Annotated in this window: 55 protein-coding genes and 4 tRNA genes (2 of these 59 cut by a window edge); 12 read left to right on the top strand and 47 right to left on the bottom strand. The window is 65.3% G+C overall.

Translation table 11 applies throughout. From position 1 onward, the window contains the following. From rpsH to rpsL, 20 genes are all read right to left on the bottom strand, one after another. Positions 1-175, bottom strand: the 5' end (the start) of a protein-coding gene (gene rpsH, locus BKA25_RS24155) for a 30S ribosomal protein S8 (RefSeq protein WP_069846406.1). Its footprint begins 224 nt before the window's first position; only the first 175 of its 399 coding nucleotides appear in the window; it begins with the start codon at positions 173-175; its stop codon lies off the left edge, out of view. A gap of 110 nt (positions 176-285) precedes the next feature. Beyond that, the gene (locus tag BKA25_RS24160) at positions 286-471 is read right to left on the bottom strand and encodes a type Z 30S ribosomal protein S14 (protein WP_084642464.1); all 186 of its coding nucleotides are present in this window, start codon (positions 469-471) and stop codon (positions 286-288) included. Positions 472-492: 21 nt separating this feature from the next. Continuing rightward, positions 493-1068 (bottom strand): 50S ribosomal protein L5, encoded by a 576-nt coding sequence (gene rplE / locus BKA25_RS24165; RefSeq protein WP_069846404.1) that lies wholly within the window; start codon positions 1066-1068, stop codon positions 493-495. Between the two features lie 2 nt (positions 1069-1070). Continuing rightward, positions 1071-1385, bottom strand: a complete 315-nt coding sequence (rplX, locus tag BKA25_RS24170; RefSeq protein ID WP_069846403.1) for a 50S ribosomal protein L24 — start codon at positions 1383-1385, stop codon at positions 1071-1073. A gap of 2 nt (positions 1386-1387) precedes the next feature. Then, positions 1388-1756, bottom strand: coding sequence for a 50S ribosomal protein L14 (gene rplN, locus BKA25_RS24175; RefSeq protein WP_069846401.1), 369 nt, complete (start codon positions 1754-1756; stop codon positions 1388-1390). Between the two features lie 226 nt (positions 1757-1982). Next, on the bottom strand, positions 1983-2261 hold the full coding sequence (gene rpsQ / locus BKA25_RS24180) for a 30S ribosomal protein S17 (protein WP_069846399.1): 279 nt from the start codon (positions 2259-2261) through the stop codon (positions 1983-1985). Continuing rightward, positions 2258-2512, bottom strand: a complete 255-nt coding sequence (gene rpmC / locus BKA25_RS24185; RefSeq protein WP_069846398.1) for a 50S ribosomal protein L29 — start codon at positions 2510-2512, stop codon at positions 2258-2260. The genes rpsQ and rpmC overlap by 4 nt, the downstream gene beginning before the upstream one ends. Then, positions 2512-2931 (bottom strand): 50S ribosomal protein L16, encoded by a 420-nt coding sequence (gene rplP, locus BKA25_RS24190; RefSeq protein WP_069846396.1) that lies wholly within the window; start codon positions 2929-2931, stop codon positions 2512-2514. The genes rpmC and rplP overlap by 1 nt, the downstream gene beginning before the upstream one ends. Positions 2932-2934: 3 nt before the next feature. Then, positions 2935-3762, bottom strand: a complete 828-nt coding sequence (gene rpsC, locus BKA25_RS24195; RefSeq protein ID WP_069846394.1) for a 30S ribosomal protein S3 — start codon at positions 3760-3762, stop codon at positions 2935-2937. After that, on the bottom strand, positions 3762-4196 hold the full coding sequence (gene rplV, locus BKA25_RS24200; protein ID WP_069846392.1) for a 50S ribosomal protein L22: 435 nt from the start codon (positions 4194-4196) through the stop codon (positions 3762-3764). The genes rpsC and rplV overlap by 1 nt, the downstream gene beginning before the upstream one ends. A 52-nt stretch (positions 4197-4248) precedes the next feature. Beyond that, entirely contained in the window at positions 4249-4530 is a 282-nt protein-coding gene (gene rpsS / locus BKA25_RS24205) for a 30S ribosomal protein S19 (protein ID WP_069846391.1), read from the bottom strand. Between the two features lie 18 nt (positions 4531-4548). Continuing rightward, on the bottom strand, positions 4549-5382 hold the full coding sequence (gene rplB / locus BKA25_RS24210; RefSeq protein ID WP_069846389.1) for a 50S ribosomal protein L2: 834 nt from the start codon (positions 5380-5382) through the stop codon (positions 4549-4551). Between the two features lie 45 nt (positions 5383-5427). Further along, positions 5428-5727, bottom strand: a complete 300-nt coding sequence (gene rplW / locus BKA25_RS24215) for a 50S ribosomal protein L23 (RefSeq protein ID WP_069846387.1) — start codon at positions 5725-5727, stop codon at positions 5428-5430. Then, the gene (gene rplD / locus BKA25_RS24220) at positions 5724-6434 is read right to left on the bottom strand and encodes a 50S ribosomal protein L4 (RefSeq protein ID WP_069846386.1); all 711 of its coding nucleotides are present in this window, start codon (positions 6432-6434) and stop codon (positions 5724-5726) included. The genes rplW and rplD overlap by 4 nt, the downstream gene beginning before the upstream one ends. After that, complete coding sequence (gene rplC, locus BKA25_RS24225; RefSeq protein WP_069846384.1) at positions 6434-7084, bottom strand: 50S ribosomal protein L3; 651 nt, start codon at positions 7082-7084, stop codon at positions 6434-6436. The genes rplD and rplC overlap by 1 nt, the downstream gene beginning before the upstream one ends. Positions 7085-7118: 34 nt before the next feature. Then, the gene (gene rpsJ / locus BKA25_RS24230; RefSeq protein ID WP_016698486.1) at positions 7119-7424 is read right to left on the bottom strand and encodes a 30S ribosomal protein S10; all 306 of its coding nucleotides are present in this window, start codon (positions 7422-7424) and stop codon (positions 7119-7121) included. A gap of 451 nt (positions 7425-7875) precedes the next feature. Beyond that, positions 7876-9069 carry an elongation factor Tu gene (gene tuf, locus BKA25_RS24235; RefSeq protein WP_069846382.1) on the bottom strand — a complete coding sequence of 398 codons (1194 nt, stop codon included), beginning with the start codon at positions 9067-9069 and terminating at the stop codon, positions 7876-7878. Between the two features lie 192 nt (positions 9070-9261). After that, complete coding sequence (fusA, locus tag BKA25_RS24240) at positions 9262-11361, bottom strand: elongation factor G (RefSeq protein WP_069846380.1); 2100 nt, start codon at positions 11359-11361, stop codon at positions 9262-9264. A 142-nt stretch (positions 11362-11503) separates the two neighbouring features. Beyond that, entirely contained in the window at positions 11504-11974 is a 471-nt protein-coding gene (gene rpsG / locus BKA25_RS24245) for a 30S ribosomal protein S7 (protein ID WP_069846378.1), read from the bottom strand. Positions 11975-11976: 2 nt separating this feature from the next. Then, positions 11977-12351 (bottom strand): 30S ribosomal protein S12, encoded by a 375-nt coding sequence (rpsL, locus tag BKA25_RS24250; RefSeq protein WP_069846376.1) that lies wholly within the window; start codon positions 12349-12351, stop codon positions 11977-11979. A 378-nt stretch (positions 12352-12729) separates the two neighbouring features. On the opposite strand from rpsL, the gene BKA25_RS24255 reads away from it, so the two are divergent. Further along, positions 12730-13107: a hypothetical protein gene (locus BKA25_RS24255; protein ID WP_069846375.1), complete on the top strand. Its 378-nt coding sequence runs from the start codon at positions 12730-12732 to the stop codon at positions 13105-13107. Positions 13108-13118: 11 nt separating this feature from the next. Here the strand turns inward: BKA25_RS24255 and BKA25_RS24260 are convergent, their stop codons facing one another. The 3 genes from BKA25_RS24260 to BKA25_RS28530 all read right to left on the bottom strand — a co-directional run bounded on the left by BKA25_RS24260 (position 13119) and on the right by BKA25_RS28530 (position 15443). Next, complete coding sequence (locus BKA25_RS24260) at positions 13119-13337, bottom strand: hypothetical protein (protein ID WP_069846373.1); 219 nt, start codon at positions 13335-13337, stop codon at positions 13119-13121. A gap of 325 nt (positions 13338-13662) precedes the next feature. Beyond that, positions 13663-14268, bottom strand: coding sequence for a response regulator transcription factor (locus tag BKA25_RS24265; RefSeq protein ID WP_069853227.1), 606 nt, complete (start codon positions 14266-14268; stop codon positions 13663-13665). Next, positions 14265-15443, bottom strand: coding sequence for a sensor histidine kinase (locus BKA25_RS28530; protein ID WP_069846371.1), 1179 nt, complete (start codon positions 15441-15443; stop codon positions 14265-14267). Before BKA25_RS28530 ends, BKA25_RS24265 begins: the two co-directional genes overlap by 4 nt. Before the next feature lie 146 nt (positions 15444-15589). Between BKA25_RS28530 and BKA25_RS24275 the strand changes: the two genes are divergently transcribed. Continuing rightward, on the top strand, positions 15590-16564 hold the full coding sequence (locus BKA25_RS24275; protein WP_084642463.1) for an ABC transporter ATP-binding protein: 975 nt from the start codon (positions 15590-15592) through the stop codon (positions 16562-16564). Positions 16565-16596: 32 nt separating this feature from the next. Further along, positions 16597-17355: a hypothetical protein gene (locus BKA25_RS24280; RefSeq protein ID WP_157420918.1), complete on the top strand. Its 759-nt coding sequence runs from the start codon at positions 16597-16599 to the stop codon at positions 17353-17355. Positions 17356-17765: 410 nt separating this feature from the next. On the opposite strand, the gene BKA25_RS24285 is transcribed toward BKA25_RS24280, so the two are convergent. From BKA25_RS24285 to rplJ, 6 genes are all read right to left on the bottom strand, one after another. Then, entirely contained in the window at positions 17766-18014 is a 249-nt protein-coding gene (locus BKA25_RS24285) for a DUF397 domain-containing protein (protein ID WP_236750464.1), read from the bottom strand. 13 nt (positions 18015-18027) lie between these two features. Continuing rightward, positions 18028-18888: a helix-turn-helix domain-containing protein gene (locus BKA25_RS24290; protein ID WP_069846368.1), complete on the bottom strand. Its 861-nt coding sequence runs from the start codon at positions 18886-18888 to the stop codon at positions 18028-18030. Between the two features lie 330 nt (positions 18889-19218). After that, complete coding sequence (locus BKA25_RS24295) at positions 19219-23130, bottom strand: DNA-directed RNA polymerase subunit beta' (RefSeq protein WP_069846366.1); 3912 nt, start codon at positions 23128-23130, stop codon at positions 19219-19221. A gap of 118 nt (positions 23131-23248) precedes the next feature. Continuing rightward, a complete protein-coding gene (rpoB, locus tag BKA25_RS24300) occupies positions 23249-26743 on the bottom strand; it encodes a DNA-directed RNA polymerase subunit beta (protein ID WP_069846364.1) in 3495 nt (1164 codons plus the stop codon). Positions 26744-27130: 387 nt separating this feature from the next. Further along, positions 27131-27514: a 50S ribosomal protein L7/L12 gene (gene rplL / locus BKA25_RS24305; RefSeq protein ID WP_069846363.1), complete on the bottom strand. Its 384-nt coding sequence runs from the start codon at positions 27512-27514 to the stop codon at positions 27131-27133. A 71-nt stretch (positions 27515-27585) separates the two neighbouring features. Then, a complete protein-coding gene (gene rplJ / locus BKA25_RS24310) occupies positions 27586-28146 on the bottom strand; it encodes a 50S ribosomal protein L10 (protein WP_069846361.1) in 561 nt (186 codons plus the stop codon). A gap of 437 nt (positions 28147-28583) precedes the next feature. On the opposite strand from rplJ, the gene BKA25_RS24315 reads away from it, so the two are divergent. Beyond that, the gene (locus BKA25_RS24315; RefSeq protein ID WP_157420917.1) at positions 28584-29717 is read left to right on the top strand and encodes a hypothetical protein; all 1134 of its coding nucleotides are present in this window, start codon (positions 28584-28586) and stop codon (positions 29715-29717) included. 87 nt (positions 29718-29804) lie between these two features. On the opposite strand, the gene rplA is transcribed toward BKA25_RS24315, so the two are convergent. The 4 genes from rplA to BKA25_RS24335 form a co-directional block, all read right to left on the bottom strand. Continuing rightward, positions 29805-30521, bottom strand: coding sequence for a 50S ribosomal protein L1 (rplA, locus tag BKA25_RS24320; RefSeq protein ID WP_069846358.1), 717 nt, complete (start codon positions 30519-30521; stop codon positions 29805-29807). Between the two features lie 133 nt (positions 30522-30654). Next, positions 30655-31437 (bottom strand): transcription termination/antitermination protein NusG, encoded by a 783-nt coding sequence (gene nusG / locus BKA25_RS24325; RefSeq protein WP_069846356.1) that lies wholly within the window; start codon positions 31435-31437, stop codon positions 30655-30657. A 73-nt stretch (positions 31438-31510) separates the two neighbouring features. Further along, on the bottom strand, positions 31511-31918 hold the full coding sequence (secE, locus tag BKA25_RS28150) for a preprotein translocase subunit SecE (RefSeq protein ID WP_069846355.1): 408 nt from the start codon (positions 31916-31918) through the stop codon (positions 31511-31513). A 34-nt stretch (positions 31919-31952) separates the two neighbouring features. After that, positions 31953-32025 (bottom strand) — tRNA-Trp (locus BKA25_RS24335). Positions 32026-32230: 205 nt separating this feature from the next. Here BKA25_RS24335 and BKA25_RS24340 point away from each other — a divergent pair. Next, entirely contained in the window at positions 32231-33472 is a 1242-nt protein-coding gene (locus tag BKA25_RS24340; RefSeq protein WP_069846353.1) for a pyridoxal phosphate-dependent aminotransferase, read from the top strand. A gap of 97 nt (positions 33473-33569) precedes the next feature. Here BKA25_RS24340 and BKA25_RS24345 read toward each other — a convergent pair whose 3' ends face one another. The 7 genes from BKA25_RS24345 to BKA25_RS24375 all read right to left on the bottom strand — a co-directional run bounded on the left by BKA25_RS24345 (position 33570) and on the right by BKA25_RS24375 (position 39141). Then, complete coding sequence (locus tag BKA25_RS24345; protein ID WP_069846351.1) at positions 33570-33995, bottom strand: MaoC family dehydratase; 426 nt, start codon at positions 33993-33995, stop codon at positions 33570-33572. Next, positions 33992-34498, bottom strand: coding sequence for a MaoC family dehydratase N-terminal domain-containing protein (locus BKA25_RS24350; protein WP_069846349.1), 507 nt, complete (start codon positions 34496-34498; stop codon positions 33992-33994). The genes BKA25_RS24345 and BKA25_RS24350 overlap by 4 nt, the downstream gene beginning before the upstream one ends. Positions 34499-34767: 269 nt before the next feature. After that, positions 34768-34932 (bottom strand): 50S ribosomal protein L33, encoded by a 165-nt coding sequence (rpmG, locus tag BKA25_RS24355; RefSeq protein WP_069846347.1) that lies wholly within the window; start codon positions 34930-34932, stop codon positions 34768-34770. A 74-nt stretch (positions 34933-35006) separates the two neighbouring features. Further along, positions 35007-35082, bottom strand: a tRNA-Met gene (locus tag BKA25_RS24360). 65 nt (positions 35083-35147) lie between these two features. Continuing rightward, a tRNA-Thr gene (locus BKA25_RS24365) sits at positions 35148-35223 on the bottom strand. Between the two features lie 76 nt (positions 35224-35299). Beyond that, on the bottom strand, positions 35300-37927 hold the full coding sequence (locus BKA25_RS24370) for a putative bifunctional diguanylate cyclase/phosphodiesterase (RefSeq protein ID WP_069853224.1): 2628 nt from the start codon (positions 37925-37927) through the stop codon (positions 35300-35302). 722 nt (positions 37928-38649) lie between these two features. Further along, complete coding sequence (locus BKA25_RS24375) at positions 38650-39141, bottom strand: YajQ family cyclic di-GMP-binding protein (RefSeq protein ID WP_069853223.1); 492 nt, start codon at positions 39139-39141, stop codon at positions 38650-38652. Positions 39142-39284: 143 nt separating this feature from the next. Here BKA25_RS24375 and BKA25_RS24380 point away from each other — a divergent pair. After that, positions 39285-39366: transfer RNA gene (locus tag BKA25_RS24380), tRNA-Tyr, on the top strand. A 300-nt stretch (positions 39367-39666) separates the two neighbouring features. On the opposite strand, the gene BKA25_RS24385 is transcribed toward BKA25_RS24380, so the two are convergent. From BKA25_RS24385 to BKA25_RS24395, 3 genes are all read right to left on the bottom strand, one after another. Then, positions 39667-40581 (bottom strand): alpha/beta hydrolase fold domain-containing protein, encoded by a 915-nt coding sequence (locus BKA25_RS24385; RefSeq protein ID WP_216637779.1) that lies wholly within the window; start codon positions 40579-40581, stop codon positions 39667-39669. Between the two features lie 898 nt (positions 40582-41479). After that, positions 41480-41965 carry an anthrone oxygenase family protein gene (locus BKA25_RS24390; protein WP_069846345.1) on the bottom strand — a complete coding sequence of 162 codons (486 nt, stop codon included), beginning with the start codon at positions 41963-41965 and terminating at the stop codon, positions 41480-41482. Beyond that, positions 41958-42839, bottom strand: a complete 882-nt coding sequence (locus tag BKA25_RS24395) for a Rossmann-fold NAD(P)-binding domain-containing protein (RefSeq protein ID WP_069846344.1) — start codon at positions 42837-42839, stop codon at positions 41958-41960. Before BKA25_RS24395 ends, BKA25_RS24390 begins: the two co-directional genes overlap by 8 nt. A gap of 81 nt (positions 42840-42920) precedes the next feature. On the opposite strand from BKA25_RS24395, the gene BKA25_RS24400 reads away from it, so the two are divergent. Further along, positions 42921-43862: an AraC family transcriptional regulator gene (locus tag BKA25_RS24400; RefSeq protein WP_069846342.1), complete on the top strand. Its 942-nt coding sequence runs from the start codon at positions 42921-42923 to the stop codon at positions 43860-43862. Between the two features lie 312 nt (positions 43863-44174). Beyond that, positions 44175-45062 (top strand): glucose-1-phosphate thymidylyltransferase RfbA, encoded by an 888-nt coding sequence (rfbA, locus tag BKA25_RS24405; RefSeq protein WP_069846340.1) that lies wholly within the window; start codon positions 44175-44177, stop codon positions 45060-45062. A gap of 23 nt (positions 45063-45085) precedes the next feature. On the opposite strand, the gene BKA25_RS24410 is transcribed toward rfbA, so the two are convergent. The 3 genes from BKA25_RS24410 to BKA25_RS24420 form a co-directional block, all read right to left on the bottom strand. Beyond that, positions 45086-48787: a S8 family serine peptidase gene (locus BKA25_RS24410; RefSeq protein ID WP_157420916.1), complete on the bottom strand. Its 3702-nt coding sequence runs from the start codon at positions 48785-48787 to the stop codon at positions 45086-45088. 205 nt (positions 48788-48992) lie between these two features. Beyond that, entirely contained in the window at positions 48993-49865 is an 873-nt protein-coding gene (gene htpX, locus BKA25_RS24415) for a zinc metalloprotease HtpX (RefSeq protein WP_069846336.1), read from the bottom strand. 531 nt (positions 49866-50396) lie between these two features. Next, a complete protein-coding gene (locus tag BKA25_RS24420) occupies positions 50397-51482 on the bottom strand; it encodes an ADP-ribosylglycohydrolase family protein (protein WP_172803722.1) in 1086 nt (361 codons plus the stop codon). 365 nt (positions 51483-51847) lie between these two features. Between BKA25_RS24420 and BKA25_RS24425 the strand changes: the two genes are divergently transcribed. The 4 genes from BKA25_RS24425 (at position 51848) to BKA25_RS24440 (ending at position 55620) form a co-directional block, all read left to right on the top strand. Beyond that, on the top strand, positions 51848-53416 hold the full coding sequence (locus BKA25_RS24425) for an alpha/beta hydrolase (RefSeq protein ID WP_084642459.1): 1569 nt from the start codon (positions 51848-51850) through the stop codon (positions 53414-53416). A gap of 386 nt (positions 53417-53802) precedes the next feature. Beyond that, positions 53803-54027, top strand: a complete 225-nt coding sequence (locus BKA25_RS24430; protein ID WP_157420915.1) for a hypothetical protein — start codon at positions 53803-53805, stop codon at positions 54025-54027. A gap of 426 nt (positions 54028-54453) precedes the next feature. Next, entirely contained in the window at positions 54454-54999 is a 546-nt protein-coding gene (locus BKA25_RS24435; protein ID WP_069846331.1) for an AAA family ATPase, read from the top strand. 216 nt (positions 55000-55215) lie between these two features. Beyond that, complete coding sequence (locus BKA25_RS24440; RefSeq protein WP_069846329.1) at positions 55216-55620, top strand: RidA family protein; 405 nt, start codon at positions 55216-55218, stop codon at positions 55618-55620. 91 nt (positions 55621-55711) lie between these two features. Here the strand turns inward: BKA25_RS24440 and BKA25_RS28755 are convergent, their stop codons facing one another. Next, a protein-coding gene (locus tag BKA25_RS28755) for a PP2C family protein-serine/threonine phosphatase (protein ID WP_069846328.1) crosses the window boundary here: on the bottom strand, positions 55712-56853 show its 3' portion. Its footprint extends 388 nt past the window's final position; 1142 of the gene's 1530 nt are visible here — the last part of the coding sequence; its start codon lies beyond the right edge, outside the window; the stop codon is at positions 55712-55714.

The raw sequence follows: 56853 nt of genomic DNA on the forward strand, positions 1-56853 counted from the left end.
TCTGGCACTTCTCACCCTGCTCGACGCGGTGCCCCGAGATGTAGCCCTCGCGCTTGAGGATCTCGGCGATGTTCGCCTTGAGCTTGGAGTGCGGCAACACGACCTCGTCGTGATATGCCGAGTTGGCGTTACGCAGACGAGTCAAGAAGTCTGCGATCGGGTCGGTCATGGTCATGGTGACCTGGTCAACCTTTCTCGCCCTGGTTCCCGGCCGGGTGGCCGGGCCTGGAGCGAACTGGAACGGTCAGTGTGCTGGTGCCTGTCGAACGCCGAGAAGGCGTCCGATCACCAGCTGGACTTGCGAACGCCCGGGAGCTCGCCCGCGTGGGCCATCTCGCGAAGGCACACCCGGCAGAGACCGAACTTGCGAAACACCGAGTGCGGGCGACCGCAACGCTGGCAACGGGTGTAAGCCCGCACCGCGAACTTCGGCTTGCGTGCTGCCTTGGCAACCAGCGACTTCTTAGCCATCGGTTCTCCTCGTCCTTATCCTCATCGTCCGCTGTCGGCGGACTTGAAGGGAAAACCGAGGTGCCGCAGCAGCGCCCGCCCCTCCTCGTCGTTGATCGCGGTGGTGACGACCGTGATGTCCATACCCCTGGGGCGGTCGATCGAGTCGGGGTCGATCTCGTGGAACATCGACTGCTCGCTCAGCCCGAAGGTGTAGTTGCCGTTGCCGTCGAACTGGCGGTCCGACAGGCCGCGGAAGTCACGGATACGCGGCAGCGCGATGGTCAGCAGCCGGTCCATGAACTCCCACATCCGGTCGCCGCGCAGCGTCGCCCTGGCGCCGATCGGCATCCCCTCACGCAGCTTGAACTGCGCGATGGACTTGCGGGCGCGCCGAACCTCGGGGCGCTGGCCGGTGATCGTCGCGAGGTCGCGGACTGCGGGCTCGATCAGCTTGCCGTCCCTGGCAGCGTCTCCGACGCCCATGTTCACGACGACCTTGACGATGCCGGGAACCTGCATCACGTTCGAGTAGTCGAACTGCTCGCGCAGGGCGGCGACGATCTCCTCGCGGTAACGGAGCTTCAGTCGGGGGACGATCTTCTCAGCAGTCGTCATGATCAGATGTCCTTACCGTTGCGGCGCGAGATGCGAACCCGACGCCCGTCCTCATCGGTCCGGTAGCCGACCCTGGTCGGAGTACCGTCCGAGTCCACCACCTGAACGTTGCTGACGTGGATCGGCGCTTCCTGGGTCACGATGCCACCGGACTGCGCGCCACGCTGGGTGCGGCTGATCTTGGTGTGCTTCTTGATGCGGTTCACACCCTCGACCAGGATCCGCGACGTCTGCGGGTAGGCCTTGATGACCTTGCCCTTCGCGCCCTTGTCCTTGCCTGCGATGACCACGACAGTGTCGCCCTTGTGCACCTTCATGATCAGAGCACCTCCGGAGCCAACGAGATGATCTTCATGAACCTCTTGTCACGCAGCTCACGACCGACCGGGCCGAAGATGCGCGTACCGCGCGGCTCGTTGTCGGCCTTGATGATCACTGCGGCGTTCTCGTCGAACCGGATGTAGGAACCGTCCGGACGACGGCGCTCCTTCACGGTGCGCACGATGACGGCCTTGATCACGTCACCACGCTTGACATTGGCGCCCGGGATCGCTTCCTTCACGGTCGCGACGATCACGTCGCCGATACCCGCGTACCGCCGCCCCGAGCCGCCCAACACGCGGATGCACAAGATTTCCTTGGCTCCGGTGTTGTCAGCGACGCGGAGCCGCGACTCCTGCTGAATCACGTCAACTCCTGACCTGCGTATTGCCCGCCGGATTTCCGACCCGACGGGCGCGGTCGTTGTAGTGGCTTGTAGTGGTCGGTCCAAGCCGACGGCCCAGACCCGACGCTACCGAACCCGTTTCACCGGGCTCGGCTTCGGCAGGCGACCACCCTGCCGAAGCGCCGTAGCCTAACTCGTTGCGACTGTCCTCGATCCCGCGCCGGTGGCACGGGCCTGGGACAGGGTATTACCTGGCCTTCTCGAGGATCTCGACGAGCCGCCAGCGCTTCGTTGCCGACAGCGGTCGGGTCTCCATCAGCAGGACCCGGTCGCCCACGCCTGCGGCGTTCTGCTCGTCGTGCACCTTGACCTTGGTGGTGCTGCGCAGAACCTTGCCGTACAGCGAGTGCTTCTTACGGTCTTCCAACTGCACGACGACCGTCTTGTCCATCTTGTCCGAGACGACGTAACCCTCGCGAACCTTGCGGTTGTTCCGCGTCTCGGTCTTCTGCTCGTTCTCGCTCATGCCGCACCTTCACTCGTGGTCGCGTCCGCCTGGTCCGGCGAGACGGACAAGCCCAGCTCGCGCTCACGCATCACGGTGTAGATCCTGGCGATGTCATGCCGCACGACACGCAGCCGACGGTTGTTCTCCAGCTGCCCGGTGGCCATCTGGAATCGGAGGTTGAACAGCTCCTCCTTGGCTTCCCGAAGACGCTGCACGAGCTCGCTCTCGGTGAGCTCACGCAGCTCGGCTGCGGTGCTGACCGCTGCCATCAGAACTCACCACCCTCACGTGTCACGATGCGGCACTTCATCGGAAGCTTGTGGATCGCGCGAAGCAGTGCCTCACGGGCCACGGTCTCGTTCGGGTAAGTCATCTCGAACAGCACCCGACCGGGCTTCACGTTGGAGATCCACTGCTCCGGCGAACCCTTACCGGAACCCATCCGGGTCTCAGCAGGCTTCTTGGTCAGCGGACGGTCCGGGAAGATGTTGATCCAGACCTTGCCACCACGACGGATGTGGCGGTTGATGGCGATACGAGCCGACTCGATCTGCCTGTTGGTGACGTACGCGGGCTCCAGAGCCTGGATCCCGTACTCACCGAAGGTGACCCGCGTCCCGCCCTTGGCGGCGCCGCCCCGGTCGGGACGGTGCTGCTTACGGAACTTGACCTTACGCGGGATGAGCACTTGTCAGCCCTCCGTCTTCTCGCCGGCCGCAGCCGTCGTCTTCTCCGCAGTCACGGCCTCGGCCGCGGCGCGCCCGGCCTCGGTGCCCGCTGCGGTCGTGCCAGAGGCACCGGAGCGACGACGGTTCGACCGGTCCGGCCGGTCCGCGCGGTCCCGACGCGGGGCCCGAGCCTCGGCAGCCGCAGCCTCGCGGGCCTTCAGGCCACCGACCAGCTCACCCTTGTAGATCCAGACCTTCACGCCGATCCGACCGAAGGTCGTCTTGGCCTCGAAGAATCCGTAGTCGATGTCGGCCCGCAGCGTGTGCAGCGGGACGCGACCCTCGCGGTAGAACTCCGAGCGCGACATCTCAGCACCGCCGAGGCGGCCGCTGACCTGCACCCGAATGCCCTTGACCTGCGGCGAGCGCATCGACGACTGCATCGCCTTACGCATCGCGCGACGGAAGGACACGCGGTTGGAGAGCTGCTCCGCGACGTTCTGCGCCACGAGCTGCGAGTCGGCCTCGGAGCCCTTGACCTCGAGGATGTTGAGCTGGATCTGCTTCTTGGTGAGCTTCTCGAGCTCACCGCGGATCCGGTCGGCCTCCGCGCCTCGGCGGCCGATCACGATGCCGGGACGAGCGGTGTGGATGTCGACGCGAACCCGGTCCCGGGTGCGCTCGATCTCCACCTTGGAGATGCCTGCCCGCTCCATGCCCTTGGAGAGCATTCGGCGGATCTTGACATCCTCCGACACATACTCGGCGTACTGCTTGTCGGCGTACCAGCGGGACTTCCAGTCGGTGGTGATCCCCAGCCGGAAGCCGTGCGGGTTGATTTTCTGACCCACTACCGGGCACTTCCCTTCACGCTGGACTTGCGAGCCCGGCCCGTGGCCTGCGGCCGGGACTCGACCTCGACGGTGATGTGGCTGGTCCGCTTGCGGACCCGGTACGCGCGGCCCTGAGCCCGCGGCCGGATGCGCTTGAGTGTCGGCCCCTCGTCCACGAAAATGCTGCTGATCCAGAGCGTCTCCGGATCGAGGTCGAGGTTGTTCTCGGCGTTGGCGATGGCGCTGGCAAGCACCTTCTCCACCGGCTCGCTGGCAGATTGCGGCGCGAACCGGAGCACGGCCAGGGCCTCCTGAGCGTGACGGCCCCTGACGAGATCGACCACGCGGCGCACCTTCATCGGCGTGGCGCGGACATAGCGGGCCCGCGCCACGGCGCGCGACGGCGTTTCCGCGCCTTCCTCCGGCGCCACAGCGTCGTTTCGGGCGTTCATCGCTGTTTCCCCTTGCTCTTGCTAGTCCGTGATTCTCGCGTCGATGCCCGCGTCAGCGGCGGCGAGACCTGCGGTCTTCCTTGACGTGACCCTTGAAGGTGCGGGTCGGGGCGAACTCGCCCAACTTGTGACCCACCATCGCCTCGGAGACGAACACCGGGACGTGCTTGCGACCGTCGTGCACAGCGAACGTGTGCCCGAGCATGTCCGGAATAATGGTCGAGCGCCGGGACCAAGTCTTGATCACCGTCTTCTTGCCAGACTCGTTCAGTACGTCCACCTTCTTGAGCAGGTGGTCGTCGACGAACGGGCCCTTCTTCAGGCTGCGTGGCATCCTTCACTCCCTCCCTGCTCAGCGCTTCTTGCCGGTACGGCGTCGGCGCACGATGAGCGAGTCACTTGCCTTACGACGGCGGGTACGGCCCTCGGGCTTACCAGCCGGGTTAACCGGGTGACGACCACCGGACGTCTTACCCTCACCACCACCGTGCGGGTGGTCGACCGGGTTCATGGCGACACCACGGACGGTCGGGCGCTTGCCCTTCCACCGCATCCGGCCAGCCTTGCCCCAGTTGATGTTCGCCTGCTCGGAGTTGCCGACCTCACCGACCGTGGCGCGACAGCGCACGTCCACGTTGCGGATCTCACCGGACGGCATCCGGAGCTGGGCGTAGGGCCCGTCCTTGGCCACCAGCTGCACGCTGGCACCCGCCGACCGAGCGATCTTGGCTCCGCCACCGGGCCGGAGCTCGATCGCGTGCACCACGGTGCCGGTCGGGATGTTGCGCAGCGGCAGGTTGTTACCCGGCTTGATGTCAGCCCGGGGACCGCTCTCGATCGCATCGCCCTGTCGCGTCTTCTCAGGCGCGATGATGTAACGCTTCTCGCCGTCTGCGTAGTGCAGCAGCGCGATGCGGGCGGTGCGGTTCGGGTCGTACTCGATGTGCGCGACCTTGGCAGGCACGCCGTCCTTGTCCGACCGACGGAAGTCGATCAGACGGTAGGCGCGCTTGTGGCCACCACCCTTGTGCCGGGTCGTGATCTTGCCGTGCGCGTTACGGCCGCCTCGGCCGTGCAGCGGACGGACCAGCGACTTCTCCGGCGTCGACCGAGTGATCTCGGCGAAGTCGGCCACGCTGGCACCACGACGACCCGGTGTCGTCGGCTTGTACTTGCGGATGCCCATGTCTGTGCAGTCCTCAGTCGTTCAGTCCGGTTCGGTCTGACCGCGTCACGCGGCCGGACCGCCGAAGATCTCGATCGGCTTGCTCTCCGGGTGCAAGGTCACGATCGCCCGCTTGGTGTCCTTGCGCTTGCCGTACCCGGTGCGGGTGCGCTTGCGCTTACCCTGACGGTTGAGCGTGTTCACGCTCGCGACCTTCACGCCGAAGACCTGCTCGACGGCGATCTTGATCTGCGTCTTGTTGGCGTCCGGCACCACCACGAAGGTGTACTTCTTGTCCTCGAGAAGGCCGTAGCTCTTCTCGGAGACGACCGGAGCAACCAAGATGTCGCGAGGGTCGGGGATCACTTCCCAGCCTCCCCATCTGAGTTGGACTCGGTAGCGTCGGCGATCTCGCCGGACCGTGCGGAGGCCTTGCCAGCCCGCCGGACCGAACCGGAGAGGAACCTCTCCATGGCCGCCTTCGTGAACACCAGGTCGTCGTTGACCAGCACGTCGTACGTGTTGAGCTGGTCGGGAGCGATCAGGTGCACGTCGGGAAGGTTGCGCAGGCTCTGCCACGCCAGCACGTCGTCGCGGTCGAGAACGACCAGCACGCGACGGGCCTCGGTGATGGTGCGCAGTGCCTGCCGGGCGAACTTGGTCGACGGCTTCTCGCCATCCACCAGCGAGGTGACGACGTGAATCTGTCCCTCACGGGCCCGGTCGGACAGCGCACCGCGCAGCGCGGCGGCCTTCATCTTCTTGGGCGTCCGCTGCGTGTAGTCGCGGGGCGTCGGGCCGTGCACGACGCCACCACCGACGAACTGCGGCGCACGAACCGAACCCTGACGGGCGCGGCCGGTGCCCTTCTGGCGGTAAGGCTTACGCCCACCACCGCGAACCTCGCCGCGGGTCTTGGTGTCGTGCGTACCCTGCCGAGCAGCCGCCTGCTGAGCGACCACGACCTGGTGCATCAAGGACACGTTCGCCTGGACGTCGAAGACGTCGGCGGGCAGCTCGATGCTGCCGTCGGCCTTGCCGTCCGGGGTCTTGATCTCAACGTTCGCGCTCATCAGACACCGCCCTTAGCAGCGCTCTTGACCAGCACGAGTCCACCCTTCGGGCCGGGAACAGCACCCTTGAGCAGGATGAGTCCGGCTTCCAGGTCGACCCGGTGCACGGTCAGGTTCTGCGTGGTGACGCGCACGTGGCCCATCCGACCGGCCATCCGAACGCCCTTGAAGACGCGTCCGGGGGTGGCGCAGCCGCCGATGGAGCCGGGCGAGCGGTGCTTGCGCTGAGTACCGTGGCTGGCGCTCAGACCTGCGAAGCCGTGCCGCTTCATGACACCAGCGGTGCCCTTACCCTTGCTCGTGGCCACGACGTCGACCAGCGTGCCCTGATCGAACACGTCGGCCGTCACCTCCTGGCCGACCTCGTAGTCGCCCGCGTTGCTGCTGCGCAGCTCCACCAGGTGCCTGCGAGGCGTCACCGTCGCCTTATTGAAGTGGCCGGTCTCGGGCTTGTTGACCTTGCGAGGGTCGATGGCGCCGTAGGCCAGTTGAACGGCTGAATAGCCGTCCTTCTCGTCGGTCCGGATCTGGGTGACCACGTTCGGATCGGCCTTAACGACCGTGACCGGTACGATCCGGTTGTTCTCGTCGAAGACCTGGGTCATACCAAGCTTGGTTCCCAGGATCCCCTTGATCTGCCTGTCAGACATGGGTCTCGTTATCTCCGCCGCTCTAGCGCCCGAATCACTGAATGTTGACGTCGACACTGGCCGGCAGGTCGATGCGCATCAGCGCGTCCACCGTCTTCGGCGACGGGTCGAGAATGTCGATCAGACGCTTGTGCGTGCGCATCTCGAAGTGCTCGCGCGAATCCTTGTACTTGTGCGGCGAGCGGATGACGCAGTACACGTTCTTCTCGGTGGGCAGCGGCACAGGTCCGACGACCCGAGCGCCGGTGCGCGTCACGGTCTCGACGATCTTGCGCGCGGACGCGTCGATCGCCTCGTGGTCGTAGGCCTTGAGCCGGATGCGGATCTTCTGTCCCGCCATAGTGGCTTGCCGTTCCTCTAATCTCGTGCCGCTTCTGACTAACACGCTGCGGTTGCCTCGCGTTGATCCCGACCTGGATCCTCCCGGCCCGTGCTGCTCCCCTGCGTAAGGAGACACCCTATTCAGGAAATAACACTGCCAGTCGTCACCGTCACCCGGTCCACGCGGTCGGGCGTGTCGCGCCCGATGCTCAGACCGATGCCAGTGACGTCATCGGTGGTTGGATCTTTCGACCCCGTGCACCCCGCATAGTCCCGAGAGTGGGACTCTGCGCCGGTACAACCCTCGGCCGACGCCGAACTCGAGGCGATCCTCAAGGGCTGCGGGCGCGGGGCGCCCGCGCCAGGACTCATCCCGGCACGAGCAACCCTGACAGGATGCCATACCCCGAGGTAGGGCTCCAAATCGGGGTGGGGGAGGCCCCTGAATCAGGAGCCTCCCCCACGGTGAGTCACTTGTTGATCTTGGTGACGCGACCCGCGCCGACGGTGCGACCGCCCTCACGAATCGCCAGCCGCAGACCCTCGTCCATCGCGATGGGCTGGATCAGCTCCACCGAGATCGACGTGTTGTCGCCGGGCAGGACCATCTCGGTGCCCTCGGGCAGGGTGACCACGCCGGTCACGTCCGTCGTCCGGAAGTAGAACTGGGGACGGTAGTTGTTGAAGAACGGCGTGTGACGGCCACCCTCATCCTTCGAGAGGATGTAGACCTCGGCCTCGAAGCTGGTGTGCGGGGTGTTGGAGCCCGGCTTGGTGACGACCATGCCGCGCTCGACCTGCTCGCGCTTGATGCCGCGGAGCAGCAGAGCGGCGTTGTCGCCCGCCTGGCCCTCGTCGAGGAACTTGTTGAACATCTCGATGCTGGTGACGGTCGTCTTCAGGGACTTCTCCTTGATACCGACGACCTCCACCTCCTCGTTCACCTTGACGATGCCGCGCTCGATACGGCCGGTGACGACGGTGCCACGTCCGGTGATGGTGAAGACGTCCTCGACCGGCATCAGGAATGCCTTGTCGATCTCACGCTCCGGCTCGGGGATGTTCTCGTCGACGGCGTCCATCAGCTCGACGAGCTTCGCGCCCCACTCGGCGTCGCCCTCGAGAGCCTTCAGCGCGGACACGCGCACGACCGGCAGGTCGTCGCCCGGGAACTCCTGAGCCGACAGCAGCTCGCGGACCTCCATCTCGACGAGCTCGAAGATCTCCTCGTCGTCCACCATGTCGGCCTTGTTCAGGGCGACAACGATGTAGGGCACACCGACCTGGCGGGCCAGCAGCACGTGCTCACGGGTCTGCGGCATCGGACCGTCGGTCGCGGCTACCACGAGGATCGCGCCGTCCATCTGCGCCGCACCCGTGATCATGTTCTTCACGTAGTCAGCGTGACCGGGGCAGTCGACGTGCGCGTAGTGGCGCTTCTCCGTCTGGTACTCGATGTGCGCGATCGAGATCGTGATACCGCGCTGCTTCTCCTCGGGCGCCTTGTCGATCGAGTCGAACGCCATCAGAGGGTTCAGGTCGGGGTACTTGTCGTGAAGCACCTTGGAGATCGCCGCGGTCAGCGTGGTCTTGCCATGGTCAATGTGACCGATGGTGCCGATGTTGACGTGCGGCTTCGTCCGCTCGAACTTCGCCTTCGCCACTGGTTTGTCCTCCTGGACTTAATCTTTCCGCCGCACGGACTGAGTTTGTGTGCTCGACGGTTTCGATTTTTGCCGCCCGTTCGAGGCGGCCGATGACATTTCCCCCTCGGAGAGCCCCGGAGCCAGGTCGGCCCCGGAGCTCTTACCGCTGGAGTTGCGTTGGCTGGTCGAGTCGCTCACCAAAGGTGAGACTCACTCACCCGTGGCCTTCGCGATGATCTCCTTTGCGACGTTCGCCGGAACCTCGGCGTAGGAGTCGAACTGCATCGAGTAGTTCGCACGACCCTGCGTCCTGGAACGCAGATCGCCGACGTACCCGAACATCTCCGACAGAGGAACGAGCGCCTTGACGACGCGTGCACCACTGCGCTCCTCCATGGCCTGAATCTGGCCACGACGGGAGTTGAGGTCGCCGATGACATCGCCCATGTAGTCCTCAGGGGTCGTCACCTCGACAGCCATCATAGGCTCGAGCAAAGCAGGAGATGCCTTACGAGCGGCTTCCTTCATCGCCATCGAACCCGCGATCTTGAAGGCCATCTCGGACGAGTCCACCTCGTGGTAGGCACCGTCGAGCAGGGTGAACTTCAACCCCACCAACGGGTACCCAGCCAGCACGCCGTACTGCATCGCGTCCTGACCACCGGCGTCGACCGACGGAATGTACTCCCTCGGAACGCGACCGCCGGTGACCTTGTTCTCGAACTCGTAGAGCGCACCGTCGGTGCTCTCCAGCGGTTCGAGCTTCACGATCACCCGAGCGAACTGACCGGAGCCACCCGTCTGCTTCTTGTGGGTGTACTCGACCTTCTCGATCGTCTTGCGGATCGTCTCCCGGTAGGCCACCTGCGGCTTACCGATGTTCGCCTCGACCTTGTAGTCGCTCTTCATCCGGTTGACCAGCACCTCGAGGTGCAGCTCGCCCATACCGGCGATGACGGTCTGACCGGTCTCCTCGTCGAGCCTGACCTGGAAGGTCGGGTCTTCCTCGGCGAGCTTCTGAATCGCGGTGCCCAGCTTCTCCTGGTCACTCTTGGTCTTCGGCTCGATCGCGACCTGGATCACCGGGTCCGGGAAGCTCATCGACTCCAGGACAACCGGCTTCTGCGCGTCGGCCAGCGTGTCACCGGTGGTGGTCTCCTTGAGACCGATCACCGCGTAGATGTGACCCGCCTGTGCCTCGTCGACCGGGTTCTCCTTGTTGGAGTGCATCTGGAAGAGCTTCCCGATGCGCTCCTTACGGTCCTTGGTCGCGTTGACGAGCTGCGTACCGGCGCTGACCTTGCCCGAGTAGACCCGGATGTAGGTCAGCTTGCCGAAGAACGGGTGCGCCGCGATCTTGAATGCAAGAGCGGAGAACGGCTCGTCGATGCTGGGCAGTCGCGTGGCCGGGGTCTCTCCGTCGGGCAGCAGGCCCTCCATCGGCGGGACGTCCAGCGGCGAGGGCAGGTAGTCGATGACCGCGTCGAGCATGGGCTGCACGCCCTTGTTCTTGAACGCGGAACCACAGAGCACCGGGTAGGCGAGCCGCTCGACCGTGAGCTTGCGGATGCCCGCCTTGATCTGCTCGAGGGTCAGCTCCTCGCCACCGAGGTAGGACTCCATAAGCGCGTCGTCGGTCTCGGCGACTGCCTCGAGGAGCTTCTCCCGGTACTCGGCGGCCTTGTCGGCCAGCTCCGCCGGGATCTCCTCGACCTCGTAGTCCTCGCCCTTCTGAACGTCGCCACGCCAGGTCAGCGCGCGCATGTTCACCAGGTCGATGACACCGGCGAAGTCGTTCTCCGCGCCGATCGGCAGCTGGATGACCAGCGGACGAGCGCCGAGACGCTCCTCGATCGTGCGCACGGTGAAGTAGAAGTCGGCGCCCAGCTTGTCCATCTTGTTGACGAAGCAGACCCGCGGAACCTCGTACTTGTCCGCCTGCCGCCAGACCTGCTCGGACTGCGGCTCGACGCCTTCCTTGCCGTCGAAGACCGCTACCGCGCCGTCGAGCACGCGCAGCGACCGTTCCACCTCAACGGTGAAGTCGACGTGCCCGGGAGTGTCGATGATGTTGATCTGGTGGTCTGCCCAGAAGGTGGTGGTCGCAGCCGAGGTGATGGTGATACCCCGCTTCTGCTCCTCCTCCATCCAGTCCATCGTCGCCGCGCCGTCGTGCACCTCACCGAGCTTGTAGTTGATCCCGGTGTAGAAAAGGATCCGCTCGGTGGTGGTGGTCTTGCCCGCGTCGATGTGGGCCATGATCCCGATGTTGCGGACCTTGGCCAGGTCGGTCAGCACGTCGCGTGCCACGAGAGTCTTCCCCGTTCCTGATCAGCTTGGACTAGCTGTCTTTAGGGGTGGCCGAAGGCCCGACAACAGCAGACACCCGGATCGTTGTCCGACCCGAGCGGCCGCCAAGATCGACGAGGTCGATCATGTCGGGCATCCTCGATCACCAGCGGTAATGCGCGAAGGCCTTGTTCGATTCGGCCATCTTGTGCGTGTCCTCGCGGCGCTTCACGCTCGCCCCGAGTCCGTTGCTCGCGTCCAGCAGCTCGTTCATCAAGCGCTCGACCATCGTCTTCTCACGGCGCTGCCGGGAGAAACCGACCAGCCACCGCAGGGCCAGCGTGGTCGAGCGGCTCGCCCGAACCTCGACCGGCACCTGGTAGGTCGCGCCACCGACACGGCGGCTGCGCACCTCTAGAGCGGGCTTGACGTTGTCGAGCGCGCGCTTGAGCGTCACGACCGGGTCCGTGCCGGTCTTCTCGCGACTGCCCTCGAGGGCTTCGTACACGATCTTCTCAGCCACCGAACGCTTGCCGTCGACCAGCACCTTGTTGATGAGCTGGGTCACCAGCGGCGAGGCGTACACCGGGTCGGAGATAAGCGGCCGCTTAGGGGCCGGTCCCTTGCGGGGCATGGTTAGCTCTTCTCCTTCTTCGCGCCGTAGCGGCTGCGGGCCTGCTTGCGGTTCTTCACGCCCTGCGTGTCAAGAGAGCCACGGATGATCTTGTAACGAACACCGGGCAGGTCCTTCACACGGCCGCCACGAACGAGCACCATCGAGTGCTCCTGCAGGTTGTGGCCCTCACCGGGGATGTAGGCCGTCACCTCGATGCCGCTGGTCAGCTTGACACGCGCGACCTTGCGCAGCGCCGAGTTGGGCTTCTTAGGGGTGGTCGTGTAGACGCGGGTGCACACACCGCGCCGCTGCGGGCTCCCCTTGAGCGCCGCGGTCTTGGTCTTGGTGACCTTGTCCTGGCGGCCCTTGCGGACCAGCTGCTGGATCGTGGGCATGGACCGGCTACTTCTTCCGTTCGCAACGTAAAGGTGCCCCTTTGAGCACCTCAGGCTATATGTGACCCTGGCGGGTCATGTCTAGGTCACGCGGCTGCCCCCCGTAACCCGAGGTCGGGCGTGTCGCCCGCCCACGCCCACAGGCATGAGACCTCGGCAACCCGGAAGACTTCCACCGTCCTGTGGTTACGGTGGCGATGAGCCAACGATCACAGACACACAGACCAGCCCAACACAAGTCGGGCCCAGGCAGCAAAGATACCCGCACCCACCAGGACGGGTCAAAACGGGGTCACTGGAGTGACGGTGTCGGGCACCTGCAGCCAGCTTAACGCGGATCTCGGGCGACAACCGAGTGATCCATGCCAGGCTGAACAGATGAGCGCGGAGAAGGACATCTGGAACTTCGAACCCAGCGAGGACCTGCTGCGCAGCCTCGACGACCTCTCACCGGAACGACGCCATGCGGCCATGGATCAGCTCAACCGAGGACGTGCTGCGATGGTCGCCGCCCGCGATGCGCTCCGAGACTCCGCGCGGGACATGGAACAGATGGTGCGGAACCTCCGACCGCTTCTTCAGGAGGCCGACACGGAGGACCGCCGAGAGGCGGTGCTGGACATGATGATGTGCGCTCAGCTCTCGGCCGAGGCAGCGTTGGCCCTGGTACGCGCCGACCCGAAGGCCTCCGCCGAGCACCAACGCTCCGTGGAGGAACACATCCGACGGCTGAAAGACCGGATGGATCGCCCCTGAAACTCGCGTCGTCAGTCCGCGAGCTGTCCGCGCAACAAGGCCACCGACTCCCGGTACTCGCTCGCCTTCGCGGTCAGCACGTCGATCAGACGTTCCCCAACCTCGATCGCCTCGGCGGTCGCCTGTGGGTCCTTCTCCCGCTCGCCATCGACTTCGCCTGCCCGCACCACCAAGTCGGAGTACGCCGCGATGAGGCTCTGGACTTCCTCGCCGAAGGTCAGTTCGCTCATCGCCCCAGCCTGCCGGCAGTCGCGACCGCCAGCTGGATACGACCTCGGTGATCTCGACGAAAGCCGGGAGGACACCCTCAGGTTGGGTGGCCGCCGCCACCCAACGCCGACCATCCGCCGTCCAGCCGAGCGAATCAGCGTGACCGCGGCCCCGGAGGGCCGTCGCCGACAGCCGCCGGTCTCCCCCAGCTCGGATCCACGTTGCGATGTAGCTGGCCTCGCCGCCGGCTGCCTGCCATTCGCGACGAAGCACCGCCCCGCAACGGCGGTTCATCACCCTGCAGACCTGCTCGACGCGCGGTCGATCGATTCGATGCGGCCGCGATCAGATCCACCCGCGGTCACGGGCTATCCGAGCGGCCTCGGCGCGAGACCTCGCGGAGAGCTTGGTCATGGCCGACGACAGGTAGTTGCGCACGGTCCCGGAGGACAGGTGTACGGAGCGTGCGATGTCCGCGCCACTGCGCGCATCGGCGACCATCGCCAACACCTCTCGTTCTCGGATCGTCAGCGGACACGCCGATTGCGCCAGTGAGTCCGCAGCCATGTCTGGATCGACGTAACGCCCACCCGAGTGGACCCGTCGGATCGCCTCGGCCAGTCGGGAGACCGGTACGTCCTTGGGCAGAAAACCGCGAGCTCCCACTTCCAAGGAGCGGCGCAGGACACCCGGACGAGCATGACGGGTGATGATCACGCACCGGGTGCTCACGCCCATCCCGGTGATGCGTTCGACCACATCGGGGCCCGGGACGCCCGGCATCTCGACGTCCAGCACGACGATGTCCGGAGACAGTTCCCCCACCAGCCGTAGGGCGGCGACACCGTCCGCAGCCTGGCCAACCACATCCAGATCAGGTTCCAGTGACAAGAGAGCGGCGACCGCATCCCGCGTCAGCTGCTCATCATCGGCGAGTACTACCCGGATCACCACGTGCCTCCCGTGCCTCCGTCGGGAAGCGACGCCTCGATGCGGAAGGTACCGGACGTTTCATCCGGATCGGCCGACAAGGCACCGCCCTGCTCGGCGAGCCTGCGTCGAAGACCTGCCAAACCCGTTCCGCTGCCATCGCTCTGCGGATCCGCAAGGCCATCGTTGATCACCACCAGCCGGGCGTACCCGCCGGATCGTTCGACCGTGATCCGGCAGTGTCCTGGCTCCGCGTGTCGCAACAGGTTCGTCGCCGCTTCACGTAGGACACGTCCGAGTAGCTGTCTTCCGGCGACATCGAGTTTGGTCGCGTCACCGACGACCTCGCACCCGATACCCGCCGAAGCCAACAAGGCGCGAACACTCTCCAGCTCGGTCACCAGGTCGGGCTCCTTGTTGGACCGGACCAGCGATCGGACGTCGGCCAGCGATTCACGAGCCAGTCGTTGCACCTCCGACATCTCGGCCTGTGCTCGCACCGGATCCGTCGGATTGAGCCTGGTGGCCAACTCTGCCTTCAGCGCCACCACCTCGAGAGTGTGGCCGAGCATGTCGTGCAGGTCTTCGGACATGCGTAACCGCTCCCGTTGCGCAGCGAGCTCGGCTGAGCTGCGCCGCTCGACCTCCAGCTCCATGGTCGAGCGCCAACTGGTCAGTGAACTCGGCTCGCCGTACACGGTGCCCGAGACCAATATCAAAGACAGCCCGCCCATGATGGCCAGCTCGAACGCCTCGATCCGAGGTTCTTGTAACAAGCCGATGGTCACCACCGAGATCGCGCTCACCACTCCTGAGCCAATGGCCACTGCCCGGGCGAACTGCGGTGGTCTGCCGATCGCCAGATCTGCCGCAGCGAACCCGATGAAGACGAACCACAGCCAACCCAGTTCGCCGTCCCCACTACCGACCACGCTCAGTAGGCCGGACAAGGCCAGCAGTGAAACGGTCACCGTCAACGGGATCGGCTCCGCAGGAGCGCGAAGTCCGCGACGTAGGCAGGACCAGTGCAGGACATTGAAGGCGAGAGAACCCACGGCGAGCGTCGCCGCAGTGACTCCGCCTTCACTCAGATTCAGAATCATCGCCACCGGCAGGGCGGCGGCTCCGAAAGCCGAGCCGACTACCGCCACCAGCGTGCGACGACGCAATAGTTCGAGCGGCGCGGCTGAGGTCATGGGCTCACCGTAGCCACCGAATCATCCAAGAGCCGCCGAACCGCCGAAGGTCATGACAACTGTCATGCCAGTCGCTGACAACTGTCATCAATACCGGTGACAGCTGCTACTACCAGCGGAAACATCGGCGGACAACCATGAACTGCATGAAACCGACAACGTCATCCGCACCGCGCCGACCACCGTCGGAGCGTCTTCGGCACCGCCCGACCAACGAATCCGAGGCGGTAATCCGCCTCGATGCGCTGAGTTTCCGCTATGGAGAATTCCTCGCGGTCGACCATCTCGATTTCGAGATTCGGCACGGCGAGATCTTCGCGCTGCTCGGTACGAACGGAGCAGGCAAGACGACCACGCTAGAACTGATCGAAGGCTTCCGTGCACCCTCCAGCGGAACCGTCCAAGTGCTGGGGCTCGACCCTCAGCGGCACCGACAGGCCTTGGCCGCCCGGACCGGGACCATGCTCCAGGAGGCCGGACTGATCAATGAGCTCACCGCGGCGGAGACCCTGCGAATGTGGGCGGGCCTGAGCAGTAGGACCGATCGAGTCGAGGCTGTTCTCGAGCTGATCGGCCTCGACGATCGGCAGGAGGTCGCCGTCGAGCGGCTCTCCGGTGGGGAGCGCCGCCGGTTGGACTTCGGGCTCGCGATCTGGGGCCGACCGCAACTGATCATCCTCGACGAGCCGAGCACCGGCCTCGACCCGGAGTCCCGACAACGGCTTTGGGCCACCGTGCGCAGCCTCCGCGAGGCGGGTTCCACAATCGTGCTGACCACGCACTATCTGAACGAGGCTCAAGCACTGGCCGATCGTGTGGCGATCATGCACCAAGGCCGGATCCAGGTGCTCGGCACGATGAGCGAACTGCTGGCTCGACACCCTGCTCGCATCGCAGCGACGTTGCCCGCGGCCTCAGGCGTCGCACTGCCTGCCCTACAAGGCCAGGTCGATCTGGCGCCCACCTCGGAGGGCCTGCGGCTCACCGTCGAGACCAAGTCGCTACAAGCCGATCTCGCAGCCCTGCTCCGCTGGGCAACCGATCACCACGTCGTGCTGGCCGATCTCTCCGCAGCCAACGCCTCGCTCGAAGAGATCTTCCTCCGAGTCGGCACCTCGTGACCAGCGATGCCACGCTGAATAGGAGACAAGAGATGTCCGCGACCGCCTTGCGAGCAGTTCGGTTCGGCCTCGTCGAACTCAAGCTGCTGTTCCGCCGCCCGATGACCGCTATGACCACGGTCCTAGTGCCGCTCGCCCTCGGTATCGTCACCTGGATCTCGGCACCCGACACCGCGGACCCGAGCTGGGGTGCCATCATCGGCGACCGCATTCTCATGCTGCTGGTCCTCGCCGGCTACCTCGTGAGCACCACCGTGGTGACCGCCCGGCGCCAAGCATTGGTCTTGAAACGCCTGCGTACCAGCGAGCTCAGCGACGCGGGCGTGATCTTAGGTGTCCTGATGCCGACTGCGGCCGTCGCGCTGGGGCAGGTAGCGGTACTGCTAGCCCTCTTCGCACTGGCGGGTGCACCCGCACCCGAGCAGCCGCTGCTCGTCGCCGCCGGGCTGTTACTCGCCATCGGCGTCACGATGTTGGCAGGCCTGGCCACGGCCAACCTGACCAGGACGGTAGAGCTGATGCAGCTCACCTCCGGACCGTTGCTCATCGCGGCATTCGCCGGAATGTTCCTGCGGATGCATCCCGACCCTGATCTCGCTTTGGTCGGCTTAGCCATGCCGGTGGTCGGGCCTGCGGAGTTGATCGCGATGGGTTGGGCCGGCGAATCTCTCGTCACCGCCCCTGCCAACCTGCCACCGGTCGGTTTGCTGGCGCTCGCGAGCACGGCGCTGTGGGTGGTGCTCATGGCAGCTCTGATCAGGAAGTCGTTTCGTTGGGAACCGAGGTCCTGATACCGCGACCGCGTCATCCCCGGTCCCGAGGTGGGCGCACATCGGGATCGGAAGAAACCGACAGCCGGATCGCCGACAACGCACTTGCAATCCGGCTGGTGTCGGCAGTCTGCTGATTCACCGGTCCGTCGGCATGCATTCACCCGCTGTTCTCGGATGGAACAGCCATCTGGATCCGGAGGATCACTATTTCCGGTGACAGCAGGCGGTGCGTGATGGAAGTGCCGTTCGCTGCGTCGGTGCTCCAATCGGCCTGGAAAACGGACTTATCGATGGCCTGCGTCATGGGTCTGCCGCAGCGCCTGCCGTGATACAGCAACCCATCAAGGCTCGCCTGATCCGTGCCATCCGGTCAGAAGTTGTGGATCGGGGACGCCGCGCGGCGCTGCGCGGGCCCGCCCGATCGGCGACTAGCGGCTCAACCGCCCGTCCTTTACTGCAGTAAGCAAGCCTGCGAAGGCCGACAGCGACACCTGAAGCACCACGTCGTGCGAGGTCCCGAACTCGACCTTACTGTCGCGGAGGCCGACCACATCGGTCAGCCGCGCGACCTCGACACAGTTGTTGCCGTTCTCACCGCTGTAACTGGACGTTCGGAAGTCGAACCGAGAGAACTCAGTCGGCTTGGCTTTCATGTCCTGGGCTCCATAGCTGGTCATGGATGACGGCGTCTCAACAGTACTCATCCGCTACCGAGCGAAGGAAACTGCGGGAGTCATCGAAGTTCAGTGCTACCCCGGCCAATCGGGCCCAGGCAGTGTCCAATGTGGTGACAGTGCGCTTATCGTCCAAATAGCGCAGTTCAGCCTCGTTCTCGGTGTAGGCGAACTCCAGCGCGCCGGCGACTCCAGGCGACGGGATGCGCAGGAGGACGAAGCCGTCGCGGATCGACGCACTCTGCACACGGGTCTTGAACGGCAGCACCTGGAGCCGAACATTGGGCAGTCTGGATAGCCCGATCATGTAGTCGATCTGCTCACGCATCACCTCAGGAGGGCCATACTGCCTACGCACCGACGACTCCGAGATCACGAACGCCGCCTGGGGCGGGTCCGGCTTGTGGTAGATCGCTTGCCGGGCCAGTCGCGCTTGGACCCGGTCGTCGAGGTCCGGCCCGGCATGGGCGTAGGAGTAAAGAGCGCGAATGAATGCCTCACACTGCAGCAGGCCGGGTGGAACCTCGCACTCGACTGTCCGAATCAGGTCACAGTGCTCTTCGAGGTCCACCAGCGTCCGGAAGTCCTCGTTGTAGAGACTGCGAATACCGGTCCACCTCCCGCGCTGATGGTTACCCCGGCGTAACTCCAGCAGAGCACTGATGTGCTGTTCCTCGGTGACTCCCAAGCCGTTAAGCAACAGGCGTAGGTCCCCGGGGGTGATGCTGGCCTGTCCGGACTCCAGGGCGGTGAACTGGCTTTGTCGTTTCTCAATCAACGCGGCGGCCTCGCTCTGCGACAGACCAGCACGATCTCGCAGGTAGGCGATCTCTCGGCCGAGCAACAGCTTCTTTGCGGTTGGCGTGACCTTCGCCATCGAAGCGCCTCTTTCTTGACGAGTGAACTGACCACCTAAATCTTCTCTGGTCTGCGGCCGTATTCAAGCAAGATCGGGTGCTCTGCCGAAAAACCGTGATTCCGCTAACCGAATCGGCGGCCCGGAGCCCCCGTTCAGGGCAACGAACATGGCTCCTCCGGCTTCTCTGCCCGCGACCTCGACCATGCAGCCCCACGAAGCCCGCTCGAACCGCATACGACCGCACAGCAGCCCGTCTCCCGCTCGTGGCCACTGACCGGCGCACGGGCCCGACCAACGACCGAGGGCCCCGGAGCAATGCTCCGGGGCCCTCGCCTCACGCGATGTCAATCAGCGGAAGTCACGACCGAAGTCGTAATCGTCCAGCGGCACTGCCGCACCGGTGCCGGTACCGAACACATCAGGCGTGTAGTAGCCGTCGTCGTAGGACGGGATCGCGTAGGCCGCGGCCCGTGCCTCCTCAGTCGGCTGCACCTGGATGTTGCGGTAGCGGTTGATTCCGGTACCCGCCGGGATCAACTTACCGATGATCACGTTCTCCTTGAGACCGACCAGCTTGTCGCTCTTGCCGTTGATCGCGGCATCGGTGAGCACTCTGGTGGTCTCCTGGAACGAGGCCGCCGACAGCCAGGACTCGGTCGCCAGCGAAGCCTTCGTGATACCCATCAGGACCGGACGACCCGAGGCGGGCTCGCCGCCCTGGGCCACCACCCGACGGTTGGCCGCCTCGAACACGCTGCGCTCCGCCCAGGATGCAGGAAGGAACTCGGTCGAACCGGAGTCGATGACCGTAACCCGACGAAGCATCTGGCGAACGATGACCTCGATGTGCTTGTCGTGGATCGAGACGCTCTGCGTCCGATACACCTTCTGCACCTCGCGAACCAGGTGAAGCTGTGCTTCCCTCGGGCCCATCACTCGCAGCACCTCGTGCGGGTCGACCGCACCTTCGAGCAGCTGCTGGCCGACCGTCACCCGGTCGCCGTCCTGCAACGGCCGCTCGCTGTCGTCCACCTGGACGGTGGCCAACCACTGCCGCCGAGACAGCTTGTCGTGAACGATCTCCTCGCTGCCGTCGTCCGGAATGATGGTGATCTTCCGGAAGCGGTCGCCCTCCTCCAGCTGGATTCGGCCGTCGACCTCGGAGATCGGCGCCTTACCCTTCGGGATTCGAGCCTCGAACAGCTCCTGGACACGGGGCAGACCGGTGGTGATGTCGTCACCCGCGACGCCGCCCTGGTGGAAGGTACGCATCGTCAGCTGCGTACCCGGCTCACCGATCGACTGCGCGGCGACGATGCCGACGGCCTCACCGATGTCGACCAGCTTGCCGGTCGCCATCGAACGGCCGTAGCAGACCGCACACACACCGACAGCGGACTCACAGGTCAGCACGCTGCGGACCTTGAGCTTCGACACGCCCGCGCTCAGCAGCGTCTCGATCGCCGGGTCACCGAGGTCGGAGCCTCTGGCGAGCAGGACGTTGCCGTCCTCGTCGGTGACGTCTTCCGCAGAGCTACGCGAGTAGACGCTGGTCTCGACGTGGACGTCGCGGATGAGACGTCCCTCGGTGCCGTCATCACCGATCGGCATGATGATGCCGCGCTCGGTGCCGCAGTCGGTCTCGCGGATGATGACGTCCTGCGAGACGTCCACCAGACGCCGGGTCAGGTAACCCGAGTCGGCGGTACGAATCGCGGTGTCGGCGAGACCCTTACGGGTGCCGTGCGTGGAGATGAAGTACTCCAGCACCGACAGGCCCTCACGGAAGTTCGCCTTGATCGGCCGAGGGATGTACTCACCCTTGGTGTTGGACACCACGCCACGCATACCGGCCAGCTGGACGACCTGCGTCATGTTGCCCGCCGCACCCGACTTCACGATCGTCGGGATCGGGTTGTCCTCGGGGAAGTTCTTCTCCATCGCCTCAGCGACTTCGTCCTTCGCCCGCTGCCAGACCTTGACCAACTCGCTGTTGCGCTCGCTGTAGGAGAGGGCACCACGCTGGTACCGCTTCTCGATACGGCTGGCTTCCAGCTCGTACTTGTCGAGGATTTCCTGCTTGTTGGCAGGAACAACGACGTCCGAGATGGAGATGGTGATACCCGAACGCGTCGCCCAGTGGAATCCGGCGTCCTTGAGCTTGTCCAGCGTCTGCGCAACGACGACCATCGGGTAGCGCTCCGCGAGGTCGTTCACGATCGCAGCCTGCTTCTTCTTCGGAAGCAGCTCGTCGATGAACGGGTAGTCCGCAGGGAGCAGGTCGTTGAACAGCACCCGGCCGAGCGTGGTCTCCGCCAGCCAGGTCTTACCCGGCTCCCAGCCTTCCGGCTCCTTGCCGCGCGGCGGAACCCGGTCGGTGACCCGGATCTTCGCCTTGGCGTGCAGGGAGAGCGCACCCCGGTCGTAGGCCATGATCGCCTCGGATGGGGAGGTGAACGCGTGTCCCTCGCCCTCTGCTCCCTCGCGGACCTTGGTGAGGAAGTAGATACCGGTGACCATGTCCAGTCGCGGCATCGCCAGGGGCCTACCCGAAGCAGGCGAGAGGATGTTGTTGCTGGACAGCATCAGGATGCGGGCCTCGGCCTGCGCCTCGGCCGACAGCGGAAGGTGGACCGCCATCTGGTCGCCGTCGAAGTCGGCGTTGAACGCCTCACAGACCAGCGGGTGCAGCTGGATCGCCTTGCCCTCGACGAGCTGCGGCTCGAAGGCCTGGATACCGAGGCGGTGCAGCGTCGGTGCACGGTTCAGCAACACCGGGTGCTCGGTGATGACCTCTTCGAGGACGTCCCACACCTGGCCGCGCTGCCGCTCGACCATCCGCTTGGCCGACTTGATGTTCTGCGCATGGTTCAGGTCGACCAGCCGCTTCATGACGAACGGCTTGAACAGCTCCAACGCCATCTGCTTCGGTAGGCCGCACTGGTGCAGCTTGAGCTGCGGACCGACCACGATGACCGAACGGCCCGAGTAGTCGACACGCTTACCGAGCAGGTTCTGCCGGAACCGACCCTGCTTGCCCTTGAGGAGGTCGGACAACGACTTCAGCGGGCGGTTGCCCGGTCCGGTGACCGGACGTCCCCGGCGGCCGTTGTCGAACAGTGCGTCGACGGCCTCCTGGAGCATCCGCTTCTCGTTGTTGACGATGATCTCGGGAGCGCCGAGGTCGATCAGCCGCTTCAACCGGTTGTTCCGGTTGATCACCCGACGGTAGAGGTCGTTCAGGTCGGAGGTGGCGAACCGGCCACCGTCGAGCTGGACCATGGGACGCAGGTCCGGCGGGATCACCGGGGTGCAGTCCAGGACCATGCCCTGCGGGTTGTTCCCGGTCGCCAGGAACGCCGCGACGACCTTCAACCGCTTCAGCGCACGGAGCTTCTTCTGGCCCTTGCCGTTGCGGATGGTGTCCCGAAGGATCTCCGCCTCACGGGCGATGTCGAAGGTCCCCAGCAGGGACTGGATCGACTCCGCGCCCATGCCGCCGGTGAAGTAGTCACCGTAACGGTCGTAGAGCTCACGGTAGATCAACTCATCGGGCACGAGCTGCTTCGGCTCGAGCTTGGTGAAGGTCGTCCAGATCTCGTCGAGCCGGTCCAGCTCACGCTGGGCGCGGTCGCGGAGCTGGCGCATCTCCCGCTCGCCGCCCTCCTTGACCTTGCGGCGGACGTCGCTCTTGGCGCCCTCGGCCTCCAGCTCGGCGATGTCGGCCTCGAGCTTCTGCGCGCGCGCCTCGATGTCGGCGTCCCGCTTCTCCTCGACCCGCTTGCGCTCTACGCCGAACTCGTTCTCCAGCGTGGGCAGATCGTTGTGCCGGAGTTCGGTGTTCACCGAGGTGATCACGTACGCGGCGAAGTAGATGATCTTCTCGAGGTCCTTGGGGGCCAGGTCGAGCAGGTAACCCAACCGGCTCGGCACACCCTTGAAGTACCAGATGTGCGTGACCGGTGCGGCCAGCTCGATGTGGCCCATCCGCTCACGACGGACCTTGGACCGAGTCACCTCGACGCCACAGCGCTCACAGACGATGCCCTTGAAGCGGACACGCTTGTACTTACCGCAGTAGCACTCCCAGTCCCGCATGGGACCGAAGATCTTCTCGCAGAAGAGACCGTCCTTCTCCGGCTTGAGAGTGCGGTAGTTGATGGTCTCGGGCTTCTTGACCTCGCCGTAGGACCACTGACGAATGTCGTCTGCCGTGGCCAGGCCGATACGGAGTTCATCGAAGAAGTTGACGTCCAGCACGCCGGTTCTTCTCCCCTGATAGTTGGTTCAGATCCGAGAGGGACCTGTGGGGCAGGGCCATGTCGGGTGGGCGTCGATCCCGGAATCGAGAATCGATACCCACCCGACGTCAGCGAGGTCAGTTCACGACATCGTCGACCGATGGCGACTCGTTGCGCGAGAGGTTGATGCCCAGGTTCGCGGCAGCCCGCTCCAAGTCCTCATCCTCGGTGTCGCGCATTTCGATCGCCGCACCGTCACTGGAGAGCACCTCGACGTTCAGGCACAGCGACTGAAGCTCCTTGAGCAACACCTTGAAGGACTCCGGGATGCCGGGCTCGGGGATGTTCTCGCCCTTCACCACGGCCTCGTAGACCTTCACTCGGCCGACCACGTCGTCCGACTTGATGGTGAGCAGTTCCTGAAGCGTGTAGGCAGCGCCGTAGGCCTGCATGGCCCAGCACTCCATCTCGCCGAACCGCTGACCACCGAACTGGGCCTTACCACCAAGCGGCTGCTGCGTAATCATCGAGTACGGGCCGGTCGACCGCGCGTGGATCTTGTCGTCCACCAGGTGCAGCAGCTTCAGGATGTACATGTAGCCGACTGCCACCGGATACGGGTACGGCTCGCCGCTACGACCATCGAACAGCTGTGCCTTGCCGTTGGCCTTGACCATCCGCTCGCCGTCCCGGTTGGGGCGGGTCGAGCCGAGCAGCCCGGTGATCTCGTCTTCCTTGGCGCCGTCGAACACCGGCGTCGCGGTATTGGTACCCGGCTCCGCGGAGAGGAGTTCCTCCGGCAGGCTTGCCGCCCATTCGGGCAGACCTTCGATATCCCAGCCCTGTTTCGCGATCCACCCGAGGTGGGTCTCCAACACCTGGCCGATGTTCATCCGTCGCGGCACACCGTGGGTGTTCAGGATGATGTCGACCGGAGTGCCGTCCGGCAGGAAAGGCATGTCCTCGGCGGGGAGGATCTTGCCGATGACGCCCTTGTTGCCGTGTCGACCCGCGAGCTTGTCGCCGTCCTGGATCTTCCGCTTCTGTGCCACGTACACGCGGACCAGCTCGTTGACACCGGGGGGCAGCTCGTCGTCGTCATCCCGGCTGAACACCCGGATACCGATGACCTTGCCCCGCTGGCCGTGCGGCACCTTCAGCGAGGTGTCGCGCACCTCGCGCGCCTTCTCACCGAAGATCGCCCGCAGCAGCCGCTCCTCCGGGGTCAGCTCCGTCTCGCCCTTGGGCGTGACCTTGCCGACGAGGATGTCGCCGTCGCGCACCTCGGCACCGATGCGGATGATGCCGCGCTCGTCGAGGTCGGCGAGGACGTCCTCCGAGACGTTCGGGATGTCCCGAGTGATCTCCTCGGCACCCAGCTTGGTGTCCCGAGCATCGATCTCGTGCTCCTCGATGTGAATCGAGGTGAGCACGTCGTCCTGCACGAGGCGCTGCGACAGGATGATCGCGTCCTCGTAGTTGTGGCCCTCCCACGGCATGATCGCCACGAGGAGGTTCTTGCCAAGAGCCATCTCGCCCTTGTCGGTGCACGGTCCGTCGGCGATGACCTGTCCGACCTCGACGCGCTCGCCCTCGGAGACGATCGGCTTCTGGTTGGTGCAGGTGCCCTGGTTGGAACGACGGAACTTGTGCAGCCGGTAGGTCTGCCGCGTCCCCTCGTCCGACATCACCGTGATGAAGTCCGCACAGACCTCTTCGATGACACCGGCCTTCTCGGCCACCAGCAGATCACCGGCGTCGACTGCGGCGCGCAGCTCCATACCGGTTCCGACCAGCGGAGACTCGCTACGCAGCAGCGGCACCGACTGACGCTGCATGTTGGCGCCCATCAGGGCACGGTTGGCGTCGTCGTGCTCGACGAACGGAATCATCGCGGTCGCGACGGACACCATCTGACGCGGCGAGACGTCCATGTAGTCGACGTCGGCGGGCTGGATGTAGTCCAGCTCGCCACCCTTCCGGCGGACCAGGACGCGGTCTTCCAGGAAGGTGCCGTCGTCGCCGACCGGGGTGTTGGCCTGCGCCTTGACGAAGCGGTCTTCCTCGTCGGCGGTCAGGAAGTCGATCTGGTCGGTGACCCGACCCTCGACGACCTTCCGGTACGGCGTCTCGATGAATCCGAACGGGTTGACCCGACCGAACGAGGACAGCGAGCCGATCAGACCGATGTTCGGGCCTTCCGGCGTCTCGATCGGGCACATCCGCCCGTAGTGCGACGGGTGAACGTCGCGGACCTCCATGCCCGCGCGCTCCCTGGACAGACCGCCGGGGCCCAGTGCAGACAGCCGCCGCTTGTGGGTCAGACCGGCAAGCGGGTTGATCTGGTCCATGAACTGCGAGGACTGCGAGGTCCCGAAGAACTCCTTGATCGCGGCCACGACGGGCCGGATGTTGATCAGGGTCTGCGGAGTGATGGCCTCGACATCCTGGGTCGTCATCCGCTCACGGACGACGCGCTCCATCCGCGACAGGCCGACCCGGATCTGGTTCTGGATCAGCTCGCCGACGGTACGCAGTCGCCGGTTGCCGAAGTGGTCGATGTCGTCGCTCTCGACGGGAACCTCGACCGCGTCGTCACCCTGGCCGACCGTCATCCGGTCGTCGCCTGCGTGCAGGCGGACCAGGTACTCGATCGTGGTGACGATGTCCTCTTCGATCAGCGTGCCCGCCTGGACGGGCTCGTTGATGCCGAGCTTCTTGTTCAGCTTGTATCGGCCGACCTTGGCGAGGTCGTAGCGCTTGTCCTTGAAGAACAGGTTCTCCAGCAGGGTCTGCGCGCTCTCCCTGGTCGGAGGCTCACCGGGACGCAGCTTGCGGTAGATGTCGAGGAGAGCCTCGTCCTGTCCGGCGGTGTGGTCCTTGTCCAGGGTGGCGATCAGCGTCTCGCTGAACCCGAACCGCTCCCGGATCCGCTCGGCGGTCCAACCAAGAGCCTTCAACAGCACGGTGACGGGCTGCCTGCGCTTGCGGTCGATGCGGACACCGACGGTGTCGCGCTTGTCGACATCGAATTCCAGCCAGGCGCCACGGCTGGGAATGATCTTTACGTTGTAGACGTCTTTATCCGTCGTCTTGTCGACGGCATGATCGAAATAGACGCCTGGCGAACGGACCAACTGGGAGACGACGACTCGCTCGGTGCCGTTGATGATGAACGTGCCCTTGTTCGTCATCATCGGAAAATCACCCATGAACACCGTCTGGCTCTTGATCTCGCCGGTGGTGTTGTTGGTGAATTCTGCGGTGACGAACAACGGCGCCGCATATGTCATGTCCTTGTCCTTGCACTCCTCGACAGAGGCCTTGACCTCGTCGAAGCGCGGGCTGGAGAAGGAGAGGGACATCGAGCCGGAGAAGTCCTCGATCGGGGAGATCTCGTTCAAGACCTCTTCAAGCCCACCGATTGGCAGGTCCTCGCCCGCATCAATGCGGCGTTGGAACCACGCGTCGGCACCGGTGAGCCATTCAAAGGACTGGACCTGAAGGTCCAACAGATCAGGCACCCTGAGCGGTTCACGAATCCTCGCGAACGAGACCCGCTTGGGTGCCCCAGGGATCCCCGACATGGAGTTGGTCGCAGCAGTGGCCTGGGTCGCGCGGGAGACTGCCAAGATGCGTCCTTCCAGGGACTGGTAGCTGGCTAAGCAGCGGCGCTAGCAGCCGACTAACACAGCTGTCAAGGGTGCAGTGGTGCCCAACATCCTACGCCCCGACAGAGGGCAGGCGGAAAGTGGGCAGCGCAAAGAGCCAGTCTAGCCGCAATCCCGGCGACTGTCGAGTGGCACCGGCGATGCCGCCACTCGCACGACAACAGAGTGACTCCGGTCGGCGGCGGAGTCAAGACGGCACGCGCCGATCACTCGCGTGGCCCAGCAGGCGGTCACCTCGCGTCACCATCGCCCGCCCGGAAGAGGCCACCTGCCCGTGATGCGGAAACAAAATCAGGGGGCGGACCCCAGTGGGATCCGCCCCCTGACAGAGCGTGCGTCAAAGCCTGGTCACTTGACGGTGACCTTGGCGCCCGCACCCTCGAGCTTCTCCTTGGCCGCGTCGGCGGCGTCCTTGGCGACAGCCTCGAGGACGGCCTTCGGCGCGCTCTCGACGAGCTCCTTGGCCTCCTTCAGGCCCAGGCCGCTGACGAGCTCACGGACGACCTTGATGACCTGGATCTTCTTGTCGCCTGCGGCCTCGATGACCACGTCGAACTCGGACTTCTCCTCGACGACCTCAGCAGCTGCGGCCGGGCCTGCGGCAACCACGGCGGCCGGGGCGGCGGCGGTGACGTCGAACGCCTCCTCGAACTCCTTCAGGAAGCCGGACAGCTCCAGGAGGGTCATCTCCTTGAACTGGTCGAGCAGCTCTGCGTTGGAAAGCTTCGCCATGATGGCTGTTCCTCTCTAGCTGACCCACCCGGTTGGAATATCCGTCGGGCAGGTGGATGGTGGGTGGGTGCTCAGCCTTCGGCCGGAGCGTCGGCGGCCTCGGCCTCGGGGGCCGCGCCTTCCTGCTTCTTCTCTTCCAGCGCGACCATGAGCCTGGCGGCCTTCGTCGCAGGCGCTGCGAACATGTACGCGGCCTTAGACAGGTTGGCCTTCAGCGCTCCCGCCATCTTGGCGAGCAGCACGTCGCGAGACTCGAGGTCGGCAATGCTGTTGACCTCGTCCACGGACAGCGCGCGGCCGTCCATGTAGCCGCCCTTGATGACGAGCGCCTTGTTGTCCTTCGCGAAGTCGCGCAGGGCCTTGGCTGCATCGACGGGCTCGCCCTCGACGAATGCGATGGCGGTCGGACCGGTGAACAGGTCGCTGAGACCGTCCACCCCGGCGTCCGACGCGGCGCGCTTGGCCAGCGTGTTCTTCGCGACGCGGTACGTGGCGCCCTGGCCGAGCGCATGACGCAGCTCGTTGAGCTGTGCCATGGAGAGCCCGCGGTACTCGGTGATCACCGCTGCCGAAGCAGAACGGAAACGGTCTGAGATCTCGGTAACCGCATCGACCTTGTCGGACTTGGCCATGTCGCCTCCTCTCTACGCATCGAATGTCGTTCGGGCGTGGCCGAACGACGGTGCTCGGGTCTGCTGATCCCGAAGCGAAGTCCATGCGGAGAAGACGAACGCCCCGGCGCAAGACGGCACGGGGCGTGAAAGCGACCGTCATCCAAGGATGACGTCGACGAGCCTCGTTCCTCCTGCGCGGGCCGCCCATTTCCACAACGGGCCTTCGTCGTGACGCAGTCGCCTGCGCACGAAACCAGCGGTCTTCGGTAGAACTGACGACTAGGTTAACCCATCGCGAAACGTCCCCGTGCCCGGGCTGGCACCACCACCTCGACGAGGCCGAGGTCGGACAACCTCTGCCTGCGAACCCCGATGTGTGCCGTAGCACCCGGGCTGCCGAAGACCGTGCTTCCGAGTCACTACCTGCAGCCGATCAGCCACGGCATGATGTGGAGGTGGCCGAACTCCAACGCCCTGACAATCCAGACGAGGTGCCCCCGCGACAAGCCGCGCTACCTGCCGTTCCCACCGAACCCCCGGCAGGGAACGCAGCGGACCAGCTCGACCCCGTCGCCCGGCGTGAATTCGAGGAGTTCCGTCGCTTCCAAGAGTTTCAGCGGTACAAGGCGGCCCATCCGGATGGCGCACCGCCGGAACCGCCCGCACCTCTGTGGCGCCGCATCCTGCGCAACAAGTTCGTGCGCAAGTTGCTGATGTTGCTGATCCTGCTCTTCGTCGCGCTCACCTTCGTCGAGTGCGCCTTCGGTGGCCGCGGCTCCGGGAGTGGGGCAGGTGGCGAGAGCCCCGGCTTCGGCACCGGTGGCAGCGTCCGCCCCAACAGCCCCCGGGAGACGGTCCGGACGGTCTATCACTACATCGGACATCATGAAGCAGGCGATCAACGGCCCTGTTCGTTCTTCACCACCGGCGCGGCGATCCAGTTCGCCGAGGCACACGGCACGGCCGACTGCGCTACCGCCGTGACGGAACTCGCGGGCCAGGTGACCGATGCCGAGGCCTACGCGAGTCCGGAGATCGACTCGCAGACCAACCAGGTCGACGGCGATCGAACCGAAGTGAGCTCCTGCGATTCGATCTCCGTACGGGGCGGGCCCGCGCTCGGAGACTTCCAGCTGTCCCGCCATCCAGACGGCGGCTGGGAGATCACCGGCTACGCGACGACCGAAGCCTGCGAATCCACTGCACCACCGTCCGAGGAAGCCGATCCCGGTGTGACCGCCAGGCCGTCGGAGACCGTGCGGCTCTTGCACACCTACGTTCTCTTCGGCCCCGCCTCCAACGCCTGTGCACTCTTCAGCCCGGAGGCAGGCGCCGACTTCGCCGCCAACTTCGGTGCCTCCGACTGCGCCTCGGCCGTCCAGGAACTCGGTGCCGATGCCGAGATCGGTTACCGCAACCCCGGCTTTCCCGATTCGGCGCAGCAGCGGTCCGAGCCGGTGGTGACCATCAGCTCCTGCGAGATGACGGTCGAGGACGGCCCCCGTCTCGGGCTCCTGGAGTTGACCTACCAGGAGGACAGCCAGTCGTGGTTGATCACCGGCCACGAGGCCGAGACCTGCGGGGGTTGATCCACGGCGAGCAGCTCAGTACAACGAAACGGGCCCCTGCCGCCGATGCGGCAGGGGCCCGTTTCAGGTGCGAGCTGTTGCTGGAACTCAGGCAGGCTCGTCGGAAAGCAGGTCGCGGGTGCGGTTCGGGTCGACCGGGATGCCCGGGCCCATCGTCGTGGAGAAGGTGATCTTCTTCAGGAAGCGGCCCTTGGCAGCCGACGGCTTGGCCCGCAGCACCTCGTCCAGCGCGACCGCGTAGTTCTCCACCAGCTTCTCGGTGTCGAACGAGGCCTTGCCGATGACCAGGTGTAGGTTGGCCTGCTTGTCCACGCGGAAGGTGATCTTTCCGCCCTTGATCTCGTTGACGGCCTTGGTGACGTCCGGGGTCACCGTGCCGGTCTTCGGGTTCGGCATCAGACCACGCGGGCCGAGGATACGAGCGATCCGACCGACCTTCGCCATCTGGTCGGGGGTGGCGATCGCCGCGTCGAACTCCAGCCAGCCGCCCTGGATACGCTCGATCAGCTCGTCGGTGCCCACCGCGTCGGCGCCTGCGGCCTCGGCCTCGGCGGCCTTGTCGCCGGTCGCGAAGACGATCACTCGGGCGGTCTTGCCGGTTCCGTGCGGCAGGTTCACGGTGCCGCGAACCATCTGGTCGGCCTTACGCGGGTCGACGCCCAGCCGGATCGCGACCTCGACCGTCGAGTGCTGCTTGGCCTTGGCGGTCTCCTTGGCCAGCGTCGAAGCCTCGAGCGGCGAGTAGAGCCGCGCGCGGTCGATGAGCTCTTCTGCCTGACGGTATGCCTTGCTGCGCTTGGTCATGGTCCTCTGTTCCTCTGTTCTGCGGATCAGTCGTGGTACCGGGCCAGCGCCTGGCCCTCCCACCTGCGGACGCCACGATAGCGACGCCGTAGTTCTAGGGGGTTGCCCGGCGGCGACACGCGCCGCCGGGTGATCAGATCTTGGAGACCTGGTTGAACGAGAGCTCGACCGGCGTCTCGCGACCGAAGATCGATACCAACACCTTGAGCTTCTGCTGTTCGGCGTTGACCTCGTTGATCGTCGCGGGCAGCGTGGCGAACGGTCCGTCCATGACCGTCACCGACTCGCCGACCTCGAAGTCGACCTCGATGCTCGACTTGCCCGCCGCCGCGGCCGCCTTGCCCTTCTCCGGCTTGGCCTCCTCGACCTGCGGGACAAGGAACTTCAAGACCTCGTCCAGGGTCAGCGGCGATGGCCGCGAGGTCGCGCCGACGAAGCCCGTCACGCCCGGGGTGTTGCGCACCGCGCCCCACGAAGCGTCGTTGAGCTCCATCCGAACCAGGATGTAGCCGGGCAGCACCTTGCGCTGCACCTGCTTACGCTGGCCGTTCTTGATCTCGGTGACCTCTTCGGTCGGCACCTCGACCTGGAAGATGAAGTCCTCCACGTCAAGGGTCTGCACCCGGGTCTCGAGGTTGGTCTTGACCTTGTTCTCGTAACCGGCGTAGGAGTGCACGACGTACCACTCGCCGGGCGCGCTCGCCAGGGCGGCACGCATCTCGGCCACCGGGTCGAACTCGGGTTCCTCGGCCGGCTCGGCTGCCGGAGTCGCCTCGGCCGCGCCGTTGGTGGCCTCCGTGGCAGTCTCGCCGGACTCGGTCGACTCGGCGAAGGTCGAGTCGGCATCGGCGTCCGCAGCGTGCGCCTGCACGTCGGACAGGCCGGCCAGCTCCTGGCTGTCCTCGTTGGAGGTCACTCTCGGTCCCGCTTCCTCTCGTGTGTCGCGGTCGCGGTCTGTCGACCAGCCTGCGATCCGCAACGGACCGAGGTCAGCCGAACAGCCACAACACGCCCTGGCTGAAGGCGATGTCCAGTCCCGCCACCAGCGTCACCATGAAGGAAACGAAGACCAGCACCACCAGTGTGTAGGTCACCATCTGCTTGCGCGTCGGCCAGATGACCTTCCGGAGCTCAGCAACGACCTCCCGGATGAACCGACCCAGCCTACGCGGCAACGAAGGGCGCTTGCCCTTGGTGTCGCGCGAGTCGGTCGGCCTGCCCTTCTTCGGGGTGGTACCCGCTGAACTCACGACCTCGCCCTTGGCCGACCCGGCGTCGCCGCCGCCTCGGTCCTTTCGGGCGGCCGGACGCGCGGAAGCGCGACGCTCTGCAGCGCTGCGTGGCCGGGAAGCGTCGTCGCGCTCCCCGTCCCGCTTGTGCTCGCGGTCCTCGCTCACGCTGCGCTCCTCCGCTCAGCCGTCGGCTTCGACGCAGGGGTGACAGGACTTGAACCTGCAACCTGCGGTTTTGGAGACCGCTGCTCTGCCAATTGAGCTACACCCCTTTGACGACCGACCTGGTGATCAGCCGTCATTCGGGCGACCCTGAACCACCCCGCGACCGGCGCGGGTTGGCTTTCGAGGCCGCCCGAGTGGGAAGTGTACGGTACGCCGCCCCGATTACTCCAACCCCATATGAATCGGGGCTGGCCGCCGTGCGCGTCAGGGGCAGGCTCACCGGCAGAAGGCCAGGTCTGGGACCATTCCGGCATGGCCGTTCCACAGACAGAACCCTCCGCCCCCAGCCCGCACCGCCCCCGGATCTCGGCGCGTGTGGGCGGCATCCGCGAGTCCGCGACCCTGGCAGTGGACGCCAAGGCCAAGGCGCTGAAGGCAGCAGGCAGACCAGTCATCGGTTTCGGCGCGGGTGAACCGGATTTCCCGACCCCGCAGCACATCGTGGCCGCAGCCGAGGCTGCTTGCTCCGAGCCGAAGAACCACCGCTACACCCCGGCAGGCGGGCTGCCCGAGCTCCGCGAGGCACTGGCCGCCAAGACACTGCGTGATTCCGACTACCAGGTCGAGCCGAACCAAATCCTGGTGACCAACGGCGGCAAGCAGGCCGTCTACCAGGCCTTCGCCACGCTGCTCGATCCGGGCGACGAGGTGCTGCTGCCCGCGCCCTACTGGACCACCTACCCCGAGGCCATCACCCTCGCTGGTGGCGCCGCTGTCGTCGTGCCGACCGACGAGTCCACCGGTTATCTGGTGAACGTCGAGCAGCTCGAAGCAGCCAGGACCTCGGCGACCAAGGTGCTGCTCTTCTGCTCCCCGTCCAACCCCACCGGCGCGGTGTACTCGCCGGAACAGGTCGCGGCGATCGGCCGCTGGGCGGCCGAGCACGACATCTGGGTGATCACGGACGAGATCTACGAACACCTCGTCTACGACGGCGTTCGCGCGGTGTCCCTCCCCGTTGCGGTGCCGGAGTTGGCAGACCGGTGCATCGTCATCAACGGAGTCGCCAAGACCTATGCGATGACCGGTTGGCGGGTGGGCTGGATGATCGGTCCCGCCGACGTCATCAAGGCTGCGGGCAACCTGCAATCGCACCTGACGTCGAACGTCTCCAACGTCTCCCAGCGCGCCGCACTCGCCGCGGTGTCGGGGCCGTTGGACGAGGTGGAGCAGATGCGTGCCGCCTTCGACCGCAGGCGCGGGACGATAGTGTCGATGCTCTCGAAGATTCCCGGCGTGACCTGCCCCACACCGCAGGGCGCCTTCTACGTGTATCCCTCGGTTCGCGAGCTGATCGGCAAGGAGCTCCGCGGGCAGCGGCTCTCCTCCAGCATCGATCTCGCCAGTGCCGTGCTGGAACACGCCGAGGTCGCGGTCGTGCCCGGCGAGGCATTCGGCACGCCGGGCTATCTGCGTCTGTCCTACGCCCTCGGTGACGAGAACCTCGTCGAGGGCATCGAGCGGATGGCCGCGTTGCTGGCCGAGGTGCGATAACCGCTCTACGCGTCAGGACAGCAGGGCGCCGCGAACCGGCGCCCTGCTGTCTTTCTCCGTCGCGGCGGGCCGATGGATGACGGCCCGCCGGCCGTCGTCACGCCAGTCGGACCTTGGCGATCGCCTTACCCAGCACCGTCTGCCCTTGACTGCGAGCGGTGACCGTGACCTTGAGGGTTCCGTCCTCGTTGCGTCCGGTGACCTTGCCGGACAACTCGATCAGGCCACCTTCCTCGGTGTCCGGTACGACGACCGGCCGGGTGAACCGCACACCGAACTCCACCACCGCACCCGGGTCGCCCGCCCAGTCGGCAACCAGCCTGGCGCCCTGCGCCATGGTGAACATGCCGTGGGCGATCACGTCGGGCAGCCCGACCTCGCGAGCGAAGCGCTCATTCCAGTGGATCGGATTGAAGTCTCCCGAGGCGCCCGCGTAGCGGACGAGATCGACGCGATGCACGGGAACCCGCAGTTCCGGCAGCGCCTGGCCGACCTCGACGTCCGTTGCAGCCCGCAGGCTCATGACCGTGTCCCTTCCGCTTCGTTGGCGGCCGCCGATTCGCCGCTGGGCGCAGGTGCGATGTCGGTGCCCCTGGCGACCAACATCGCTCGGGCCACGGTCACCAACTCATCGTCCGCAGCCCGGATATCGGCGCGAACGGTGATCATGTCGTTGCCCGCACGGCTGGCGACGTCCTCCACCGTCGCCGTGGTCGAGAGCAGGTCGCCCGCGTGGATCGGCCGGTGGTGCTGAAAGCTCTGATCGCCATGCACCACCCGGCTGTAATCCAGGCCGAGCTCTGGGTCCGCTGCCAACTCCGAGGTCGCCGACATCGACAGGATCACGGCGAAGGTGGTCGGCGCGATCACATCGGGATGCCCGGCTGCCACGGCCGCCTCGCGATCATGATGCACGGGGTCGGTCGCACCGACCGCATCGGCGAACTCACGGATCTTCTCGCGCGAGACCTCATACGGCTTGATGGACGGATAAACACGTCCGACGAAGGATTGGTCCAGAGCCACGCGCTTTACCGTACCGAGCGCCCCACCGGCTTCGGACCGGCAGGTTGTCGGCCTTGGCGCCGGCTACAGCGCTGTAAGCCCGTTTCAATCGCGTTCTGGGACCGGTTCCCAGGCCCGAGCGCTCCGCCATCGCACCCGGGTGCACCGGACCGATACAAGGCGCATCAGACCGGGTCGGGATCAGCCGACGACAAAGGCCCCCGCCTGTTCGGCGAGGGCCTTCGAGTCTGGTCGTTCGTGACGACGGGGGTGCGTGTGCACCGATCCGGTCAGCGGGTCTCCTTGTGCACCCGGTGGGTGTTGCAGTTCGAGCAGTACTTCTTGATGCCCAAACGGTCCGGGTCGTTCCGCCGGTTCTTCCGGGTGATGTAGTTACGGTGCTTGCACTCCTCGCACGCCAACGTGATCTTGGGGCGAACGTCGGTGGCGGCCACGGGGAGCCTCTCTCTCACTCGGTCTAGCGGGAACGAGATGGCCGACCACGGTCGTGGACGCGGACCATCTCACTTGGTAGCGGTGGCCGGACTTGAACCGGCGACGCAACGATTATGAGCCGTTTGCTCTACCAACTGAGCTACACCGCCAGAAAATGACGCAACACACACGACTCAACCGCGACATCCTACTTTCGAATGCCGCGACGAGATCGTGGAGCCCCAATACGGAATCGAACCGTAGACCTTCTCCTTACCATGGAGACGCTCTGCCGACTGAGCTATTGGGGCTTGCTCGGCTGGAGCGATGCTGACTTTACACAACCCTCGGCCAGTATCAAAAACGGGGTCCCCCGACGACCTGGGATTAGCCGACCAAGGTGAGCACCGTCTCATCGTAAAGACCACGAACCCGCACCGTACGGGCCTGCAACCAGGCTTCGAAACGGTCCAGCGGCAGTGGCCGGGAGATCAGGTAGCCCTGCGCGATATCGCAGCCCATCTCGACCAGCTGATCGCGTACGGCGTCCTCCTCCACCCCCTCCGCTACGACGACCAGACCCAGCGAGTGCCCGAGCTCGATGATCGAGCGCACCACTGCCATGTCGGAGAGATCCGACCCCATCCCGAACACGAAGCTCTTGTCGATCTTGACCTCGTCGACGGGCAACTGCCGGAGGTAGGCCAACGAGGAATACCCGGTGCCGAAGTCGTCGACGGCAAGCACGACGCCGAGCGCATGCAGTCGCCGCAACACCGGCAGCGCCCGCTCCGGATCGGACATCACCCCGGATTCGGTGAGCTCGAAGGTCAGCAACTGCGGTGGGACCTCATGCCTGCGCAGCGCCTCGCCGACCCGTTCCGGAAAGGTCTCGTCCGCGAGATTGCGCACCGACAGGTTCACCGCGGCGGAGATCCGCAGCCCCCGGTCCAGCCACCCCCGCACCTCGATGAGCGCGCGTTCCATGACGAAGGAGGTCAGTGCATCGACCAGGCCGGTGGCCTCGACGGCAGGTACGAACTCATCGGGGTCGAGCCTGCCGAACTCCGGATGCACCCAGCGGACCAACGCCTCCACCCCGACCACCGCCCGGCTGCGTAAGGCGATCTTCGGCTGGAAATGCACCTCGACCTGTCCGGTGTCCAGTGCCTGTCGGAACTGGGTGACCAACTGGAATCGGCGCAGGAAGATCTGGCCCATGCTCGGCGCGTAACGCCGGACTCCGGCATCGCCGGTCCTGGCGGCGCGCATCGCGACGTCGGCCTGCTGCAGCAGCGCGTCGGCGGGCGATCCCTCCTCGAGTGCCTCCTCGTCGAAGCACGCGTATCCGACGACGGCGGAGGCCTCCACGGTGAGCCGGTCCACGGGATAGGGCCGCGCGATCTCCACCAACAGGAGTTCGGCGAGCTCGGCGAGCTCTTCATCGGATCGATCGATCGCCAACGCCGCGAACGAACCGCTCTCCAAGCGGGCCAACGGCGCGTCGTCGCCCAGGACGTCGCGAATCCGTTTGCCTGCCGCCACCACCATCCGATCGCTCCAGGCATGGCCGAGTGCATCGCTGACGGTGGAGAGGACATCGAGGTCCAGACGCAACACCGCGACTCGGCAACCAGGATGAATCCGGGCGTCGGCCGTCTCGCGGAACCCCGGCCGGTTAAGTAGTCCGGTGAGCGGATCGTGATAAGCGTCGTGCCGTAGGCGGCCCAACAGCCTGCGGTTGTCCATCGTGGTCGCGAGGTGGCTGGCCAGAGTACGCAGCAACCGGATATCCGCGTGACCGAAGCCACGCCAACGGCTGATCCGGTCGTGCACCTCGACGGCACCGAGCAGCTGGTGGGCGCCGCGTAACGGCACGACGAGCGCCTCGTAGGCCCCGCGCTTCTGTAAAGCGCAGCGGACCTCCTCGACCGCATCGATGGCACGGAAGTAACGAACCTGGGTGCCGGGCAGCTGAAGCAGGGGGTCGTCGCGGAGCTCCCCGCAGGGCAGAGCATCCGGCGACAGCGCCTCACCGGAGACGACGGTGAGCGTGGTGACATCGGGAGCCAGCCGAAGATGCAACACGACCCTGGTGGCATTGAGCTGGTCGCGGATCCGGTCGGTGATCGACTGCCATTCCTCGCGGGACTGGCCGACCTCGAGCGCTCGCTCACCCGCTGGACGCCCGGCCTGCTGCCCGGAACGGGCCACGGTGAGGCTGACATCGCTGAGGGCCTCGAGATCGCGGCGTTCACGCAGCAATCCGGAATAGGCCCGGTAGAAGGCCGCGACGGCCAGGCAGAGGAAGACAAGCAGCGCCCAACCCCACGGCGCCTGGTCGGCCAACTCGAAACCGACCAGCCCCACCGAGGTGTTCAGCAGTCCGACGGCCAGGATGTACGCCGCCATCCGCACCGCGCCCGAGAAGCGGACCTCGCCGCCGAGCATCCGCATGGCCATCAAGGCCAACAGCATGCTGATCAGGGGCGAGAACAGCGCGCCGAGCATCACGGGCAGCCATTCGGGTCCGACATCGGCCAGCACGCGGCCGAAGACCGCCACCATCGCGAACGGCACGGCGACCTCGAGGCACATCACCCCGGCGTTGTAGATGGCGTGGCTGTAGGCCCGCCTGCTGATCAAGGTGCCCATCAGCATGCTCATGCCCGCCAGCAGATGCGCGATCAACACGATCTCGAATGGCGCGATGAGTAGTCCGATGACCAGCGGGATCTCGGTGAAGGAGACCGTCCAGCCGACTCGGTTCACGTCGACGTGGATGGTGAACCGCTCGGCCAGCAGGAATCCGATGGCCAGCAGTGGCGCGGTCCAGTACAGCTCGGTTCCGAAGTCGCTCGGAATCGCGACGCCGACGACCACAGAGGCCAGCACGCCCACGGTCAGCAGGAGGTAGGAGAAGAGCCGGAAGCTTCGTTGGTGTTCCTCGGTGCGCGGCGGCGGTGGAGAGCCAGCCGACTCCACCTCGGAGATCTGGCCAACGGTCTCGGTCATGCCATCCTCCTCATGCCCCGCCCCGGGCGCGCGGAGTCGAAACCGAGCTTCGCGCAGGCCGACCCACGAGGTCACATAAGTTTTACCATGGAATGCTTCGGTTTTTTCCTAACGCAGCGTTACATCCACCCCCTTTTTCCTGGGAGTGACCGACGGGCTACGCAGCGCTATTGACGAGGAATGGCCACTAGCGGTAAGCGATTACCTTTACCGGCGCCCCACAAAGCATCATTGATCGACTTCATCCACCAGATGAGCAGGTCAGAGCGGCACTATTTGCCTAAGGGAATCGTTTCGAATCGACCGCTAAGGCAGTAGAAGCGACCGGACACGGGGCATGCCGACCTTCGGAAAAGGACCGGTAAATCGATTACCCGAAGCCTTTTCAAGTCCGCCGGGTACACATTTTTTCTCGACAGGCGAAACGGTTAGAAGCTCGTTTCGACCGGCACGAAGATCAGCTCGGGCGGAAATGCACGGAGCCGCGCCATTGGAACCGTTCGGCCTGGCGGCCACGGAGGCAGAGAGGGTCAGCCAGTGCGGAATCAACCCGGTGAGGACACGGGTCACCCAGCCGACCCTCTCCCTGTCCGATTTCGACCGACGCGCTACTCGGAGCGACATCCGCCGACACGTGATCATGGCCGGGGGCGCGACCCCGACAACACGGGTGGTCGGAGCTCAGCGCCGGTCAGTGGCACCGTCGATCTGCGGGGTCGACGTCACCGGTAATTGGTGAACTGCAGGGCGAGATCGAAGTCGCCCTCCTTCAACAAGCTGATCACAGCCTGGAGGTCGTCCCGCTTCTTGCCGGTGACGCGCAGCTGGTCACCCTGGATCTGTGCCTGCACACCCTTGGGGCCCTCATCGCGAATCTTCTTGGCGATCTGCTTGGCCTTGTCCGTAGCGATGCCCTGCACGAGATTCCCCGTGACACGGTAGATACGGCCGGAGATCGCCGGGTCGCCGATCTCGAAGGCCTTCAGCGAGATGCCCCGCTTGATCAGCTTCTCTTTGAAGACCTCGATTGCGGCGGAGCAACGCTCCTCCGTCTCGGCCTCGATGGTGATGGCCTCCTCGCCGGACCACGACACCTTCGCTCCGGTGCCGCGGAAGTCGAAGCGGTTGGAGAGCTCCTTGCCCGCCTGGTTCAGTGCGTTGTCGACCTCCTGACGATCGACCTTGCTCACCACGTCGAATGACGCGTCAGCCACGTCCACACCTCCGAAGAAGACGACAGTTCGCCTGCTCGTTGACAGGCCAGGATGGCGCAACGCTACTCGGGTGGGTACCCGTTGCGGACTATGCCCCGCCGGTATGTATGCTGTGTCTCGCTGGTCGGCGCGCCGATCGGCTTGGCGGGTTGCCCGAGCGGCCAAAGGGAGCGGACTGTAAATCCGTCGGCTATGCCTACGAAGGTTCGAATCCTTCACCCGCCACACCAGGCATTCGGCCCCTGACCTCCATGTAAAGGTCAGGGGCCGAATGCTTTCCGGGTGCCATTTACGCCCCACTACCGAGCGGTTCCCGATTACGGTGTGGGGCAGGTCTAGTACGTTTCTGGCAGGTCACACGGCCCAATGCCACCTCGGTCATGCGGTTCGAGCATCAGTTTGTCCATCGCACAGGCCACGTAGAGCTTCAGGACTCGAACACTGCCCGTCTTCTCAACGATCGCGGTTCCAGAGAACACCGGTGTTCAACCACAGTTTCACGGCCCGGGCAACGACGGACTGACGTCATTGTGGCGTTCCGTACTGGTCAGGCAGACGTCCGACCCAGTCGGTCAGTCGTGAGAGGAAGGTCGTGGCTGTGTGGGGAGCTCTGTCCTCCGGAAGGAGCGCTCCGGCGTGGAATGCATGTGGCATCCCCTCGTAGATGTCGAGGTCGACCGCCGCTCCGGCCGCCGACGCAGCTTCGGCGAATCGGCGCGAATCACCGAGTAAGATCTCGTCCCCGCCAACGATGACGAGCAGCGGGGGCATCCTGCTGAGGTCTCCGTAGATGGGGGACTGCGGAGCCTCGTCCCGACGCGCGGAACCCAGATATCCGGCGCCAACCGCTGCGACTGTTGTGGGGTCGATCACGTCACTACCGCGGTTGGCCGTGATCGGCGCGGGATCCTCGGTGACGAAGTCGGTGACCGCCGATATCGGGATTGCCCCAGCGGGCAGTGGGTCGTCTGCGCCTGCCAACACGAGCAGCGCCGACAGCAGCAGCGTCCCCCCTGCTGACTCTCCCACCAAGAGGATTCGGGATGCAGGAACGCCGTGGGCCAGGATGGCTCGATACGCAGCTACCACGTCGTTGATTGCGGCGGGGTACGGATGGGTCGGTGCAAGTCGATAGTCGACGGCGAAGGCTGGTCGTCTGGTCGCCTGTGAGAGCCGGTGCGCCATGACCCGTTCCGCTGCCGGGTTGCTGTAGGTGAAGCCGCCCCCATGGACGTAGAGGGTCACCCCTGCTGTCAGTGGGTTGCGTTGAACGTGATCGCGTGACGCGCTGATCCATGCCCCGGGTATTCCTCTCAAGTCGGGCGCTGGGTTCAGGTCGGTTTCGGCGTCGAGTTCTGGCAGGCTGGAAAACACCACAGCCTGCGCGGCCCGCACCACAGCACTTTCGTCTGCGGCGGCCGGTATATCGGTGGCATGCACGAACGAGATTCCTTTCCGGGAGCCCGGTATCCTGCGATCGGTAGCGCTGAGCCATGCCAGGCGAGCGCAGTATTGGTAATAAACGATGAGCCCTAAGAGCCGCCGATCCTCGAACTCGCCTGAATTGAGCAAATCTAATTCGGCGTTGACCGAGACTGCTAAGCGATGGGGCGGATTGAGGATTGCGGTACAGGCCTACGGAGAACCGCGACTTCGCACAGTCGTCGACCACGACAGTTAATCGAGCGGCAGCAGCTCAGGGCGGCAACCGCAAAGTACGGTGCCGCTAGCAGCGCTATGGTGTCGACCGAGGACCGGCGCGAACGCAGTTTCGCCCGCTGAAACCTAGGTGAGGAGTGAACAGCCTGAGGTCATGGCGACATCCTCCAGAGTCCGGTGCCACCCACCCGTCACCGTCCACCTAGTGACGTCACATGGCACAGCGCCAGAATGTGCCCGATTTGGCTCGCGTTGTCAACGCACTCTCAAAATCTGCCTTCCGAGGCCCACGGAACGCCGGGGTCGGGATCGCGTCTCGGCCTGGCCGATAGGCGCAGGAGCGCTGACGCGACAGAGCCGATCAAGCAGGGACCCGGTGCCGAAACAGGAGGAAGCCCGCGCGGCCGCACATCTGTCACCTGAGAAGTTTGACCGAAAATTCGCGGTGGTACAGCATTCGGCGACCTCGGCGATCCGTTCGATGAACCAATCAACAGCCTCAAGGAGTGCGCGCGCACTGAGAACCCGTTGCCAGGATCACCCATTGCATGGGCAGCATGCCCTGATCCGCCATCCGTTGCACCGTGATCGAAGAAGGGATGCTTCCGAAACACGTTCTCGCAAGCTCACGGGCGGGCATACACCACTCAGAACCTGGGTTCTTCACCATCCGAGCACCTCAAGCGCTGTACCACACAGTTCCGCAGACCAGGCAACAAAAAGCCGCAGTAGCGATCAGCGCGCGCAGATTATTCCAGCGCACCCATTTCGTCTCGAACCGTGCTCGCAACGCAGCCAAGATCCTCGCATCGGTCGAAACGTCTGCCGCAGCCAGCGCTTCATTCATCGGAACATTAATCCGCATCGTAATCAGAATCATCAGCAGATCGAGCAGTAGGGCCGCGAGAATCCACGGAAGTACTTCCCTATTCCCCTCGTGGCTCCACTGGAGCCCTGCCGCCAGGACCATCGCCACGGGAGCGCCGCCGAAGACGATCGCGAACCAGCCGTTGAGGATGGCCGCGTTGATCCGTTGCATCACCGAGACGAACGTTCGGTCATCGGTGGCACGCAACCCAGGCATGACAGCACAGGAGAAGCCATAGAAGAGACCCGCCGCCAGTCCCATAAGGATGGTTGCGCCGACCAGAACAAGATCAGGCATCGGGATCACACCTTGTCGAGCCGACGCCCTGGCCTCCGGTGTTCCAGACGCCCATCGCAGCCACGGCACGGGCATAGGAACTGAAGTCTCGTGCTTCTCTACCGAGGATCCGAAGAACGTCATCGGTTGTATGTGAGTTTCGTCCGTCAAGGACTCTGGTGAACAGGTCGGTCAGCCCGGCGATCTCCTCGGCAGGAACACCGGCTTCCTCGGCGCCCGCCGCATACTGCGCCGGTGAGACGGATCGGTAGCGGATCTCCCGGCCCGCGGCCGCCGTGATCTCAGCGGCGATGTCGGTGAAGGTGAGCAGTCTCGGTCCGGTCAGCTCGTAGGTCTGGCCGGCGTGTCCGCTCTCGGTCAAAGCGACGACCGCCACCTCGGCGATGTCATCGACGTCGATGAACGGTTCGGTGACCTCGCCTGCGGGAAGGGCGATCTCGCCGCCCAGCACGGGGGCGAGCAGGAAGTGTTCGCTGAAATTCTGGTTGAACCAGCTGGCCCGGAGGATGGTCCATTCGGCATCGGTGTCCCGGACCGCCCGCTCTGCGGGGGCGGCGCCCTCTTCGCCCCGGCCGGACAACAGCACCAGACGTCGAGCGCCGCCTCGCACCGCCAGGGTGGTCAGTGCCCGAATCCGGGCGGCTGCCTCGGGAAAGGCCACATCCGGGTAGTAGGTGATGTAGACCGCCGTGACGCCGGCGAGCGCCGCGTCCCAGGTCGATGCATCAGCCCAGTCGAATGACGGGTCGCCCGTTCGAGAGCCGATCCGCACCGACCGGCCGCGGCGGGTGAGTCGGTCGGCGACTCGACGTCCGGTCTTGCCGGTACCTCCGAGGACCAAAATCAACTCGTCACGGGAATCGTTCTGTGTCATGTCCTCAGCTAAGGACAGATTCGAGAGACTCTCCATAGCTGAAATACTCGTTCGCATCATTCATCGTCTAAGGTCTTGGCCATGGATGCCCTTGCTGGGTTACTGGATGGCCCGCGAGCCCGAGGCGCCTTCCTCCTGCGGTCTGTTCTGAACCCACCGTGGTCGCTTCGGATCGAGGACCGGGCACCGCTCACCCTCATCGCGATGGTCCGAGGCCGCGCCTGGGTACTTCCGGAGGCGGGGCGCGCGATCGAGTTGGGCCCCGGCGACGTTGCGATCGCGCGTGGACCTGCGCCCTACACGGTCGCCGATGACCCGAACACCGCTCCGCAGGCGGTGATCCTTCCCGGTCAGCACTGTGTGAGTCCCTCCGGCGAACCGCTGACCGCGTTGACCGAACTAGGGGTTCGCACCTGGGGCTCGGATCCCGATGGGCCGACCATGCTGCTGACCGGCACCTATCATCTGCACGGCGAAGTCAGTGGCCGGCTACTCACCGCCCTCCCACCGCTGCTGGTGCTCGAGGACAGTGACTGGGATTGTCCGCTGATCCCACTGCTTTGCACCGAGATCGTCAAGGACGAGCCGGGGCAGGAGGCAGTGCTGGACCGGTTGCTCGATCTCCTGCTGATCGCGGTCCTGCGGGCCTGGTTCGCCCGACCCGATTCCCAGGCGCCTGCCTGGTATCGCGCACAGGCTGATCCGGTGATCGGGCCCGCGCTGCGAATGCTGCACAACGATCCGGCCCGGCCATGGACCGTCGCCGGTCTCGCGGCCGCCTCTGGTGTCTCCAGAGCGGCGTTGGCCCGCCGCTTCCATGAGCAGGTGGGCGAGCCTCCGATGCGGTTCCTGACCGGTTGGCGCCTCGCGTTGGCCGCCGATCTGTTGCGCAGCGAGGACACCACCATCGGAGCCGTGGCCCGCCAGGTCGGCTATGGAAGTGCCTTCGCTCTCAGTACCGCGTTCAAGCGTGAGCACGGCGTCAGTCCGCAACAGCACCGACTAGCCGCGACTCCGAGTTGATCGAAACCTCCTTACAGGTGTCCCTCACTCGAGTTAAGTTTCCGCATGCTGGTACCGAGGGCACTCGCCGTACTGGGAAAGCACTACCGGTCGGGTCACGACACGCCTGCGCTGGCAACCTGCGGCGGTACCGCGCATTACGTGATGCGCTCGGTTCGAGCATGATCGATACCGGTGCGCCCGCGAACGTCTCGCCCCTCGAAGAGGGCCCTGAACCCGGTCGATGCGGGCTAGGGTTGGTCGGGCGCGCTTGGCTTACCACTACCGAGGTGCCGGTGTGATGAGACGACCACGAGGCAGCAAGGGGTTGCGGTGAAGGGAATCGTGCTCGCGGGCGGCAGCGGCACCCGACTGCATCCGATCACGCAGGCGGTGTCCAAACAGCTTCTCCCCGTCTACGACAAGCCGATGATCTACTACCCGTTGTCGGTGTTGATGCTGGCGGGCATCCGCGAGATCTTGATCATTTCGACTCCGGAGGACCTGCCGCTGTTCCGCAGGCTGCTCGGCAACGGAAGCCAGCTGGGCATCCGCTTGGAGTACGCCGTGCAGGCACAGCCCAACGGGCTGGCAGAGGCCTTCGTGATCGGCGCGGACTTCATCGGCGACGACTCCGTCGCGCTGGTCCTCGGGGACAACATCTTCTACGGACACGGCTTCCCCAAGCTGCTGTCGGCGCAGGTCGACGATCTCGATGGGTGTGTGCTCTTCGGGTACGCGGTACAGGACCCGGAGCGGTACGGCGTCGGAGAGGTCGGCACCGACGGCAAGTTGATCAGTATCGAGGAGAAACCGTCCACTCCGAAGTCGAACAAGGCCATCACCGGGCTGTACTTCTACGACAACGACGTGGTCGAGATCGCACGTGGTCTCACCCCATCGCCACGCGGCGAGTTGGAGATCACCGACGTCAATCTGGCCTACCTGCGGCAGGGCCGGGCCGCGCTCGTCGAGCTGGGCAGAGGCTTCGCCTGGTTGGACACCGGAACACACGACTCGATGCTGGCCGCCGGACAGTTCGTCCAAGTACTGGAGCAACGGCAGGGCGTGCGGATCGCCTGTCTCGAAGAGGTCGCTCTCCGGATGGGCTATATCGATGCGGCGGCCTGCTATGCCTTGGGCGCGAAGCTCGCCAAGTCGGGTTATGGCCAGTACGTGATGGCCATCGCGCACGCGGGCGACACCGGCGACGTGCTCTGAGCCGAGCGGACCGGTGTAGTCCATCAGCTCAGCCGATATGCCTTGGTGATCGTCTCCGTCACCGAGTTGCCCGCCTGGTCGGTGGCCGAGGCGCGCAGTGCTGCGAACCCGCCTGCCACCCCGCCCTCGGGAATCTCGATGGCCCAGCGACCGTCCTCGGCCGTCACGGCGACGGGCTGCCAGCTCGCCTCGTCGTCGTAGGACACCTCCAGCGTCACCTCACTGATCGACGATTCGGGGGCGCCTGCCGGGTATGCCACCTCTACCGTGCCGATCAATGGTTCGCCGGCAGCCGCCGCGTTGCGGTCGTCGAGCGGGAGTTCGTAGCGCACATCCAGCAACGGCAGCACTCGCGGTTCACCGTCGTCGCTCGGTTCCGAATGGAAATGCCAGTCGGAGCTCACCTGTGGCGAGGTAGACCACCACTCCACGGGCAGATCCCGTTCGGCGTCCACCGTGAGGTCGTACCAGCCAGAACCGTCGGGAACGGTAAACTCGGCGATCCCCGGTGTCTGGACGATGCCCAGTTCCACACCGTCACGCGACAACGTCGTCACGCCGCTGTCGCTCGAATCGGTCCGAGCGGCGTGCCGGGGATCGTCGTCGCCGAACATCGGCAATGCCAGCCGCAATGAGTTACCTGTTCTGGCGGCGGGCACCGACCAGTCCCAGAGATCGACATCGAACACCTCGTCGGACAGTGTCGGCCCGAATGGAGCACCGAACCACAGCTCGGTGTCCTCGGAACCCGCCTCGACTGAGAAGGGCAGTGACTCCAGTTGGCCCACGGGCTCCCAGACATCGGTCACGTGATGCCTCGCAGTCCATTCGAAATCCGGCAGGTAGTACTCGGTGCGAGTCTGCGGAAGCCGAACGAAACTGGAGGACCACGCAGTGGGGACGAAGCCGTCGCTGCTACCCGAGAAGGTCGAGATTCCGATGAGTGGGATGGTCGCTGGTGTGCGGTATTCCGCCGCCACCATGCCGAAGTCCTCGTCGGTCATTGCGAGCTCGATCTCGCCGGGGACACCGTCGGTCGTCCGATCGGCCAGGAAATAGGCGTAAGAACTATGGTCATGCCCTTCGGCTATGACGTGGACCGGTCCCGCAGCCAACCGGTCGTGTAGCCGCGCGACATCGAGCCGACCGGCCAGCGACAGCAGAGGCAACGCCTGTTCCCCCGGGATTCCCCAAGCTTCGAGCACCAGTTCGGCGCCCCGCTCGGCAAGAACCTCGATCAGAGCCGTGACCGCGGGTTCGTCGAGACCACTTCCGCCGGTGATCAGCGGGATGCGGTTGGTGAGATCAGGGATCTCGTCGTGGCTCAGGTGGGTCACATCGATCAGCTCGCCCTCGGCCACCCCGTCGAACCCGCCGATGGAACGGGCCCCGGCCTCGAACGGCAGCGACTCCTCACCCACGACGGTCAAAGCCGCCATCGGCTGTTCCCAGTTGGAGCCGAAGTGGAAGTCGAGGCCCGCGATCTCCGGGCTCTGAATGGTCGAGATTCCGAGGGAACCCGGCATGGACTGAATGGCGTAGTCCACCATCCCGTCACCACGATTCATGCTGAAACCCGTGGAGACCGATATCCGGCGCGCATCCGATCTCTCGACCGAGTCGTTCGCGGGGCGGGCAACGGCGGTGTCGACGGTCAAGGTCTGGTCGGCAGACATCTGCGCCTGGTCGGCGAAGTAGATCAGCGCGCCATCGTCGATCAGATCCCGCATGATCTGCACGTGGCCCCATACCTGGTAGGAGCCCGGCGGTACCCGCAGGTTCAACGAATTCTCCGGTGACTCGACGTAGTAGGCCTCGTCGGTCTCCACATTGCGGATCTCAGCAGCGAACCAGGTGCCTCGCCCGGAGGCATCGACCAGATCGAGGTTCAGCTGATGCATCTCCTCCTCGATGTGTGCCGAGACCGGAGTCACGATGCGCTGATCCGCGGACGTGGCGATGAGCCTGCCGACATGGCGGCCGAGTCCCTCGGTCGTCGGTGCGAGGACGACCGCAACCTCGGCGTTCTCCCCTGCAGGCACCTCGATCCGCTCCGCGGCCAAGGTGAAAAGCCCATCCGGCGACGGCGATCCGTCCTCGTTCGCCATGTCGAGCGACAGGTCCAGCGTCACCGGCTCGGAGCCGTCGTTGCGGTAGGAGACGCTGCTCGTCTGCGGAGCAGCGTCGTCATGCGGCCACGGCAGGACACCGAAGCCGAGGCCGGTGGTCTCGGCACGAACAGACTGGTCCACCGCGCGAGCAGCGTCGAGCCTGCCCGCGCCCTGCCCGTGGAAGTCCACGTCGGCCAACGGTGTCGCAGTGCTGGTCAGTAGTGCCTTGAGTTCTTCCCCGGTCACATTGGGGCGGGCCTGTGCTGCCAGGGCCGCTGCTCCCGCAACATGCGGCGCGGCCATCGACGTACCCGACATCGCGGTGTAGTGCTCGCCAACGGCGCCCTCTTCCGAGGTTCCTGCAGCCCGTGCCGCCACGATGTCTTCTCCGGGGCCTGCAATCTCCGGCTTGATGCCGAAGTCCCAGTTCCGAGGTCCCCGGCTGGAGAAGTAGGACAGCTCGTCGGTCTTGGTTGTACTACCGACGGCCAAAGCTCGATCGGCCGTCGCAGGACTCCCGACGGTTCCGGGGCCGCCCACGTTGCCCGCCGCAACGACGAATAGCGTCTCGGAGTCGGCCGAGAGTGTGTCGATGGCCTCCGACAGCGGGTCGTCTTCGCTCGCGAAGTCCGAACCCAGGCTCAAATTGGCGACATCGGCGCCTTGAGCGACCGCCCATTCCGCGCCCGCGATGATGTCGGTGAGGTAACCCGATCCGTAGTCGTCGAGGACCTTGGCGATCAGCAGGTCGGCGTCGGGAGCGACGCCCCGATACGCGCCGTCGGATGCGGCGCCGGTTCCCGCGATGGTGCTCGCGACATGCGTGCCGTGGCCATCACCGTCCTGGACGCTGGATTCGGTACTGAAGTTCTCCTCGGCGATAACGCGGCCCGCGAGATCCGGATGGCCTGCGTCGTATCCGGTGTCCAGGATGGCAACCGACACGCCGTCTCCGGTGAAGCCCGAATCCCATGCCGTTGGGGCGCCGATCAGCGAAACGCTCTCGTCGAGAGTGGCGTGCGCCTTCGCGTCCAACCAGAGCTTGTCGAAGCCCGCAGCGCCGAAGGTCTGTGGCTCCTCGCCCGTGAGTTCGGACCAGAATTCCTCGGCCTGGTCCCGCTCCACCGCGAGGCCGTGCATACCGATGCTCGCTGCGCTGCTGGTCGCCGTGGTGTGCGCGGGTGCGGAGAAGGTCGTGACAGCCTCGTCCGAGGTGGTCAGTACCCGGATCTCCGGTTCTTTCTCGTCGACCAGTCCCTGTTCGACCAAGCCGGTGACATCGAAGAGTCTTGGGTCGAGGCGGCCTGCTGCGATCAGCACGGCGGCATCTTCCGGGATCACACTGAGTCGGCCATCCCGGCTGGTCTGATGGACTACCAGACCCTGCCGCGACGCTGGACGTTCGATCGACCGAACCCGAAGCCTCTCGGTCGGGCCTTCGAGCGTGATGCGGTCTCCGGTGATGAGGGTCACGACCGCGCTGGTGCCCGCCACGCTCGGTGTGGTCCGCGTCGCGGGTGGTGGGGTGTCCGCGGGTTGTGCCATGGCGATCGCAGGCACGCCCAGCGAGATGGTCAGGACAGCTGCGAATAATCGAGTGCTCCGTGAGCGCACCGAGAATCTCCTCCTGAGATGTCCGGTCACGCAGACCCGCTGGTCCACGCTCCTGACCTATCGGACGTCTCGTTCTGGAGTGCGTTGGTGGATACGGAACAGTTCATCCTGATGGCGGGCAGCCGATCAACCGTGGTTCTCACTGCCGGTTGCGCTGTGATGCCAGTGGCGGTTTCCCGAGCCGTTCATGCCGGGATCAGCCGTCTCACCAGGGTTGTTGCCGCTCGGCGAGTTCTTCGAGCCGCCGGATGCGATCGTCGATCGGCGGGTGGGTGGAGAAGAATCGCGCCATCCGCTCGCCGGGGCGGAAAGGGTTCGCGATCATCAGATGGGATTCCGCGACGAGCCTGGGTTCCGGAGCCAACGGCGCAGCCTGTGTGCCCCGCTCCAGCTTGCGCAACGCCGAGGCGAGACCGAGTGGATCGCCGGTCAACTCGGCGCCGGAGGAATCGGCCTGGTATTCCCGAGACCTACTCACCGCCATCTGGATCACACCGGCGGCGACCGGACCGAGAATGGCGACCAGCAGGAGCGCCAACGGGTTGGTGCGATTGCCGTTGCCACCGCCGAAGAAGTTGAAGATCATGGCGAAGTTGGCGAGGAAGGTCACCACGCTGGCCAGTGCTCCCGCAACCGATGAGATCAGGATGTCGCGGTTGTAGACATGTGCCAGCTCGTGGCCGAGGACCGCTCGCAACTCCCGCTCGTCGAGGAGCCGCAGGATGCCTGCGGTGGCGCAGACAGCAGCGTTCCGCGGGTTGCGGCCGGTGGCGAAGGCGTTGGGCGCCTCGGTGGGACTGATGTAGAGCCGGGGCATCGGCTGTCGAGCCGCAGTGGCCAACTCCCGAACGATCCGGTACATGGCGGGTTGCTCCGCCTCGGACACCGGGCGAGCGCGCATCGCCCGCAATGCGAGCTTGTCGGAGTTGAAGTAGGCGTACCCGTTGGTGAACAACGCGATGAGCAGACCGATGATCAAACCGGTTCGGCCGCCGATGAGCCCACCGATGAGGATCACGACCGCACCGAGACCACCGAGCAGCAGAGCGGTCTTCAATCCGTTCCAATGCTTGTGCACAGTCGCTTCGCCTCCGGATCGTCCTTCTCGTTCTGGCCGTGGCCAGGCCTGTCGAACTCCCCCATCTCACCACCGCTATGCCTGGTCAACGATCCGGAGCGGCGGGTCGTTCCCTGCTGGACGGTGTGCCGAGCCACCACGAGGGTCGCGGCGGCCACCCTCCCCAGGCGGCGCGCCCAACCCTGGCGCGTGCTCGATCACGCTCGCCGGACCGCATTCCGTCGGTGCATACCCCGCACTCGATGTACGGCGGATCGCACGGACTCGATCGTGTTTCCGGCCGGGTCCGATGGTCATCAGCCGGGCAGGAACGAACCGACCTGGATTACCGTGATCTGGGCAGCAGCTTCTACGACGACGCCATCGGGCACCCCTGGCCCCACTCGCCGACGGCATCAGTAGTAATAGCTGGCGATAACAGTCGATGTTACTCACGCGTAGGACAGCTGCACCGAGGGGTCATCCACCGACGCCGGAGAACTCGCTGATGCGCTCAGTGCAGGCGTCGGTGTGCGTTCTTCTCCGCTGGATTCACATCGGGCGAATCGCGGCGAGTTCCGAGCGATATCGCGGCTCCAGCCGCTGCGTCCACAGCTCCGGCCACACCATCCCGCAGCCTGCGCCGAGCAGGCCGCCCACCACGGCCGCGAGCGAATCGGAATCGCCACCGGTGGCCACGGCGCGACGCAGTCCGTTCACCGGGTCGGCGGCGAACGTCGTGGTGATCAGCAACGAGGTGGCCAACGCCTCTTCGGCTATCCATCCGGCACCGCCGTACTCGCACGGGTCCGATCCCCACGGATCGTCGCTCAACGGATGCAAGCCGAGCCGGGCACGATCGAGTGCCTCGGCGAGTTCCGCCCAGCCGACGTCCAGGTACTCCTGGGCGCTCTGGCGTCCCTCCTTCTCCCAGATCGCGCCGAGGACCTCGGTATCGATGCCGGGCCGCGCGGCGACATGCTCGATCGCCCAGTCCAGGGCCTCGGCCGCGCCGATCCGGCCGGAGAAGAGCTCTCGAGTCGTCCTGGCCGTCACCATCGCCGAGACGGTCGCGGTGGCGTGGGCGTGGGTCAACACGGACTGCAGCGCCGCCGCATCGCCGACTTCACTGTCGCTGAGTCGCGAGTCCACCCCCAGCCACGGCGCACGCATCACCGTGCCGCAGCCCTTCGAGTTGGCCACCGACGCGGTGGACCAGAATTCGGTGCCGAGTCGTTCCACCGCATACAAGGCGGTCAGGCAGGCATTGCCGGGTGCCCTGTTGTTGTCTGGATCATGCAGCCACCCGAGAAAACGCTGCAGCAGGGCCTTTCTCAGGTCGGTGGGCCGCAGTGGTGAGAGGCCGCCGAGGCGCGCGGTGTCATCCAGAGCCTGCGCCAGCGCGATGCTCATCTGGGTGTCGTCGGTGACCGCCGCGAGGCTCGGGAACTCCGGCCCCCGGACGCCATAGACGTTGAGAATCCGTTGATAGGAGGCGAACTCGACGCCGAAACCCCAGGCATCGCCGAACGCCAAGCCGTAGATCGCGCCCGCGCGACGGTCGGCGCGGTCCAGCGGCGAGCGGTCGTCCGCCGCACTCGCCGATGATGCGGTGCCGGACGTGCAGGGGTTCTCCACGGTGCTCCTCAGGCTGACTCGTTCCGTTCTGATCGACGGCGGTAGCTTCCACACGACGATGTGACCCGCATTGTGCAGCGCCGATGCCCTTCTCCGGGCCGAGACGGCAGATCTCGAGATAGATACTTGACCCGGACCGCCGCCGCATCTCGAACAGACAGCCCCTCGTGTGAGCAGCGGCACTACGCTGGGCGCGCCGTCCGACCGTGGGCCTTTCGACCCGGACGCCCCCGCCGTGCGGAGCTGTATGGCGCGCTGAACGCGCCTGCCAATTTTGCTCTGCAAACAATTCATGACAGTTGTCATGACTTACTCATGACAACGTTCACTACCACCACCGAAGTAGCGAGTGCCATCCTTTCGCCATGGCACGTTTTTCCCGGTCACACGCCAAGAAAGCCGCCATAGTCGCGGTCATAACCTCATTGTTCACCACCACTTCGGCATGGGGATCCGGTTCTGCTCAGCCCGAGATCGCGTGGTCGCCCTGCGCCGACAACGCGGCGCTGGACTGCGCGGTGCTCACCGTGCCGATGGACCACACGAATCCAGACACCACGCCCGTCGAATTGGCGCTGACTCGCTCTCCCTCGACCGATCCGGATATGCGGACCGGATCGCTCGTCCTGCATCGCGGCGGCCCCGGCTACGGCTCGGGCGAATACCTCCGGCAGATCATCGACGGGCAGGTCCCGGCGCCGGTCACCGACGACGTGCGGGCCAGGTATGACCTGGTCACGGTCGATCAACGCGGTACCGGACAGAGCAAGCCAGCAGTCAGCTGTTTCGGGTCAAAGGAGGAGGCTGCCGAGTTCCGCGATGGCCTGCCGCTCTATCCGATCAGCGCTGCAGAACGCGCCGAACGATTCGAACACGATCGCGCTTACGCCGAGGGCTGCGCCGAGAACACCGGCGAGTTGTTGGAACACCTCGACACCGTCGACGCGGCGCGGGATCTCGATCTGGTCCGTGCGGCACTCGGCGATGAGCGCTTGAACTTCCTGGGCCAGTCCTATGGGGGTCATGTGGGCACGGTTTACGCCCATCTGTTCCCCGAGCGCGTCGGCCGCACCGTTCTGGACAGCGTCCTCGGTTCCGAAGCACAGGTGGGCGCGTTACCTGGCGAGCTCCGTTCCGCTCGAATCGGATCCGATACCGCCACGGACGCGGTATTCATGGAGTTCGCCCGGCAATGTGAAGCGAACGAATTCGCCTGTTCATTCGGTGCCGGCGACCCGGTGGCGACCTTCGACGAGCTCAGGGCGGGCTTGGCTACCGGGCCGGTGGAACTCACCACCGAAGATGGCCGAAGCGCAACGCTGACCGAGAGCTACCTGGTACGGATGACCGCAGCCTTCCTGTACCAGCCGACGGTGTGGTCCGCGGTCCTCGCACCGGCGCTGTCGGCTGTCGAGGAAGCCGTGGCCGACCCCGGCTCCGATTCGGGACAGTTGATCGCCTCGGACCTCCTCGATGGCAGCGGAGTGCTGTTCGCACCCTATGGCGAGATTCAAGCGCCCTATTTCGCGGTGACCTGCAGCGACAGCGCCAATCCCGGCTCGCCTGCGGCGTTCGTCGATGCGGTCGACGAACGCACCGCCCACACTGCACGCTTCGCCGAGACTCGCGCTTGGGAGGACAGCGCATGTGCCTCCTGGCCGGTGGATTCCGTTGACCGCTTCGACGGGCCGTGGGGCACGGAGACGGCCACCCCTGTGTTCATCGTCAACAACCGTCTCGACCCGGCCACACCGCTGTCAGGTGCCGAGCGGGCGGCCGAGCTGCTGTCCGAAAGCCATCTGCTGATCAACGAGGGGCCGGGGCACATCGCCTCGCAACAGTCGACCTGCACAGTCGAGGCCGCTAGCCGCTATTTACTCGACGGGTCGATGCCTGATGAGGGTGTGACCTGCGAATCGGATCCACTTCCGTAGCCGACGTGTCCCATGGTTCCGGGGCGCGCGGCCGAGGCGTCAAGTTGGACTCGGGGTGTTTCTGCACGGCTGGATGTACCGCGAACAGGACTTTTCCAGCAAGAACGACGCCTGATACCGTCACCGTTGAAGATCGTCGGGCTCGGTGATGACGGCGCCGCGCTACTGCCCGGAGACGATCGCAATGTGCCAGCCGCGACAGTAGCGTCACATTCCGTAGCGTTTGGTTACGGAATTAGGGAATAGCCGTCCCGAAGCATGACCGTCCGCTCTGGATGCGGCGACGCCTCCGCCCGGCCGACACCGACGTCTGCTTAACGTCCGCGCGACGATATGCGGCCGTCGAAGTTCCATTCAGCAGTCGCAGATCTGCCATGCTCAGAGCTATGCCGGATACCGACCGAGTCGTGATCGACGACATCCCCCTTGCGGGCACCTTGGTGGAATCACTCCCCCGGGTTCAGCTCGCCCTCTCGGAATGGGAGGAACACCGACGACGCCATATCGCGAGCATTCAGATGGAGGTAATAGACGCGAACAGTGAAGTACCCATGATCCGGATTACCGCGACTACCGAGGACGCCGCACCGGATGACCAGGACGTCATCTGACCGACGATCGAGGCATCGTCTGCGCCGCTCGGCGCTGCTGCGATCGGCGATGCTGAGTGGGACCGGCGCCCCTGGATCAATGATCGCCATTCGAGGCCGCTCGACCCAGGGCGGTTCGAGGCCGACCGATTCAGGGCCGATCGATTTGGGGCTGGATCGATTTGGGGCTGGATTGTTGAGGCTGGCTGGCTGAAGTTCAGCTAGCCCGGGGCGCCCGGTTGGGGCTGGATCGACCTGGCTTCGACCGATCCGGGTAACGGTCCGCCTGTGGTCCGGGACCGCCCGGGTAACGATCCGCCTGTGGTCCGGCTGGCCGGGACCTCGGCTGGCGAGTGGTTGACCAGCGATTCGATTGACCAGGTTACGGCCCGTCGACGACGGCCGGGGCCTCGACGAGCCGTCCTCGAACGGAGAGAGCAGGACTGAGTGCAGCGTGAGTCCACACGATTCATCGTCGTCACGGGCGGCCCCGGATCGGGGAAGACCACCTTGCTCGATGCATTGGCGCAAGCCGGGTTCGCTCGGTCCGAGGAGGCCGGGCGAGGAATCATCCGGGATCAGACGGCGATCGGCGGTCGCGCGTTGCCCTGGGTCGATCGAGAGTTGTTCGCCGAGTCGATGCTCTGTTGGGAAATGCGGTCTTACCGCCTGGCTGCCGAGCAACCAGGGACGGTCTGGTTCGACCGAGGCATCCCGGACATCATCGGCTACCTACGAGTGGAGGGTCTTCCGGTTTCCGACCACCTACGCCTTGCTGCGAACCGGTTTCGGTACCACGAGCGGGTATTCATTGCCCCGCCATGGCCGGAGATCTATGAGCAGGACGTGGAGCGGAAACAGAGCATCGAGGTCGCCGAGTCCACCTATTGGCGAATGGTCGAGACCTACACCGAGTTCGGGTACACCCTCGTGACGCTCCCGCGGGTCTCGCTCTCCGAGCGGCTCCGTTTCGTGACCGAGGCGCTGGCCTGACGGGATAACCGCCTGCGTCTACGAGGTAGCCGGCTGGGTCTACCTGATGACACTGGACCGACGAGATAGCACGGGTCCGCGCCGCTTGCCCCCGGGTGTGGCCGATGGGATGAGGAAGGGAATGCTCACCCGAGCTGGCTGCGGTCTACGGAGGAGGAACTGCGCATCACGCCTAAATCCGTTTGGGGACGGGAGCAAGCTGGTTAACATCCGGGAGTGCCTAGACCTGCCCAATTGATCCGTAGCCCTCAACTATCCGATGTCGCCGAATACGCCTATGCCAGCACCGTCGATGCATCAGCCCGTCTCGTTTTCGCAGCAGGCGCCTGCCCTCTGGATGCGGACGGCAATACCGTCGCGGTCGGGGATTATGCCGAGCAGGCACGGCAGGTGATGCGCAACCTGGAGGTCGCGCTGCGCGATGCTGGCGCCGAGCTGTCCGATGTGGTCAAGAGCACCGTCTACGTGGCTTCCAGCAGGCAAGCAGATTTGGTGAGTGCCTGGGAGGTCGTGCGGGAGGCGTTCGGCGATCACGATCCGCCGAGCACTCTGCTCGGTGTCACCGTGCTCGGTTACGACGATCAACTCGTCGAGGTAGAAGCGGTCGCGGCCGTGCGTTGACCGGGTAAGGCGAGGTAGTCGGTAGGGACGAGCCGGTCGGCGTGGACCGATTTCGAATTGGGTCTCATCCGGCGTCGGTTGGCTTGTCCCGTCAGGGCTTTCGGGCCCAGCGAGGCAGCCGCCATCGTCGGGTGCCGCGACGGTTCTCGGTTTCCGACGGGACGGTCGATTCGCGGACATGTTCGTGGCCGAGATCTTCGGGGTCGGCGCCTGCGGGTCTGGCCCTTTCATCGCCGGTGCGTGCAGGCCCGAGCGGTCCGTGCGCGGCAGGTTCGTGGCCCGATCGTTCGCGTTCGACCCGCTCGGTCCGCTCGTTCCGTGCGTGGTCTGTGCCGTCCAGCGCTGCCCCATGGGCTTTCGGAGCGGTATCGGTCGGCACCCGGCCGTTGGTGGCGGTCGCACCCGCCTCCTCGGGACCGGTGACACCGGTTCTCCCGTCACCGGCAAGGTTCCCGCCCTCGTCGGTAGGCAGGTTCCCGACCGCAGCGCTGAGGCGGTCCGCCGCCGCTCCGAGGATCAGCCGTCCTCCCGTCCGGTCGTTGTCGATCGGGATCGCGGGATGCGGCGCCTCTTCGGCGTCTCGGCGGTCGCCGGGCAGCACATCGGCGACCAGGCAGGTGATGTTGTCCGGTCCGCCTGCGCGATTGGCCAGGTCGATCAGTCGATGCACCGCATCAGCTGGTTCTGCCTGCGTGGCCAGAACAACGGACAGGGTCTCGTCGGCGAGCACATCGGTGAGCCCGTCGGAGCAGACCAGCAATCGGTCGCCCGGTGCGATTCGGTGGAAGAAGAGGTCCGCCTCGGGCACCGGTCCGCCGCTTTGCAGGGCTCGTACGACCATCGATCGGCGCGGGTGCTCGGCGGCCTGTGCAGGTGTCAGGTGTCCTTGGTCAACCAACGATTGAACGAAGGTGTGGTCTCGCGTGATCTGGCGTAGCACTCCTGCGGAAAGCAGGTAGGCGCGAGAGTCACCGATATGGCCGACACCGAGGCGGTCTCCGTCGAACACCAGCGCGGTGAGTGTCGTCCCCATTCCCGTCAGTTCCGGCCGGCGTAGCCCGATCTCGCATAGGCGCGTGAACACATCCGCGATGCAGGCGCCGAGCGACTCCACGGGATCAGGGCGCACCGGGTGCGCGTGGTTCATCCCAGACCGGGCCGGTTCGGCAGGCACAGAATCGAGCCGTCCTGCTTCCGGGTGCGCCAGTTCCGGCCGCACCGAACCGGACCGCG

The organism is Actinoalloteichus hymeniacidonis (assembly GCF_014203365.1).
Taxonomy (GTDB): domain Bacteria; phylum Actinomycetota; class Actinomycetes; order Mycobacteriales; family Pseudonocardiaceae; genus Actinoalloteichus_A; species Actinoalloteichus_A hymeniacidonis.

Bases quoted from the DNA above. Each gene is read 5' to 3' on its own strand.
- rplJ (WP_069846361.1), bottom strand. From the start codon at position 28,146: ATGGCCAAGTCCGACAAGGTCGATGCGGTTACCGAGATCTCAGACCGT.
- rpmC (WP_069846398.1), bottom strand. From the start codon at position 2,512: ATGGCAGCGGTCAGCACCGCAGCCGAGCTGCGTGAGCTCACCGAGAGC.
- rplV (WP_069846392.1), bottom strand. From the start codon at position 4,196: ATGAACGCCCGAAACGACGCTGTGGCGCCGGAGGAAGGCGCGGAAACG.
- rplX (WP_069846403.1), bottom strand. From the start codon at position 1,385: ATGAAGGTGCACAAGGGCGACACTGTCGTGGTCATCGCAGGCAAGGAC.
- rpsL (WP_069846376.1), bottom strand. From the start codon at position 12,351: ATGCCCACGATCCAGCAGCTGGTCCGCAAGGGCCGCCAGGACAAGGTC.
- rpsQ (WP_069846399.1), bottom strand. From the start codon at position 2,261: ATGAGCGAGAACGAGCAGAAGACCGAGACGCGGAACAACCGCAAGGTT.
- BKA25_RS24425 (WP_084642459.1), top strand. From the start codon at position 51,848: ATGGCACGTTTTTCCCGGTCACACGCCAAGAAAGCCGCCATAGTCGCG.
- BKA25_RS24285 (WP_236750464.1), bottom strand. From the start codon at position 18,014: ATGACCAGCTATGGAGCCCAGGACATGAAAGCCAAGCCGACTGAGTTC.
- BKA25_RS24275 (WP_084642463.1), top strand. From the start codon at position 15,590: ATGAAACCGACAACGTCATCCGCACCGCGCCGACCACCGTCGGAGCGT.
- rplL (WP_069846363.1), bottom strand. From the start codon at position 27,514: ATGGCGAAGCTTTCCAACGCAGAGCTGCTCGACCAGTTCAAGGAGATG.
- rplC (WP_069846384.1), bottom strand. From the start codon at position 7,084: ATGTCTGACAGGCAGATCAAGGGGATCCTGGGAACCAAGCTTGGTATG.
- rplB (WP_069846389.1), bottom strand. From the start codon at position 5,382: ATGGGCATCCGCAAGTACAAGCCGACGACACCGGGTCGTCGTGGTGCC.
- BKA25_RS24280 (WP_157420918.1), top strand. From the start codon at position 16,597: ATGTCCGCGACCGCCTTGCGAGCAGTTCGGTTCGGCCTCGTCGAACTC.
- BKA25_RS24345 (WP_069846351.1), bottom strand. From the start codon at position 33,995: ATGAGCCTGCGGGCTGCAACGGACGTCGAGGTCGGCCAGGCGCTGCCG.
- BKA25_RS24400 (WP_069846342.1), top strand. From the start codon at position 42,921: ATGGATGCCCTTGCTGGGTTACTGGATGGCCCGCGAGCCCGAGGCGCC.
- BKA25_RS24370 (WP_069853224.1), bottom strand. From the start codon at position 37,927: ATGACCGAGACCGTTGGCCAGATCTCCGAGGTGGAGTCGGCTGGCTCT.
- BKA25_RS24340 (WP_069846353.1), top strand. From the start codon at position 32,231: ATGGCCGTTCCACAGACAGAACCCTCCGCCCCCAGCCCGCACCGCCCC.
- BKA25_RS24390 (WP_069846345.1), bottom strand. From the start codon at position 41,965: ATGCCTGATCTTGTTCTGGTCGGCGCAACCATCCTTATGGGACTGGCG.
- BKA25_RS24290 (WP_069846368.1), bottom strand. From the start codon at position 18,888: ATGGCGAAGGTCACGCCAACCGCAAAGAAGCTGTTGCTCGGCCGAGAG.
- BKA25_RS24255 (WP_069846375.1), top strand. From the start codon at position 12,730: ATGAGCGCGGAGAAGGACATCTGGAACTTCGAACCCAGCGAGGACCTG.
- BKA25_RS24260 (WP_069846373.1), bottom strand. From the start codon at position 13,337: ATGAGCGAACTGACCTTCGGCGAGGAAGTCCAGAGCCTCATCGCGGCG.
- rplA (WP_069846358.1), bottom strand. From the start codon at position 30,521: ATGACCAAGCGCAGCAAGGCATACCGTCAGGCAGAAGAGCTCATCGAC.
- rplE (WP_069846404.1), bottom strand. From the start codon at position 1,068: ATGACGACTGCTGAGAAGATCGTCCCCCGACTGAAGCTCCGTTACCGC.
- BKA25_RS24395 (WP_069846344.1), bottom strand. From the start codon at position 42,839: ATGACACAGAACGATTCCCGTGACGAGTTGATTTTGGTCCTCGGAGGT.
- BKA25_RS24160 (WP_084642464.1), bottom strand. From the start codon at position 471: ATGGCTAAGAAGTCGCTGGTTGCCAAGGCAGCACGCAAGCCGAAGTTC.
- rpsS (WP_069846391.1), bottom strand. From the start codon at position 4,530: ATGCCACGCAGCCTGAAGAAGGGCCCGTTCGTCGACGACCACCTGCTC.
- BKA25_RS28530 (WP_069846371.1), bottom strand. From the start codon at position 15,443: ATGACCTCAGCCGCGCCGCTCGAACTATTGCGTCGTCGCACGCTGGTG.
- rpsG (WP_069846378.1), bottom strand. From the start codon at position 11,974: ATGCCCCGCAAGGGACCGGCCCCTAAGCGGCCGCTTATCTCCGACCCG.
- rplD (WP_069846386.1), bottom strand. From the start codon at position 6,434: ATGAGCGCGAACGTTGAGATCAAGACCCCGGACGGCAAGGCCGACGGC.
- BKA25_RS24430 (WP_157420915.1), top strand. From the start codon at position 53,803: ATGCCGGATACCGACCGAGTCGTGATCGACGACATCCCCCTTGCGGGC.
- rpsJ (WP_016698486.1), bottom strand. From the start codon at position 7,424: ATGGCGGGACAGAAGATCCGCATCCGGCTCAAGGCCTACGACCACGAG.